The following is a 43,279-nucleotide window of genomic DNA, read 5'->3' as shown; positions in this document are numbered from 1 at the left end:
CGCCGGCGATGGCAACCGTCGCTTCACGCGTCTTCTGCTGGTCCGGCCATCTGCTGAAGCCGTTCACCAAATCGGCCAACTCTGGATCCGAAAAATCCGTCGAGATTGCCGTCGCGGGCAACCACCGCGCCAGCGATGGCAAGCGTCGCTTCGCGCGTCTTCTGCTGGTCCGACATTGCGTCGGAGATGCGGTGCGGGCCTCCTTCGCGATAAGGACGCCCTGCTTGTCCGACCAACTCTCCGGTGCTGCCCATATTCCCTCTCCGATCCAGCAAAACGCATCGCCTAAAGCCTGTCAACAACAGGGCATCATTGGTTTGAGTGCGGTCACGCGAGCCTGCAACGGCATGCTTGAAAGCCGCAGCATTCACGCAACGGCAACTGCCTCGACAACGCCGCAATGAAAAGCTTCTTCGCCACTCGATCGCTCCGACAGCATCACAAGTCCGAAAGGGGGAGGACTATATCTGCTATTACAAACCAACGACCTCATCAGGCTGAAGCTCAAATGGCTGAGTCCTGTACAAAACGCCCATAAATCACTATGAACCCTACCGCTTTACGGGGCGAATCTACGGTTTTTTCATTGCGGTACAGATTGAGCGATATCGATCAGGCAGCGTTCGAAATCCAGTTCAAAAGAGCTGTCTTCGGTTTGGCGCCGACCGAGAAATCGGCCACTTCGCCGCCCTTGAAGATCGCGAGCGTCGGAATGGAGCGCACGCCCAATTGGGCGGCGAGTTCCGGGTTTTCATCGATGTTGAGCTTGGCGACCTTGATCTTGCCTTCCATCTCGACGGAGATTTCCTCGAGGCTCGGAGCAATCATCTTGCAGGGATCGCACCATTCGGCCCAGAAATCGACGACGACGGGTGCTGCGGATTCCAGAACTTCCGACTGGAAGTTATTGATATCGACTTTCACGGTAGCCATGGCTGCTCCTTTGACCGAAGAAGATGTTGAATCACATGTGACGGTGCGGTGCAGAATTTTCAATTGTCAACCCGACGCTGAAATGGACCCGCGGAGCGGGACCGCTTGAACCGGTTTGTTAGTTGGAAACTGACTGCTCCTGATTCTCTTCTATCACGCTGCCACAGACTCTGTCTGCTGCAGCTGCTGTGGGCATGTGGTCAACGCATCAGCGTTGTCCACCATGTCCACAGCCTTCGCAGCCCGCATGGCGACGAGATAAAGAAAGCCGCGGCCGATGGGCAGATACGTGATGTCGGCCGCCCAAACCTGGTTGGCCGGTCGATCGTCAAGTTGCGCAACAGATAGGGATAGATCTTGTGGCCCCGCTCCGGCCTCGTCGTGTTCGGCCTTGGTCCCAGCGCCGCGATGCCCATCTTGCGCATCAACCGCTGCACGCGCTTGCGATTGACCTGAAGCCCCTCAGCCTTCAGCATCGCGGTCATTCGCCGCGAGCCCAGGAACGGCCAGGCGGTGAACAACTCGTCGATCCGCCGCATCAGGGCAAGGTTGTTGTCGTTGGCCGGCCGTGATGGCCGGCAGACCCCAGAGCGCGCGATGCCAAGCAACATGCATTGCCGGCGTATCGACAGCGCCATGTCGGCGCGATCGAGCATCCTAGACGGTCCGGCGTGCTCATCTTCCGGACCTCCGCGCTAAAAAATCGCGCTCGACTGTCAGTTGCCCAATCTTGGCGTGCAGCTTCTCGATCTCGCGTTCGCGAGCGTCCTCGCTCTCCCGCCCGATACCCGCGTCAAAGGCCCGAGCCGCCTGGTCCAGCAGTTGCTTCTTCCAGGCATAGATCTGGTTCGGGTGAACCTCATAGCGCTGGGCCAGATCGGCCACCGTCGCCTGTTCCCGCACCGCTTCTAGCGCGATCTTTGCCTTCAGTGCCGCGTCGATCTTGCGTCTCGTCTTCGTCGTCATCATGCGCTCCGTCTATCAAACGGAGCAGCCCCGTCCAACTAAGCACGCGGTCCCAAAATCGGGTCCATTTCAGCCCGGCAGGCCCAGCAATTTCTCGCCACTCATTCTCCGATCCACAGCCACTTCCAGCTCCGCCGTCATCGCCTCTCTGCCAGTGAGTATCGGGCTGCCCGCGATCGCGCCTTCGCCACCTGGCGCGATGTCGCCGGTGCCGTGCTTGTAGGCTGCACGTGCGGCAGCTGTGCCGATCAGGCGTCAAGTTGACAGTACCTCGACGAGGCTACCTTCATAACGGCTTGGCCCTCAATGGACTTCGCAACGACACAAGCCGTTATGAATGCCGACGGGAATGACGGTGTTCACGAATGTGAGCCGTAACAATGTCAGCAGGGTTATCAAGGCACCAAAAAGATCGAGCCCGAGGGTGCGGGCCGTCTCCTCCTGCATGCGAAATATCGAGACCCTGAACGATCCAGACGCCGGGCGTGTCGAAGGTCAGCAGCATCGCTGGCAGTCGCCGAGGCTAGAGAGAAGGCTGCCGAGCTGATTGATGCCAACGGTTCAGATCAGCCCAATCGTCGAAAGGGCGATGTTGAGATATTCTAAGCGACAGTGCCGGATCCGGTCGCCATCGGATTAACCCTGGAATAGCGAGAGCTGGCGTCACTCACGAGCAGGGATGCAGCCCGCGAGAAGTTTCATAACGATGTCGTGGGGCCAACTCCGCTAAGGCCCCGATGGCCTTCGCGTCTTTGAGATTATGCGGCTCAGCTCGGTCTGCCCTTGATAGTAATGCAGATATGCATTATCTCCTGAGTGGCCAAACCGGGGTTGAGTGACATGACGACTTTGACCGTAACCGCACGTGGACAGGTGACGTTCCGCAAAGACGTGCTGCAGCATTTGGGTATCAGGCCGGGCGAGAAGATCGAACTCGATCTGCTGCCGGACGGACGGGCGGAACTGAAGGCGGCGCGGGCGAAGGGATCGTTCCGGGACCTGCATGGGTTTCTCAAAGGCAAGACGAATGGCCGCGTGCTCAGCATCGAGGAGATTAATGAGGCGATAGCAGAGGCTGGCGCCTCGGCCGGGGCTGGCAAGGAATGAAGGTCACCGCGGATACAAACGTGCTATTGCGTGCATATGTGGCTGATGATGAAGAGCAGGCAGCGGTTGCCGTGGACTTGCTCGCCAAGGCTGACATAGTGGCTGTGAGCCTGCAGGCTCTGTGCGAGTTTGCATGGGTCCTCGCCCGCCAATATCAGACTGCGCACGGGGACATTGTCTCCGCGATCAGCGCGCTGCTGAACACCGCGAATGTCGTCATGAACCGGCCAGCAGTCGAGGCAGGGCTGGCGCTGCTGGAGGCTGGCGGCGATTTCGCCGACGGTGTGATCGCCTTCGACGGCGGTTGGCTCGGTGGGGAGACATTCGTCTCTTTTGACCGGAAGGCGGTCAAATTGCTTTCGGCACAAGGACAAGCGGCCCAGCTTCTTTCCTAGACTCTTTCCCGAGGCAGCGTGCTTGGTCGCGCTGCGATCCATGTACAATGACGATGATTTGCCACCGGCGTCGCGCCTTCACGGCTGGAAGGACTGCCATTTCCCTTTTTCGAGGATCGCTGAAAAGCCCTACGCCTAAACCGGGTTATTGTGGGCCTTTTGTCGTATTTTCGAAGCGCATTGCAGAGGATGGCACCTCAACCGCGCAAAGAGAAGGCAACGGAGCTGATCGCTCACCTATCGCCACGGCTCGCAAAGCTGTGGCATTCGGCGGCCCAACGCGTGACAATGGCAAACGGTTAAGTGCGTTAGGGCGGCGCAGACTGTGACGCTCGACAAAGGGATCATTCTCCAGGGGATCATTATCATCTACCCGGCGGTCGGGAGGCCCGGCGGTTGAAGTCGAAAACGGCCAGCAGGCCGCCGGCAACATGGTTTCCGAAGCGATTGATCTGGCATCTCGATCTGAGCCTCGGCCGAGAGACGGTTTGCAATTCGTTCGGGATTTTGGCTCCCACAGGGACCTTCGTGATCGCGTGGCCCATATATCGCCGAGCGCCGAGGCGAGCCGGTCGAGGCTCTTGGACACCCACAACAGTGGACGCCCCGGATCGCCTCGCGTCGCCGGCTCGACGAGGCGTTTGAGATCGTCCAGCAGCGTCGCATCACGCTCGGTTGCCGGCGCACCCGGCCGCGCGGCAGCGACGGCGCGTCGAGGTCCTTCAGGCCGCGCCCGATCGTCGAGCGAGCCAGCCTCGTGATCACCGAGACAACGGCAAGCCCACCCCAGCCCGCCGCGCGCGCCTCACTCGCGGCGAACACCCGCCGGCCCTGCTCGTCCCGCTTCGAGCCGTCCGCCTCCCACCGCTGCCGTATCCCCTCTCGGTCGATCATGGGGTCAGAACAAGAACTGCTCGAAATCATACGCTCGAGCTCGCCGCGGCGGACACCAAGCGTCCTCAGCGCAGTCGAGCTGAGGTCGACCAGCACCAGGTCGCGCTGGCACGTCACCGTCGAATAGACTTGCTCAGCGAGCTTCGCTTGGTCGAAGGTCTTCAACCCCGGTGCGAATGGCACGTCGTGGAATACCGTCTCCATCGCAGCGCAGTCGAAGGTCGTGCCGCCATAAAGCGTCGGGATGCCTGCGCCGGCCGCGTTCTGAATTGGGCTGAATCGTGCGTTGCCCTTGACGCCCGGATTGAAAGCACCCCCTCCGCAGAGGCTGAGGTGGATTCGGTGAATGACCCGGCCACGTGGCCAGGTCATTGTCTTCACCAGTGTGCCGAGGTCGGGGACCGTTGTGCCCGCGACAAGCAGGCGTCGCGTCCGCAACTTCCTTTCAACCATGGACTACGCCGGCCACCTCGTCTTCGCGATCGTGCGCGGCGCTTCCGCGTGGCGAGCCATTCGAGAGGTTTTGGCTCGTTTTGCCAGACCGGTTTCCCGGCGCAGCTGACAGGCGTCCAGCGCCTCCTGTTTGATCTTGATGCTGATCTCGGCATATCAGACGCGAGCTTACCAACTACGGTTTCGGCGCCCCCTCATTCAGTTCAAGAGCATAACCGATGCCCCGTACCGTCCTGATAAGTAGCGTCGCACCGGACTGGCCCAAAAGCGCGCGTAAGCGATGGATTCCGACTTCAAGTGCGTTGCTCGTGACTTCGTCGTCGAAGGCATAGAGACTGCCCACCAGGAGCTCGCGCGGCAAAGTGCGACCGGCGCGTTTGAGCAGATGCTCAAGAATGCACAGTTCGCGTCGCGGGATCTTTAGCGGCTGACCACCGACGGAGACCTGGCGGCCGATCGGATCGAATGTGAGATTGCCAAATGTAACGATTGGGTCGGCCACGTGCGCTGATCGCCGCAGAACGGCTCGTATTCGGGCGATGAGCTCATCAGTCGAGACAGGCTTAGGCAAGAAATCGTCCGCGCCCCCGTTGAAAATCGCGATTCGCTTATCGAGTTCATCGAGGCTGCTCATTATGATGGCAGGAATCGTATGCCCCTCGCGCCTCAACTGCCTCAGCCAGTCTAACCCATCTCCATCCGGCAAGGCTAACTCGAGCAGAATAATTTCATAGCGCGCGCAACCAACTGCAAGTGAGGCCTCCTCGAGAGTAGCCACCACATCAACGGTGAAACCGCGGTCCAAGAGCGCTCCTTGCATTACCGGGGTAAGCTTTGCATGATGATCAACGAGTAGCGTTCGCATTTCGCCTCCTATCAAGAGGCTTGGCACGGGAAGCGTTGTTGGGCGCTGTTGAGGTGTGGAGCATTTTTTGAACTGGAGGGACGCGATGTCGGCCTGTCCTTGCGAGGCATTGGCCGGCGTTGCAGAGCCTGCGGCCACCCTTTTGGTGGATATCGGGCATGCGCGGCCTCATGCCGGCTTCGCTTACGGATAGAGGATTGATGATACCCGCTGCAGATTGTGGCCACAGGCCGCGAGCACGCACTTTGCGGTTCGCGGCTGCGAACACAGGCGGCTGGAGCGCCCCTTTAACTCGGCATAAGGCCCCTCGACCGGCGATGAGGACGAAGCGAAAGGCGAGCTGGGGACGTTGGAGCTCTCGTAGCATGTTCTCTCCGGCGGTGCGTGGCTGAGCTGAAACTGCTATCCACAAGTCTCCAAAAGGTCGTGTTCCAAAGGGAACCCGCCATCATCTCCTTGGCCGTCGAAACGAGGCAAATCGCACGCCGACTGCGAAGACCGAAGGTTCATTCCTCGTCCTCACAACAGGTTGGCGACTGGCGCCGAACTTGTTGGCAGCCATCGAAATGATTGGCGTTTTGTGCAGCGCTCCCCGGACGGCCAGACCGCCAGATCAGAAAGAGCACGCTTGCGACATAGCCTGCCTGGAAAACCAGCGCACAGGTTAGCGTCTTGACGATTACCGCTCGGATGGAATGCGAGGCGAGGTAAACAATGAGAGCGTTGGCGGGTAGGACTAACGCCATGACGTGGCAAAACATTCTGAGGGGCACTGACGTTCTCCTGGCTTGTCCGTCAGTCATGCTGCGGGGTATTCGGCCGCAAGGAGGGTCTGGCAGTTGTTCGGACAGATGCGAGCCCGGGCTCCGCAGCCGATGCAGCGGCCGGCATGATCGACGACCATGATCATGCGATTGAGCTCGCCTTCGAAGTCGTCCTCGTCGTCGCAAACGCCGAGGATTTCACCCGGGTCATCGACGCCATAAAGCGGCATGGCTCCGCGCGAGCAGGCTCTGAGCAGCGGCCGCGGCCGATGCAGATCGCGCCATTGATAGTGGTCAGATAATCTGGCATCCATCTCCACGCAGCGAGGTTCTCTCTTTGCAGCGTGCCAACTCGGCAAAAACGTCGAACGTTTTCCCGGTGACAGTCCTTAACTCTGCGCCAGCCGACCGGGAGGTCCTCGGCAAGGCCGTGCAAGTCATCATCAGGGACGCCGAAAAATAGCCACGTCTGCGATCTCAGTCGCATCGGCTGCGTTCAGATCCACGGCTTTCAATAGGCCAGCGCCCCGTCTTGGACACATGCTCTAAGAGGGCTAGCTTTCGAGAAGCTGACGAATCTCAAAGGAATTACGCTAGGGGGAACGCAGGAGCTGTGAGGCGAATAGGTCCGTTTCTGTGGAAACGCTCTACGATCAGCCTCTCAGAAAGCCCCATCTGGATCCTATGAGTTCTGACCCCTCACAGGATCGTGACCGCTGCCCGGGGAGAGGAATTTTGTCCGCCGATGTCATTTGTGCATGTTGTGTCGCAAAGAAAATCGTGGTGAGAGGTAACCGGTAGCCCAGCCTTCAATGCCGCCCCTTCAAGTCACGGTCTTGTAGGAAACACTGAACCAACCGCAAAATTGATTGTTTGAATGAAAAACATCCACGCCGTGGATGGTTGGGTAGCATTCATCTGAACCCTCAGCAGCTCGACTGTCAGAGGTCGCGGCATTCAAATTCCGGCCGACGGTACAAAGCTCGCCACATCATTAATTCACCTTCCGCAGTGCCGCTGCCGCATGCCCGCCTGGAAGTGACGAGTTACGACTGTAACCGGATTTAGTCCCTAGCGGTCGAGTCGGTTTCGCGCTCATCCAGAGAGATTTCTCGGACCACGCGACAAGGGTTGCCGGCTGCAAACACTCCGGCTGGAATGTCACGTGTTACGACGCTGCCTGCACCGATCACAGTGCCTGATCCGATCGTGACTCCAGGCTGGATGATTGCCCCGCCCCCCACCCATACGTCTGATCCAATCTCAACCGGCTTCCCGTACAGCTGTTTCCGGCGAAGGGCAGCATCAAGTGGATGCATCGGCGTCAGGATTTGGACGCCCGGACCAAAAAGCACGTAGTCACCTATTCGAACTCGACAGGCATCGAGAACTATGCAGTTAAAATTGAAAAAGACTTGCACGCCTAACTCTATGTTGGAGCCGTAATCGCAGAAAAATGGAGGTTGTATCGAAACAGTGTCGCCGCCTTTACCGAAAATTTGCTTGCAAAGATGCCGACGAAGATCGCCGTCCCAATCACTGGTGGAGTTTATCTTCCGGCACAAAGCTCTCACCCTGTATCTCTCTGCGACGAGAGCGGGGTCGAGAACGTCGTAAGGCTCTCCTGACAGCATTTTTTCGGTTTCGGTGCGCAGGTTCATTTAAATCGCTCTCAATGTAAGAGGCATCGCCTGTCTGGTTCTGAATCGGCAAAGCGCTAGTTTCCGACTGCAAGTGCATTCGCGATGGAAGCTTGGGAAAGCGACATCCGGAGCTCTTGCGAATGGAGCTCTCGCACAATGGAATTGCCGTCGCGCCGCCACGCATCGCCACCGCCGTTCCGGTGAGTTCGAAATACTAGGACAGTCCAGTTCACTTTCGCAGCCCAGCCCCCAGCGCAGTCGAGCGCGCATGTACAGGCTTCGACTCTCTTGCTGTTTTGATAAGGCCATCTTTCGCGAGTCGGGCTATCGACACTCATCCATATGGGCACGGTCCTAGTCCTTGAAACTGCTTTGCTAGCGCAGAATTTCCCCAGTTGTAAAATCGATTGCTTCAATGGCGGCGATCAACGGAATGGATGGCTAAGAGCACCCCGCCAACAACGCGGCGATGAAGCTGCTCGTCTGGTTGATTTACCCGCCGCGGATTGGAAACCTTCCCGGGCGAGCGGTCCGAAGCCAAGACCCAGTTCGCCGTGATTTCCCGGGAGGAGGGTTCGACCGGCAATGAGGAAAGCCAGCTTGGCGCGGCGCGAGATTGAGTTGGACCTGCTCGTGACCAATACGACCTCGCAGCATGCGACAGCCACCAATGGCCGCACACATATCGTACTCAACCAAGCTCCAGGCTCTTCGAAAGATTTCCCTCACGCGAACCGGAGCGTCCACACACGCTGGTGCTCAGGATGTCACTGAAGGTCGGAACCAGCAACCTGGTGGACATGGCGCAGGGACGGCTCACCGTTTATCGGTCCGTCGATCAGCCAAGGCGTGCCTATCAGGGCGCGGCACCGCCAGGAAGATCTATGATCGTCAGCCGCCCATCAAAGCGCGGCCTCGGCTAAACGCCAACCACCAATGCCCCACCGGAAAGGCCGGCACCGGCCGCCGCCAGCAGTAATTTCTGGCCCGGCTTAATCGGATTGCTGCTGTGCGCGATTGATAGCGACAGCGGGATCGTCGCGGCTGAAGAGTTGCCATAGTCGCCGATGGTTTTGACGATGCGCCCATCCTCGATGCCGAGGAACCTGCCGACCGCGTCGAAGATACGGGCGTTTGCCTGGTGGGGCACAAAGCGGTCCACATCTGACGCCGAGAGGCCGGCTCCCACCAGCGCCTGACTGGAGCAGCGGCTCATCATCTCGACGGCCTTGACGAAGACCTCGCGGCCGTTGCCTATGGTCATACGGGTTTCGACGACATCGATCTCCTCAGAAAATGGGCAGTTGCTGCCTCCCGCCGGAATTTGGATCAGGCCATAAGCGGAGCCGTCCGAGGCTAACGAGGAACCCAGGATGCCAAGATCGGGATTCTCACAAGGGGCAAGCACCACCGCACCAGCTGCGTCGGCGAAAAGCACGGCGCTTGCCCGCTCGGCCGGGTTGATCCTGCGGCTCAATATGTTGGCTGCAATAACGATGGCTGGCTTGTTGTGCAGGCGGACAAAGCCATCAGCGAAGGTCATGGCATAGACGAATCCCGCGCACGCACCGGCAAGGTCCACTGCCCCGGCATTTTCGAGGCCGAGCCTGTACGCCACCAGCGGCGCACTCGGCGGCAGCAGATGATCAGGTGTCGAGGTGGCGAGCAGAAGCAGGCCAATGTCCTTGCGATCAACACTGGCTGCCTCCAGCGCCATGTCGCCAGCTTTGGCCGCCAGTCCAGAGAGAGTGTCCTCCCGTTCTGCCCAGAAGCGCGATCGAATTCCGGTGCGCCCCTCGATCCAGCCTGTCTCCAGTCCCAGGCTCGCCTCGATCTCGGCATTGCCCACCTTGCGCGCCGGCACATGATGACCAAGGCCCATGATGCGCGCCGTGCGGTTCATACGCTGTCGCTCGCAAGCTCGGCGGCCTCGTCGATTGCATTATAGAGCTGGTCGAGTTCGTCCGATGTCACGCAATAAGGCGGCAGCACGTAGATGACATTGCCGAGCGGTCGGACGAGCAATCCGCGTTCGAGGAAGAAGGCGCGAAGCCTTGGGCCGACCTCGGCCAGATAGCCCGAAGCGCCTACGCGCAGGTCGAGGGCGGCAATGGTGCCGGTGGTGCGCACATCCTCAAACCGCCGATCCTCCGTGAACCGTCTAATTTTCTCCGTCTGCATCCGCGATAGGGCAGCCATGCGCTCCGCTGCGGGCTCATCCTTCCAGATGCCGACATTCGCGAGTGCTGCAGCGCAAGCAATCGGATTCGCCGTGAAAGAACTAGAATGGAAGAATGTCTTGGCCCGATCCCTGGAGAAATGCGCACGGAAGATCGCATCGCTGGCAAGCGTCGCTGCAAGCGGCAACGAGCCGCCGGTCAGCCCCTTCGAGGTGCACAATATGTCGGGCGCGATCCCGGCCGCCTCGCAAGCGAACAGGGTTCCGGTCCGCCCCCAACCAGTCATGACTTCGTCGGCGATGAAAAGCGTTTCACAACGCTCGGCGATGCGCTTGAGTTCGGTTAGAACCCAGGCGGGATACATGAGCATGCCGCCCGCGCCGAGCACCAGCGGCTCGACGATGAGCGCGGCAACGCCGCGGTCGCACGTCAGCTGTTCGAAGGCATCGAGCGTTTTCTGCTCCTGGCCCGCGGCTGGGAAGGGGATGGTGTCGACCGCAAACAGCAGGGGCTCGTATGCCGCATTGAAGACACCGCGCGCACCGACGCTCATCGTGCCGATCGTATCGCCGTGATAGCTGTGTTCCATGACGACGACGCGCGAACGCGGGGTGCCGTTGTTACGGTAAAAGCCGAGCGCCATTTTCAGTGCCACCTCGACACTTGTCGAGCCGCTGTCCGAATAGAAGACCCAGTCGAGCCCCGCGGGCGTGATGTGGACGAGTGCCGAGGCCAATTGCTCGGCCGGTTCGTGGCTGAGACCGGCAAAAATCACCTGGTCGAGAGTCTCGGTCGCGTCCTGGATCGCCGCCATGATCTTTGGATGGCGGTGGCCGTGGGTAACGACCCACCAGGAGGAGATTGCATCGAAAATGCGCCATCCGTCCGCTGTTTCCAGATAAGCGCCGCCGGTCCGCGCGATCAGCGGCATGGCCGGTTCGACCGCGTGCTGAGTGAAGGGGTGCCAGACAGCCGAGCGGTTCATGCCGCGATCTCATTGAAAGCCGCCATGTCGAAATGGGTGGTGATGGCGAGGCGGAGGGTGTCGGGTGTCAATGGGTCGAGCAGGGGCAGGCGGCCAAGCACGCGCACCTGGCCTATGCCGGCGATCGTGCACTCGGTGTCGGGCCTTGCTTCGCCGACGAAGGCAACACCAAGCAAGGATATGTCGCGGCGGCGCAGCGCCTCGATCGAGAGAAGCGTATGGTTGATCGTGCCGAGCGCGGTGCGCGCGCATAGCACGACCGAAGCTTGCCACCGGGCGAAAACGTCGATGAACAGGGTCTTGCGTGTGAGCGGTACCAGCAGGCCGCCGGCGCCCTCGACGATCAGCGGGCACTCGAGCTCGGGGAGGGTGAGCCGGTCGGGTTCAATCGTCACTCCCTCTAGCTCCGCGGCGCGGTGCGGCGACAGCGGCTTCGACAGACGGTAGGCTTCCGGCACGATCCGCTCAGGTGGCAGCGCTGCCAGGCGGGCGGCGGCCTCGCTGTCGGTCCCTCCGTCCAGCCCTGACTGAACGGGCTTCCAATAGGCGGCGCCAAGCACTCCGGCGAGGCCCGCGGAAACGACTGTTTTGCCGATCCCGGTATCGGTACCGGTGATGACAAAGGTCCTGCTCATATGTGCTCCCGTTCTTCGGCAAGTGCATCAAACAGCGCCGAAACATCGTGCTCGCTCACGTTCAGTGTCATTGACATCCGCAGCCGTGCCGTGCCTTCGGGCACGGTTGGCGGGCGGATGCCGCGCACGTCGAACCCGCGCATCTGCAGCGCCTGGGCCAACGCCATCGCACGCGCGTTGTCGCCGATAATGACGGGCAGGATCGGCGAGCCGCTTGCGGGCAAACCCAGCATCTGAATTTTCTGGCCGGCAAGAGCCACCAACTTGGCCAGGCGCTCGCGCCGCTCGGGTTCGTCGGCGAGGATGTCGAGTGCGGTTGCAGCCGCTAGTGCCATCAGCGGCGAGGAGGCGGTGGCATAAATGAACGGCCGGCAGCGGTTGATGAGATAGTCGCACAGCACCGCAGGCGCGGTGACGAGGGCGCCCGACGCTCCCAGCGCCTTGCCGCAGGTGTGAAGCACCAGGACATTATCGCGGCCCTCGAGATCGTGGGCGAGACCGCGCCCGGCCGGACCATAGACGCCAGTGGCGTGCGCCTCATCGATGTAGAGGAATGCGTCGTGACGGTCGGCGATCTCGATCAGTTGGCGGAGCGGAGCCCGGTCGCCATCCATGCTATAGAGGCTCTCGACCACGATCCAGGCGCGGCCCGCGCCGCCGGCCGCGCGCCAGGACTGTATTGCGTCTTCCGCCGCATTCGGATCGTTATGCCCGGCAATCTTCACCTCGGCACGACCGGCTTGCGCCCCCTCGTGCGCGCTGACATGGACGAGTTCGTCCAGCACGATCAGATCGCCCTTCTGGGGCAAGGTCGTCAGCACCGCGAAATTGGCGAGATAGCCGCCGCCGAAAAACAGCGCGCGCTCGGCGCCGAAAAAATCAGCTGCCTTGGCCTCCAGGGCCTCGTGCTCAGGCGTGTTGCCGCGCAACAGCCGCGAGCCGGTCGCACCGACAGGCGTGCCGGCAGCAAGCGCTTCCGTAAGCGCCCGCGCAATGCGCTTCGAGCGCGCCAGGCCGAGATAGTCGTTGGAGGCGAAGTCGAGCCCTGAGCGGGCGCTCAGGGTGCGCAACCGGTTCTTGCGGGCGAGCCCGCGCAGGCTGGCCTCGTAGCGGTCGAGCAAGGTTCGCCCGTTCACAGGGCTTCGCGCGCCACCGGCTTGATGCCGAGCCGGTGCAAGAGGGCACAGTCCTTGTCTTCTCCCGGATTCTCGGCGGTCAGCAAGGTGTCGCCAACGAAGATGGAGTTGGCGCCGGCGAAGAAGCACAGGGCCTGCATCTCGTCGCTCATCGCCGTGCGGCCGGCAGATAGGCGCACATCGGATTTTGGCATGAGGATGCGGGCGAGTGCGATGATCCGCACGAATTCGATCGGCTCGATCGGATCGGCCGCTGCCAACGGCGTGCCGGCGATCGGGATCAGCATGTTGATCGGCACGCTCTCGGGCGGCGATGGCAGGTTGGCGAGTGTAACCAGCATGTCGATGCGGTCGGCCTTCTCTTCGCCCATCCCGACAATGCCGCCGCAGCAGACATGGATGCCGGCCTCCCGGACATTGGCGAGCGTATCCAACCGGTCCGCAAAGGCCCGCGTCTTGATCACCTCGCTATAGTAGCGTTCCGAGGTGTCGATGTTGTGGTTATAGTAATCGAGGCCGGCCTGTTTGAGCTGGTGCGCCTGGTCGAGGTCCAGCATGCCGAGCGTCATGCAGGTCTCCATGCCGAGACCCTTCACGCCCTCGATCATGGCGACCAAGGCGTCCATGTCGCGAGCTTTTGGGCTGCGCCAGGCGGCTCCCATGCAGTAGCGTGTGGCGCCTGCGTCCCGGGCCTTCCTGGCCTCGGCGATGACGCCTTGAACCTCCATTAGCTTCGAGGCCCCGAGGCCCGATTCATGGTGCGCGGATTGGCTGCAATAGTTGCAATCTTCCGGGCAGCCGCCGGTCTTGATGCTAAGCAGGCGCGACAGCTGTACCTGGTTTCGCTCGAAATTCTGGCGATGGATCGTCTGCGCCAGGAACAGCAGGTCATTGAACGGCTGGTCGTGGATAGCCTCGGCCGCCTCGCGCGTCCACTGGGCGGACATTCCGTCGAATGAGCTCGCCGCAGCGTTCGGGTACAATTCGCTGTTCATTCCACCTCCATTTTGTCAAAAAGCGTTGGCTGTGAGTCCCGTTCAGCGGGGACGTCTTGGGCCTCGGTCGGCCTGGTCCCTCATGATCTTCCCACCAGCGCTGGTACGGGCAGGGGATTGCAAGCCTCGTCGAGGATGCGAAAGCTGTAGCCTCCATCACCATTGCGCCCGACCGAGTAGCCCAGTCGATCAACGATGCGATTGTCCTCGTCGAAGGTCAGCACGCGCGGCTTGAGCGCGATCAACTCCGCCTCGTGGATGTAGACCGAGTTGCAGATGATGACTTGATCGCCAGGCTGGCAGGTGCGCGCCGCGGCCCCGTTGAGGACACAGCAGCGCGATCCGCGCTGGCCAAGGATCACATAGGTGGAGATCCGTGCACCCGAATTCTTGTTCCAAATATCGACGAACTCCATCGGCACGATGCCTGCTTCCTCGCAATGGTCGGGGTCGAGCGTGATTGAGCCATGGTAGTTAAGGTTGGCTTCGGTGACGTAGATGCCGTGGAGCTTGCCGGCGATGATCTTACGCATTCCTTTGTTCTCCAGACAACTTTCTAAACCTACCCGCCTCGCGGTCCCTATTCGTGTCGGCGCCTGCCCGTGGGTTGCTTTTTCGCGGTGCACCGTTTGGGCGCGGAAGACCAGGTTCTTGGGCAGGGATCACCTTGGTATCTCATCGAAGAAGGCCCCCGCGGTCAAATTGGGTTCAGCTTCGTTGCATCGTGTCCTCGTGAATCATCGACTGGCTGGCCAGTGTTGTCGCGGACTGCTGATCCGCCACCTCTCGTTGAGGATCCGGAGACCGGTGCCAGAAAGGAGAGGGCAGTTTCCCGTGTTTCTAACGAAAGCTCCGTCTGCGCCATCGTCCGCTCAACCGATATCCTCAGCATGAACCGCTTGAAGCCAAGTGTTTCGACGCGGTCTTTTGTTTGTCGGATCGCCTCACCGCTTGAACCGTATAGCCCTTCAGCGCACGGGCTTTCGTCGGCAATCGGTGAAGATGCAACTGAAGACGAACTGGCGCAGCTTTGCCTGCGACCAAAGGCGTTCCTGGGATTCCGGTTCATGTCCTTTCCCTCAGTTCAAATGTCTGCTGCAATTCCGGTCCGCCGGCATGTCGAGGCCGATGTCGAGGATGGGAGCGCTGTGGGTGAGCCAGCCGGCCGAGATAAGATCGACGCCGGTCGCGGCAATTGCCGAAGCCGTTTTCGGCGTCACTCGACCGGAGGCCTCGGTGATGGCCCGGCCACCCACCATTGCCACCGCGCGGGCAAGCTCCTCGACCGACATGTTGTCGAGCAGCACGGCGTCCACTCCGACTTGTAGTGCCATCTCCAACTGGTCCAGCGTGTCGACCTCGACCTCGATCTTGACCATGTGGCCAACGGCGCTGCGCGCGCGCTCGATCGCGGTGCGGATGTCGCCGGCAATGGCGATGTGGTTGTCCTTGATGAGCACGGCGTCGTCGAGCGCGAAGCGGTGATTGGCGCCGCCGCCAGCGCGCACGGCATATTTCTCCAGCGCACGCAGGCCCGGTGTTGTCTTTCGCGTGCACACGATCTTTGCGTTATGGCCGCGCACCGCGTGGACGAGCGCGGCCGTGGCCGTTGCGATGCCGCTCAGCTTGCACAGAAAATTGAGCGCCGTTCTCTCGGCCGTTAACAGACTGCGCGCCGGCCCGTTAACGATGGCGATGGTTTCGCCGACTGACACTTTGCCGCCCTCGGGACAGCGCAACTGCATGCTGATCCCGGGATCGACCAGCAGGAAGGCAAACATCACCAGATCGAGCCCAGCAACAACACCGGCCTGCCGGGCATTCAACGCGAGCGTCGCCTTGCAATCGGCCGGGATGATCGCATCGCTCGTTAAGTCGCCGGCTCTGCCCATATCTTCCAGAAGGGCATTGCGGACAATGGGTTCCATGATGATCTGCGGAAGCGGTGCAAGGGAAGTCATATACAGCTCCGTTCGCATGCTTGCCAGTTGAGCGCGACGGCATTCTCAAAGGCTGTGCACAGCGTCAGTCGCGAGGGGAGGGCGGCAGCATCGCGCCCAGGGAAATCGGATCGGCAGTGCGAGCCGCGGCTCTCCTCGCGCCGGAATGCCGCGATCGCGATCAATAGCGCCACCAGTGCCGGGTCGGCCGCCGTCGTTTCGCCAACCGCGATCGGCAGAAGGGTAGAGATCGCCTCGCGAAGCACTTTGCCATTGCGAAAGATGCCGAGCGCATTGGAGACGACTTGGCGTATCGATGAAGGGTCGGGTCGCAGTGGAAGGATTGCGGGGAGCCTGGCCCATTGCCAGCCCGCGCAGGTGCCGGCGACGCTTGCCGCGACCCAGGCGGCTGTTGCCACCGCTTCGGCCAGCGAGTTGCTGGCGAGCCGGTTGGCGCCGTGCAGTCCGGTGCATGCAACCTCGCCGCAGGCCCATAGGCCGGAGACGGAACTGCGCCCTTCCGCGTCAACGGCCACGCCGCCCATGTGATAGTGGGCCGCGGGACGCACCGGGATCGGCTCCACGGCCGGATCGATGCCGGCTTGCTTGCAAGCCGCATCGATCGCCGGGAAACGTTTTGCGAATTTGGGGCCGAGGCATTGCCGGGCGTCGAGATAGACACGATGCCCGGCGGCGAGCTGATTGGCGATCGCCCGCGCGACCACGTCGCGCGATGCGAGTTCAGCGCCAGGTGTAGCGGCAAGAAAACGGTGACCGTATTCGTCCACCAGTACCGCGCCCTCGCCACGTACTGCTTCGCTTATAAGCGGCATTGGCCGGCGCGGCGTGTCGAGTGCTGTCGGGTGGAACTGTACGAATTCCAGGTCGGCAAGTTCCGCGCCGGCGCAGGCGGCAAGTGCCAGGCCGTGCCCGAAGGAAGAGAGTGGGTTCGTGGTGTCGCTGAAGAGGCCGCCGATACCGCCGGTCGCAAGCACCACACGCCGCGTGGGCAATGCAAACACGCCTGTGTGCAGCACAGTCAGCACACCGACAATGCTGCCCTCCGCGACAACCAGCCTATGGGCTGTCATGCCTTCCATGATCGTGATCGAACGTGTTCGCCGCGCCACGGCGAGTAGCGCCCGGAACAACTCGCGGCCGGTGGCGTCGCCGGCGGCGTGCACGATGCGGCGGCGTGAATGCGCCGCCTCTAGGCCGAGCCGCAGTTTCCCGTCCAGGGCGCGGTCGAAGGGAGCGCCCAGACGAATGAGGTGGTCAATGGCTTGAGGTACGGCCTCAACGACACGCCTGGCGATCGCTTCGTCGCAAAGCCCATCGCCGGCGGCAAGCGTATCGGCGAGGTGTAGCTCGGGACTGTCGTCCTCGCCGAGACTTGCCGCGAGCCCGCCCTGGGCGAGCGTGCTTGAGGCATCCGTTCCAAGTGGCGTCCTGGAGAGAAGGATGACCGGTTGCGGCGCCAGATGAAGTGCCGTCATCAGGCCCGCCAGGCCGGCGCCGACAATGACCGGCGCTCCGCGAATGTCATGGATGTCCGCCGTCATACGAAGAGCATGCGCTCGACGGCCCAGCGGGCCCGCTCGGCGACACGCGGATCGATGGTGACGACGTGACGGTTCTCCTCGAGCGCAGTCCGGATATTGGCGAGCGTGATGCGCTTCATGTGCGGGCACAGATTGCATGGGCGCACGAAATCGACGTCCGGATGCTCGACCGCGACGTTGTCGCTCATCGAGCATTCCGTCATCAGCACCACGCGCGCCGGCTTATGCCGCGCGACATAGTCCGACATCGCCGCAGTCGAGCCGGCGAAGTCGGCTTCGGCGACAACCTCCGGCGGACATTCGGGATGAGCAAGCACGGTGACGCCCGGATGCGCCTCCCGCAGTTCGCGGATGTCTGCCGGCGTGAAGCGCTCATGCACCTCGCAGTGGCCCTTCCAGGCGATGATCTCGACGTCCGTTTGAGCGGCGACGTTCCTCGCCAGATATTCGTCGGGGAGCATGATCACGCGCGGCACGCCGAGCGACTCGACCACAGCCCGCGCATTGCCCGAAGTGCAACAGATGTCTGCTTCGGCTTTCACAGAGGCGCCGGTATTGACATAGGTGACGACTGGAACACCGGGGTAACGCTCCCGCAGCAGCCGCACATCTGCGGGCGTGATCGAGTCGGCCAACGAGCAGCCGGCGCTGATATCCGGGATGAGCACGGTCTTGGCCGGATTAAGAAGCTTCGTCGTCTCGGCCATGAAATGCACGCCAGCGAGCACGATGACATCGGCGTCGACCGTCATTGCCTCCCGAGCGAGCGCCAGACTGTCGCCGACAATGTCGGCTACGCAGTGGAAGATCTCGGGCGTCTGATAGTTGTGAGCGAGGATCACGGCGTTGCGCTCGCGCTTGAGCGCCAGAATGGCGTCGATGTCGTCGGAAAACGCCGACCACTCGATCAGCGGAATCACGCGTTGGACGCGGTCGTACAAGGATGCGCTCGATGGCAACGCGGTGGTCATCGACACCTCCGATTATACTCGACCTGAATATAAGATGCATATTCTTGCGGTGAGTATAAGGGGATTGTCAAGCCCGCGTTGTTGGCAATTTTGTCCCGGCGACAGCCCTCTCGTCGAGAACCGCATGGCGAAAGCGATAAAGCTTAGCCGGTCGACCGCCCGTATCGGCGGTGGTCTCGCCGGTTTGCTCGACCAACTCCTGCTGCTCGATGAGCCGACGGAAGTTCGGCTTGTGAAGAAGCCTGCCCGCCAGGGCTTCCACGGTTCGCTGCAATTGTAGAAGGCTGAAGACCGGCGGCATCAGTTCGAAAACCACGGGCCGGTACTTGATTTTGGAGCGCAGTCGCGCAATTCCCGTAGCCAGGATCCGGCGATGATCGGCGATCATCAATTCACCTGCAACCGACCGAGCAGCTGAAGATTGCCCGCCGGTCGCCTCTCCCACCATGGCTGCTTCGTAGAGCAGCTCATAACGCTGGAGTGTCAGTTCCTCATTCCATGTCCGATCGTCGAAGCCGAAGGCAACCGCGGACCGCTGCCGGCGCTCTCGGCGTGTCTCATTGTCACCTGCGCTATCCGCCCACTTGAGCAGGCGCGGTCGCAAAACCTTCGCCAGGATCGATGGAGTACCGGAGCGGTGGTCCTCCCAGGGGAAATAGTCGTACCATCTCTCCCAACGGCGCCTGTCCGACTGCGTTGCCTCTTCTTCTCGAGTAAGTGCGAGATAGCTGATCGAGATCACACGCTGCCCGGTGCCGACCCGGTCGCGATCGGCGAAGGTGTAGAGCTGCTCTATATAGCCCAGCGGCTGCCCGGTCTGTTCTTCCACCCACGACCTGAGGCCCGACTGAAGGGAACGATGGCCGAGTTCGAACGGACCGGAGGGCAGCGCATTAGCCTGGCCGATTGTGAGAACGCGAGGCTCATGATCGTTCACCGCGACAACAACGGCGATCAGGTCCGCTTTGATGTCGTTGGCCTTGCCCACCTCTGTGCCTTTCCTGATTCCTTTTGCGTGGTCGTCCATGTTCCCTATTTTTGTTGGAGCCGCTGCGAAAACGAAGCGTTCTATAATCGATTTAATAGAGCCTGTACCAAGCCTGTCGGCGCGTCAACAGCGCAGCCATGCGCCACCGGAGGCCCCCCGATCAGCTTGGTTTTCCGCAAACGACATTCCGGCGCCTCAGCCGCTCTCCCCGCTCGCTCGCTCCTGCGCTGCTGAGGCGCGCTCGCGAGCGGCTTCGCCGCAGGGCTGCCCGAACAAACGACTAATCCAAACGACGAATTCGAAGACTGAGGTATTTTAAGCTTTGGCAGTACAGCCGTTCCGCAACCCGGCAAATCTGCTGCGTGAACGACTGATGAGTACTGCCTTCCACGATGCACTTGTCGCGGCCGCTCGTCTGCTGGCCATCCATGCCTCTCGCTGAACCCGTCTGTGGCGTGGCTTAGCTCAAACGGCTTTCCGCCAGATCCTCAGCTCCCGGCAATCGCGTTGATCGACCCCCGTGACCGCGAGGCCAGTTCGCAATCATCTGCACGACCGGCATCCAAACAAATGCGGCCTATGAAGGGGGCGGGCCGCGGCCCGCTTGGATGCAGATCCTGGCTTAACGGCGTCCGTGTTATACGCCAAAATCCCAGACGTTGGTGCGTCACGGCTGGGTTGAAAAGCTGGTCAGCGAAATTGCCCTGTTACCGGGCAGCCATGACCTGTGAGCAGGCACCGTTGTCTCCAGCGAAATTGCATACGCGCAGCTGCAGCACAGGAAGTGGGATCCCAGGCAATTAACGCCTGTCAGCCGCAGACGCGGCGCAAGTGGCAGACACAGCAGATTTAAATCTGGCCACGAATAGATGTGGGCCAAGCCGCCGCGTGCAGCACCTCGCGGCGTTGCAACCGACAGGGCGCTGGTGCATGGATATAGACGCGGCAAAGTGAGATCTTGGCTGTGCCCTGCTTTCTGCACGAGTGGACCGACTCCCGAGGGCACAGGCGAGCATGGTTGAGAACAGCACATCTGATGCGGCTAGTCTGCTGATGCGGCTAGTCTCTGGGGCGCCAACGGTGCCGGTTGCGAGAACCAGGCCTTATTTGCCGAATGGCTAGTTTGGGAGGGGTGAGATGACCGGCTCGAGATTTGCGAGGCCAATCGTCATTCAGGTTGGCCGTCGTGGCGCCGAGCGAATCGTTTTCGATGTCAACGACGTGGCTACAATCTTGCTGCGGGATTTCAGCCGCAAGACCGAGAAACGGAAGATAGCAATGGACGCCTGTCTGCAAGTGTTGCGAGGTGAGGCCCATCCAGCTGTCGCTCGGCGCGCTTTCGTGGCCGCCGCGCTCGAAGCGCAAATTCTGCGTTGCGACTGAGGGCTATCAGGGCTTACTCACACCGCTGCCTGCTTGCACTGCAAGTCGACTCGAAAAGCCGAGTACCAGCCGATAACCAGCCGATACCGGCGACGCGACAACCGAGGCACTGCAACAGGTCAACGCCGCTGCCGATCATAACTGACAAAGAGCCACTTGCTCATACCACAACACGGCTTTTTTTCCTGTGAACCGTCATCTCCCGGACAGAATAGTCTGCGATGGTCGCACAGTGTCGAGGCTGCGGCCTCTTCAAAAAATAATCGCCAGGTTCGGAGGAAAGAATGAACGCTGAAGGTTTCAGCAGCCCCATTTTCGTGACGCGTGCCCCATACATGGTGCAAGAGATTGCCAGCCTCGCGGACGCAATTGAATTTCTCATTGAATGGCCGGGAGATCGCAGAGACCTGATCCACGAGACCGCCCTCCGGGTCTGCTATGATGCACACGATGCGCGCAAACCCTTAAGCGCTGCGCGCAATGCCTTTCTCGGCTTTTCGGAGCGGGCAGGCATATTGGTAGATCCAGCCTCCGCCATGCAGTGGATCGCCGCCTGCAAATCGGCCGGGGGAAAGGTGCAGGCTTAAGCAGTTCTGCGGCCCTCGCGAGCGCCATGCCGAGGTGCTCGCTCTGCGGTCGCTCCCCTCGCGCGCCAGCCTGCTCAACACTTCACCAAACGCCGCCAACAACGCTGCGGGCGTCGGTATCGCAGTGCGAGCCTTGCACAGGCTCCAGCACGGCAATTTGCAGAGGCATCCGGACCGCCTACCCTATCACGACAACCCGGTGCTTGACCCAGCCGCACGGCATCGATGCTTCGTTCTTGGCAAGTTCGCGCTCGCGACAGTGGAGATCATTTGCCTCCAAACAATCGCCGACTCCGCGATGTAGCTGGATAAAACCCGCCGCGCCCGCCGCTGGTCTATCGCCATTTGCGCGTAACTTACGGTCGCTTCGCTTTGTTACGAACCCTTGTCGCCTCACCCTTATGAAGCGCTTAGGGGCGGGAGAAAAAAGGCGCCGGTTGATGCCGTTTGCGAGCCGGGCCCGTCGGTCGCTCGATTGAAAGCTTTGTTTGAGGCGCAAGCTCTCTGGCATTCAATTCGAGCAAACGCCCGTCCAGTTCCCTATCCGCGGCGGTAAGTCGATGATTAAGACGTAGATAGTCCGTCCAGGTCGGCGTGCGAAAAGTCTCTGTCCAACGGCAAGGTTCCTGCAGGTCGCGCTGCAGGGTCCAGTGCCGAGCACCGACGCGACTTTGAACCCGTCGCCGCTCACGCATCTGCTCCAGAAAAGCCTCGACGTTTTTCTCCGGTATCAAGTAGTCGATCTTAACGACGATCGGGCCACTTCGCGGCTTCAAATCGAGCGCAACCGCAGGCGCGTCGAATCCCTGAGGGTCCTGGTCTGATTCTCTCCATTGGCGGATGGGCAACAGGAACCCGGTTGCAGCGACCAGCAACAGAGCTCCAGCGGAGCTTTCAAGTGCCCAACTCAGGTAATAATTCTGAGCAACCGTGCCCCACAGCCAACTGCCGGCTGCGATGCCGCCCGCCGAAAAGGCATAATAGATCGACAGGGTGCGACCTACGACCCACCGCGGGCTCGCCAATTGCACGCTGACGTCAAGTCCAGTCCAAGTGACAACCCAACCCGCGCCGCCCAGCGTGAGCGCGATAGCAGCCACTGCAAGCGATGGCGTCAGAGCAAGTGAAAGCGCACACGCGGCGCAGGCGATGCAAGCGAGCGTGATCAGCCGCTCCTGAGACAGCGTTCGTCGCAAGACGTTGTTGCAGATACCCGCGGCGAAGGCGCCGGTGCCGAAGCCGGCCATCAGGATGCCATACGCGATTGGCCCTGCGCTCAACTGATCGCGAGCAACCAGAGGGAGCAACGCCAGTATCGCGATGCTGGCCAACCCAAAAAGAGTTCCGCGTGCGATTGCCGCCTTGATCTCTGAGGACATCGCCGTAAAGCGCACCCCGTCATGAATGGCCGTGGACATCGACTCGCGCGGGAGAGGTGAGGAGGGGACCTTCCATGTGCACCGCTGTATGGTCCACAGCAAGGCCAGATAGCTCAGCGTCGCCACGGCGAAGGCGGTCAGAGGTCCAAAAGAGGCGACGACGAAGCCGCCAAGCGCCGGGCCGATACTGCGAACAGCATTATATCCGACCGATATTAGCGTGACGGCAGCTGGAACATCGCTCTTGCGCAGAACATCGCCAACCGAGGCATGCCAAGCGGGGTCGGTGAATGCCACGCCGCATCCCGCCAAAAAGCTTAAGCCAAGGACAATCCAAGGGTCGACAAGTCCCAGCGCCACCAGGCAAGCCAGCAACGCTGATGCCAGCGCTATCACGCACCAGCCAGCGAACATGACTTTACGGCGGCTGAAGTTGTCGGCGATAGCGCCGGCAAAGACAGACAGAAAAAACGCGGGCAGCGTCGTTGACGCTTGCACCAGCGCCACGTTCAGATCGGACTTCGAGATCGTTGCCATGAGCCAACTGATCGCAACAGTCTGCATCAGCCAGCCAAGGCTGGAAACCTGCGTGGCCAGCCAAATCGATCTAAACGTAAGATTCTTGAGCGGCGCAAACGTTGTTGGAGATACTCCATCCGCATCTGCGCACGACGGCTTGCTCATCTTCTCCGAACCTTTGACCGTTTGCTGGTCCTGTTGACGCGCGTTTCCGCCACGCGATTGCCGTCGCCCGGGAGCCGGATGAGGTGCATTTCCTCCTCCACGGCGCAAGATGTTTTCGCCCGAACCGCTCTCGTGGTCGAAACGAATGTTTCTTGTGGAGGAATGATCCGATCAAGTTCTGCAAAAATGGGCGCCCATCTGCCGGGCTTGCAGCACCCGGCGTGGATGGTCTTGATGAAGGCGATTGGCCCGGCTGCGGCCCGGTTGTAGATGATTCGGTCCATCCTGCAGCAAGGATCGGAGCTTCGCTCGCCGCAAGGCGCGCTGCGGTCGCGGCCAGCGAAAACGCTATGTTTGGGCGGCAAAGAGGTAGGTCGCCTTGGCCGCCGCCAATCGCCGCAGACCGCGGGATTGGCGTGCCCGACGCAGCTGACATCTGGCCCAGCAACTAAGGCGGCCGACCGGCCAGACGCTTGTCGGGCAGGGCTGTCGCAGAGGGCTCCGTGATTTGGTCAGGGAATCACGGCATAGACCTTGGGTCCGCCGACGATGTGGGTCGCCGTAAACGTCACCGAGCGGATGATGCTGCTCACTGTCAAAGGAGCCGCCTCAAAGGCATCGGACTGGGCTCGGCCCCTGCCACGATCAGATCGCGATATGCCAGACTCCAAGTCTGCGCCCCTTGCGACTGCTTTGCCGCGTAACAGGGCTATTCGATCTTTTGAACCTATGCGTCGCCTTGCTGCCGGGGTCCGCGATCACATGACAGTTTTGTGAAGAAATGTGTCACTTCAATCAATTCCATTCCATCATTGATCTAGATCAACCGAGCGTCTTGTCACGGCTGACATTGCTGCCGCGCACCCGAATTTCGGATTTCAAGGAGAGCATGATGAGAGACTGGATAAGGCTGGGACGCGGAATCACACTTGGCATTGCCCTTGTCCTGACAGGACTGCAGCAGGCGGTGGCAGCGGATGTACAATTGGGGGGTGTGACGCAGAACACGGTCCACGTCGTCGAACCTAGCCCCTGGCAAGTTCGCTTGCGTGCGCTGGGGGTGATCACCGACGATAAGGGTAACGTCAACGGAATTCCCGGCTCCGGCCTCTCTTATTCGGATACGGTGATTCCGGAATTGGACTTTACATACTACTTCACCGACAATCTCGCCGCTGAACTCGTACTCGGCACTACCTACGCCAATATCTACGGCGAGGGAACGATCGGTGGGCTGGGCAAGATCGGCAAGACTTGGGTGCTGCCGCCGACCCTCACGTTGCAATACCACTTTACCCATTTTGGCGCTTTCAAGCCCTACGTCGGCGCGGGCGTAAACTACACGGTCTTCTATAACCAGGACACTGGAAGCGCCGACGCTCTCGACGTCAAGAACACATTCGGCGGCGCTGTGCAGGTCGGATTCGACTACGCGCTGGATCAGCACTGGGGCGTCAATTTCGACGTCAAGAAGCTCTTTCTCGAGCCGAAATTTGACGCAGTGGTCGGCGGCACGAACGTCACGGGCAAAGCCAAGCTCAATCCTTGGCTGATCGGCACAGGCGTGACCTACCGCTTCTGATCCAAGGCGGCACCGTCCAAATGGTGCCGCCAAGCTCGTGGTCTTGCGAGCCGCCTCGTGCGCGACTACGAGCATCGCATAGACACGTCTCTCAGGCCACGATCCTCGTCCATGCTCGCAAATTTCATAGGTAAAAACGCTCATCCTCAATTTCGAAAAACGGGCTCTCGGCGCGGCCGCCCGATTTCGGAAGACACAGGTTCCCGGATCGCGGCATCAATGTAAGCGCGAAAGGATTTTATTAAGCTTCGTCATCGACGTATCCTCCTCCTTAGAAAGTCAGCTGAATCGGATTCATGGCCAAGCGACCAACGATTGTGGATCTCGCCCGCGAAGCCCGAGTCAGCGTGGCGACCGTCGACCGGGTTTTGAACGCCCGCCATCCGGTCCGGAAGCAAACTGCGCTGCGGGTCTACGAAGCGGCCAATGCAATTGGCTTTCATGCGGCCGGCCGTGTCGAGCGGCGTGCGAACCCGGATCCGCCGCGCTATCAGCTTGGCTTTGTCCTCAGAAAACCGGCACAGCATTTCTACCAAGACTTCGCGCGCGAAATCGAAGCCGCAGTCAATGCGTCAGAGGCCTTCCACGGCACCTCGCTTATCGAATTCGTGCCGTCGCATGTGCCGGGCGATCTGATCGCACCTCTCCAGGAGCTTGGGAGCCACTGCCACGCGATCGCCATGGTGGCGCCGGACCATCCGATGATCACGGCAGCCGTCGAAGAACTCAAAGCGAAAGGCATCCCAGTTTTTTCGCTGCTTTCCGATTTCGCCGCCGGCGTTCGCGAGGGTTACGTCGGCCTAAACAACCGCAAGGTCGGGCGGACAGCAGCATGGATGTTTTCCAAAGCCGCAAAACGGCAGGGCAAGGTGGCGGTCTTTGCGGTCAGTGAGCGTTACCAGGCTCATGAGCTTCGGGAAATCGGCTTTCGTTCCTATTTTCGTGAGCGCGCGCCGATGTTCGAGGTGTTTGACATCCCCATGAGCGTCGACACGCGACGGATCACCTACGAGGCAACACTGGATATGATCCAGAGTGAACCCGAGCTCGTCGGCTTCTATGTCGCCGGCGGCGGCATGGAGGGCGCAATCTCGGCGATCAGAGAAGAAGGCAAAGACAGGGACATTGTCGCCATCGTTAACGAGATCACGCCGGAGTCACGGGCCGCGCTCGCCGATGGCGTCATCACGATGGCGGTCGCCACGCCACTGCGCCGGCTTTGCCAGGAGCTGATGACGCTGATGGCCCGGGCCATCGAAACCGGTTGCGCGACCACGCCGGGGCAGACATTTCTTCCGTTCGACATCTATCTCCCTGAAAACATATAAATAATGTGTCCGGGCATTGCGGTGGTGGTATCGGAACGGAGCCGTGACCATCCAAATCTCGAGGCCGAGTTCGGCTACCTCGCTTTGAGCCCAGATCTCAGGCCTGAACCGGCTATGGGCAAACGGCTCTGATTCCGCCCGGAGTCGATCCTCAACTCGATCTCCGCAGCCAAGCAGGGCATTGCTGAAGCGAGCCGGGTGAGATCCCCGGCGACGCCTCTGTCAGCATCCTTCCCGAGGTGAGGGCGACTCCTGGCCGGTGCACCTGGTTTCAAACATGATGTTACGAGGGCCTTTCAGCGCGCCCATTTTAATGAGCCGCAGCCCCGACAATCGAGCATACAGGGGCGAATCCCCAAACGAAGCGTAATTCCACCGCGTTCCAGCCTGATCACCACTATCCGCCGCCAGAGCGCTCGGTACCAAGATCGCCAGTAGCAGCCGCCGAGCGTCCATGGTCGTCGTAGACGGCGGCTCTGCTTTGGCAGCTATGCGACCTACAGTCCCAGTCGGATACCTATGTTCGCCATGACGGCTATTGGCACTACTGCCCGGTTTGGTCGTTTCAGCAACAGGAAGAGGGGTCTCGTGCAGCCCCGTTGCTGCTGTTTATGACGGTTCCGCGTACGCCACTTCCGTCTGTCTGGCCGCTTCGCGACGATGTCCGGCTCTGATGCCGCCGGTGCGATCTACCCAGCTTTCCACTGGCGCAATTCTCTTGTATCTCAAAAGCCGCTACGCATTTTCGGGCGACATTAGTCCGGCCCGCGAACGATCCGGTTGATTGCGGTAATGGAGGATAGCTTGGACGAGCAGGATCCGAAGGAAGAGCTGATCGAGACTATGTTCCGCAATGGCACCATCACCGTCGTCGGCATCCTGCTCGCATTCTCGTTGGGCTTCGTCACGCACTGGGCGGCGAACCCGGTGCCGTGGCAGCTGCATGATCTTTTCGCCGTCGCACCCATCCTGGGCGGCATCGCGCTGCAGATGCGGGCGCTGTCCATACTGCTTGACGTAGGCTCGCTACGCCGGCAGGTTTTCGACCGCGCTAACCGCATCTTCATGTTCGGCCTCATCCTCACAGCATGCGGGGTCGGACTGGCAATCCTGCTCGATGTGTTCGAAATGTCCGTAAGAAGCACACTGCCAGCACGCTAAGAGGTTAAGCCTCTGAAGCGTCAGATCGGATCCCGAGTCCACCCAAAAGCACGTATGAATGCGATCCGTGGAGCAAAACCGCTAAGCTCTTTCCCAGCTATCAGTTGCATTTGTCCTCGGTCTGATTCTGAGATGTGGCGTGAACTAACAGTCTCCGACCGACTGCTAAACTAGGGGCCCAGGCAGCCCGGCCATGCGCACAACACCGATTCCGGCAGCCGCGCTGGTCGCGCCGGCTGCCGGCACGGACCTCATCAGGGCCCAGACGCCCCACATATCGGCAGCGGCGAGGCGGAGGTTGAAGGGACGACGAATAGCCGGTGAGCTCGGTATCGGTTCAGAATCGAGCGTGCGCGGCTCTCCCGCCGAAGGCATTTCGCGATTTGAGCCAATCGGTGCGCGAGCTTCCGCAACACCAGCAATGCCCGCTCGCCGTCCCGTATCCAGATGGTCTGTGATCTGCCCCGGCTGGGCCTCCCATCCGGTACAAAATGCATCGCAAACGAGCGGGCCATCGGCCGGGTACTGTCGTGAACGACCGAGCAAGCGGGCCAAGCCTTCCGTCACCCTCGACCCAGTTCTCCAGGCCTTCGGGCTTTCATGATGGCGCGCGGCGGTCTCGCTCACTTCATGGATTTCCCGCCGGGATCCAGGTCATCTCTTCTTTTGTTACGAATGAAATATGCTCAACACTACAAATGAAACCCAATTCCCTTAGACAGCTGCACAGATGAATGGCACATGTATAGGAGATTTCATTGATCCAGATCCGTGGGTAAGTAGGACAACAGGGTCATCTGAGAGAGCATGATATCTTCACGACCCGGCAAGGCTATATCCGACCAAAGCGCGTGGAATCGAGTGCCGCGAGCTCTCGAGGGGTCGCTAGGAAAACGTCAAAAGCAAAAGTATGGCTGAAGACAATATCATGTTGTGAGTTGTCCAAAGTTTAACATTCCAAGAGGGAAAATATGAATAAACTATTTACTAAGCTTGACTACGGAAAAGTCTTCTCGATCGCCTGCACTGCTGCGTTCGTGACCCTGATTTTTGCCACTCCAAGCGCCGCTCAGGATTTCAACGGTGTGACAACATTTCTTGACGCGATCGTGGCAGCGATCACCGGCCCGATTGGCGTTGCGATCTCTGCCCTGGCTGTCATCGCCGTCGGCTTTTCATTCATGACTGGCCGGATGGACTGGACGTTCGCGGTATCCGTTATCGTTGGCATCGCGATCGTCTTTGGCGGCGCCAGTTTCGTCCATGGTCTGAGCCCAAAATAATCTCGATCCGGCGCCGTCCCCTGTTCATTTTTCTCGAAAGCTGCGGGCTGCGTCGCGGTTTCAATGGAGTACAGACCATTCAACGCACGACGCTTTTCATAGGCTTGACGCGAGAGGTCGCCTTTGCGGGGTTGCCGATCACATATCTGGTCGTTCTCATCTGTGCCGTCATGCTGGGCTTCCTCATCACCCAATCGTTCATCTACCTGGCGGTGGTGGGCAGTATTGGCTACGGCGCGCTGCGTGCGCTGGCCGCCCATGATCCAAAAATAATCGATGTCTTCATCGCAACCGTGCAAAGCACTCGGATGAGCGCGGCACTGTTGAAAGGCGAAGGGCTGGTCTACCGTGCTTGAGGCACCTCCCCGTCGGGCGATGCGACAAGGCGCTCCCAAAAGCGACCAACTTGCCAGCCAACTGCCATATCTGAGCAGCGTTGACGACGTCACCTTGATGTTGCGGGACGGCGATCTAATGGGCGCTTTTGTCGTCGAAGGCGTCAATGCCGACACAATCGACAGCCGGCAGACAGCCGAGCTGAGTAACGCGTTTTCTCGCTTCATTGCCCAACAGCGCGGTAATGTTGGGTACTACGTTCACCGCATATCCGTTGCCGCTCGGCCCAACTTGCGGCCGCTCAAAGGAGATCCGTTTAACGAGGAGATCGACCGGCGCTGGCGCCATTATCTTGAGAACATCGGGCTGCGCGATCGTGTCACGATGATCACCATGGTGATCCGGCCACCGAAAAAACTGACCAAACTGGTCAATTTGTTTGCCCACAAGGATAGCTATAGTCGTGACGAGGTCGCCGCGCGCGCGGTCCGCCTCGACCAGATGATCACAACCTGCATGGTCAGTCTAAGTGAGGCAAAGCCTCGCCGCCTCACGGTCTTGGATGGCCGATGGCTCGGCATGTTGCGCACGCTGACCGACGGATCAAGTGGGCCTCTGATTCCGGGCAAGAGGTTTGTCCCGGTCGCTGATCTCCTGGCAACCTCGACAGTCACGTTCCGCGGCAGGGTCTTCGAGTGTGACCATCCGAACCCCAGCCTCAAACGCTACGGCACCCTCATATCCGTAAAGGACTATCCGACCGAGACCTTTCCCGGAATCCTCGACAGGCTCAACCTACCCTACGATACCGTCGTCTCACAGAGCTTTACTCCAATCGATAACATTGCCGCCCAAGGGAAGATCGCTCGTGTGCGCAAACAGATGAGGGCGGCAGAGGATGCGGCCGTCTCCCTGATGGCACAGCTCGAAATGGCCGAGGACGACGTTGCATCCGGTCGTGTCGTCTTTGGCGACCATCATTGCAGCATCGCGGTGTTCTGCGAAACGCGCGAGGAGCTTGAGGAGGCCATGGCGTATGTCACGCGCGCCATGCAGGAAGCAGGTGCTGCAATCGTGCGCGAGAGCTTCTCTGCCCGGGCCGTCTATTTCGCCCAGCATCCTGGCAACTTCAGTTACCGCACACGAGCGGCAATGATCTCCTCTCAGAACTTCGCAGAACTTTGCGCCATGCACGGCTTGCCGAAAGGCAACCCACCGGAGCGATGTCCTTGGGGCGACTGCGTGACAATCTTCCCGACAGCGAGCGGCGAAACGTTCCGTTTTAATTTCCACCTACCAGGCAAGCCGGGTCAGCGCACGGTCGCTCACACGCTCGTGCTTGGCCAAACCGGATCCGGCAAGACGCTCGGTGTCGCGTTTCTGCTTAGCCAGGCCCAACGGCTTGGCGCTCGCATGATACTTTTCGACAAGGACAATGGTTTCGAGATGGCGGCCCGCGCCATGGGGGGGGCGTATTCTTCCGTGCGTATGGGCCAGGAAACAGGCTTCAACCCAATGCGGGCGGAGGCAGACAACCGCGGCACAGCGTGGCTGTCGGATTGGCTAATGGCATTGGCCAGCAATGAAGGAGGAGAACTAAAGCCGGTGCAGGTTCAAGCCCTGAACGATGCCGTTCAGGCCAACGCGACAGCTGACCCTCGCCTCCAGAATTTCGAACAGTTCCGTAGCCAGCTGCGTGCGACGGACGACGATGGCGACCTCCATAACCGGCTTGGCCGGTGGGATGAAACTGGCCAGTTCGGCTGGCTGTTCGGCGGCAAGGAGGTCGATGCGCTCGCTTTCGACAGCCGGATCACCGCATTTGACCTCACAGAAATTTTCGATAATGACGTCGTCCGCACAGCGTGGCTGAGCTATGTCTTCCGGCGCGTGGAACGGCTGGTGGAAGACGAAGTTCCAACTCTGCTCGTCCTAGATGAAGCCTGGAAACTGCTCGACGATTCGTATTTCGAACTGCGCCTCAAGGACTGGATGCTAACGATGCGCAAGAAAAACGTTGCGGTCGTTCTCCTGACACAGCGTGTGTCGCACCTCATCAACAGCGCCGCCGGCGACGCCATATTGGAAAGCGCCGTCACGCGTCTGATCTATCCCAGCGCCTACAATACCGAAGCCGAGCTCGCACCCCTCAACCTGACGCCCGCGGAGAGCGCGTTCCTTCAGACAAGTAACGTTGGCAACCACCTCGTGCTGTTGAAATCGGGCGGTGACAGCGTCGTTCTGGATTTCGCGCTCGGGTCGATTGGTAGGGGAATCGACGTTCTGGGAGGCGGACGCGGGCAAGACGCGCCTGCCGAATGGCGCAATGTGCCCAATTTTCAAATGGAGATGCTGAAATGAGGAGGTCCCTGATCTTTCTCACATTGATACTCGTCCCCCTTACCGCCTGCCAATCCGTCCCCGCGACGCGGGAGAACAATTGCGTCTGCACCTGGGAAACCCTTGACCGTCAAGCCGAAGGAACCGTCACATGAAACATTTTTTCCAGGCTGCGACTGGCCTTCTGCTCGGGACCGGTCTGTTGCTTCATGAGGCTTACGCCCAAGAAAGCGCGATCGCGCCTGTGCCCCTGCCGCCTATCGCGGCGCTGCCTGCGGCGCCCGACGGCGCGCAGGCAAGCTACGACCAGAACGCTGTCGAGCTGCTGACATATATGGTTGAGCTGTCCCGCCTGATGGGCGGGGGCACCACGCAATTGCTTACGTCGGCGCACGTAGCTGAAAAGCTGCTAAGCCGGATCCAGGACGCGGCTCAAGCACAGCTTGCTGCCGTATCTGGGCCAAAGCCGTTCCCGCAGAACAATGGCGAGGCAGACGTCGCGGGCCGCAAGGCAGGGCAAGGGCCGTGGGAAATGGCTAACGCTGCCTTGAACGGAGAGACGGTTGGCTCCGATGGCATTCAGGCAGCGCTTGTCAAAATTCGCAAGCTCTACCGCTTGGACGAAGCATTTGCGTTACGCAACGACAAGCTCCTCAGCAACGTCATGGTCGCTCATTCAGCGGCTCAAGGCGCTGTCGCTGCGTCTGCCGCGGAGGACTCCTACAGGCGCGCCAACGACAGCATGGGCAGGATCAATGATTATGTCACAGCGCTCGGCACCAGTAGTGACTTGAAAACCAGCGTCGACATCAACACACGCGTGATGATCGAAGTCGCGCAGCAGCTGAACGAAACGCTTCGCACCCAGGCGGCGATCGCCTCGGTGGCAGGAACCTACCTCATGTCGGTAGGCGCCGAAGCCGCCGAGCCGGACGCGGTCAAAAACCTGTTTGGCGACTTCAACAGGTAACCATCATGGCTATCATTTCAACAATTGCCCACACGATTGACGGCGCCCTCGTTAATTATGCGGAGACAATTTTCGTTGGAGTTGCTGACCCAATCAGAACGCTGCTTGCCGCCTTAGCGCTGATCGCGTTGTTGTTCATCGCGGTGAATCACATAACGCAATTCAAACCCGTGAACTACTCGATATACCTGCTGTGGGGGGTGCGATATATACTGATATACTCATTCGCGACGATGTGGGTGAATTTCCATGGCATTTATACGGTCCTGGTGGATGTGCCCGGCGACTACACGGCGATTATGCTACGCGGGGCGGCAAAGCAAATCCCCACAAAGAATAAGGATGTGCTCGATCCTGAGCGGATAACGGACACGTATTCTGCAATGGACGAGTTCGCCCACGCGATTTTCACCATCAGCGGAAACTACCTTTCGAATATTCCGGTCTTCAAGGTCGGCAAGGCGCTCCGAAACGTCTTTATGGGTGTGCTCATTCTGATCATTGGCGCGTTTTTTACCGCCGCATGCGCTATTAGTGTACTGATTGCAAAAGTAGGCTTTGCAGTTTCGATCAGCTTGGCACCTCTGGCCATTATCATGCTGATGATGCCTCAAACCAGGCAACATTTCGAGAGCTGGACGCGCTTCACGATGGGCTTCGTGATTGTGCCATTGCTCACCAGCGCACTGATGACTGTTGTTCTGTATGTCGCCGCCCAAATCCTAGCCAACGACGAGGGCGGATTCGAGTTCCCGACAATCATGATCGCTGTGACGGTTCTCCTGTTCATGGTCCCGACGATGGCAAGCACCCTAGCTTCTGCGTCTGTCTCCGCCGTTGGCGCCGGGGCAGTGGGGGCCGTAGCTGGCATGGCTAAAAGTGCTCACAACAGGCTTCGGGCCTCAAACCGGTGGTTGGCAGATGGCGCAATGGCGGCAAGCACCGCGCGTGGCGCTGGCGCTTCGGTGGGCGGGGCGGCGATGTCGGCGGCAAGGTCGATGCATCAAAGCGCACACATCCGGAGGCAGCGCTGGGATGATTTTCTTGCTCGCGGCATGATCGGTCATTCCTCGCCGAAACCGAGTGGCAGGGCAGCCGCCGCTGATAATTCTTCCGGCGGCGCTTCCCGCTCGGGCGGCAACGGGACCTTGTCTCCTGAACAGGCCAATCTCTACCGCTGAAACGCACGCACACCAGAATAGGAGGGACGCGTGGCTGAACATGCAACGCAGCATGCATTCGAAGACGAGCTTTTTTTCAACCTTCGCGATCAGCGCAACAATTGGGCAAGAATCGCAGTCTGTGCCACCGCCGCAAGCCTTTTGTCGCTGGTAGCCCTCGTCATCGTACTGCCGCTCAAGGAAACCACGCCGTATGTGGTGATGGTCGATAAAACCACCGGCGAGGCTGAAAAGATCGTCCAGGTCCGGCCTGCCTCGCTCGATCAGCAGGAGGCGGTCCTTCAGGCAGAACTCGTTTCCTATGTTGTCGACCGCGAGACTTACGATCCAGCCGATAACAGCACCCGAATTCCAGACGTCATGGCGCGTTCATCGGACAATGCCAAGCAAACGCTGGCCCAGACCTGGCGCTCGGATTCGCCTCAATATCCACCCAAAATCTACGGCAATGAGGGTCGGGTTCGTGTTGTGATCAAATCTATCTCCTTGACCCCTTCGGACCGCCGCAACGCGACGGATCTCGCCCGAGTGCGCATCGTCAAGCATCGAGAAGAAAAGGGGCACGACACGGTCGAGCGCAGTTATGTTGTCACCGTCGGTTACCAGTTCAAACCACAGGTAAATGCCACTTTGGAGTCAGTGTGGAAAAACCCGCTTGGCTTCAATGTTGTGGCTTACCGGATCGACGCCGAAACCGCTAATTAAAGATTGAAAATTATTGAGACAAAAATGCTAAAGAGCTTATCATTGTCACTGCTTTTCAGCGCAGTGTTGATGGCGCCCGTCATGGCCGAGCAATCGCCTGTAGGATTTGCTGCAGATGCACGGATAAAACGTTATGTATATGACGAGCACAACGTTTACAAGCTTGGCTTATATTTGAAATCGGTCACAGCGATCCAATTTGACGCCGGGGAGAAAGTAGAATCGATCCTCATCGGGGACAGTGCATCTTGGCAAGTGATCAAGCTGAAGATGGGCAATGTGGTGAGCTTGAAACCCATTATCGACCAAGCCCTGACAAATATGACAATCTACACCGACCAGCGCGTTTATACGTTCGAGCTACGATCAGTCGGCGAGATAAAGGCGGGCATGAAGGCGGGTGCCGCGCAAGCGTTCCGGATCGTCTTCACCTATCCAGACCAGTCCAGGGCCTCGGACAAGAGCCTTGCCCGTGGCGGACCGGTAAATCACAACTACATGGTCTCGGGCCATGCCCGGTTCCGTCCTCTCGCGGTGACAGACAATACATTGCAGACAACTTTCGTCCTGCCCAAGGGCGCGCCCCGGCCCGCAATCTTCAGCGTCGGCAATCATGGCGAGGAAAAGCTGGTCAATTCGCGCACTGACGACGACCGCGTCATCGTCGACGGGACCAGCGACTATTGGGTGATGAGAATTGGCGATGACGCTGTCTGTGTCGGCAAGACAGACGCCGTGCAATCGCAAAAAAACAAGTGAGGAAAGGATTGGGACGTGCCGGACAGGTCGAGCGATATTGACACTCGACAAGATCGCCTTGCCGCAGAGACAGTAGCTGATGCCTCTATCGATGTGGACCGCGAAAAACGCGTTGAGGAACGCCGAGCTCGCCACATTGCTCAATCTGAGCGTCGAAGTGTCGGCTGGGTTGTGCCCGCCGGCATGTTGCTGGTCGGAATTGCCGTTGCTTGCGCCATGGCTGTCGGACCAACTCGAGCGCTGAAGGCAGTCGGGTTCGGCGACGAGGATGAGCAGAAAACCTCGCAGGTTGATTTGGAAGTCGACCGCGCGATCGCGAACGAACAGCGGCTTGATTTTCCAGCTCCCGAGGCGCCTGCGGGAACTGAGCCAAGGCCTAGTCCCAACGCCGAAATGAACAAGCAGCTCGAAGAACTGCGCAAGGAAATCGTTGCCGTAGCGAGGGCCAACAAAGGCTCAGACATTTCGCTGTCTGACGTCCAGAAACTGCTGGACCGGTCCAACAAAGACATAACGCAGAGGCTCCAGGACGAGCGCGAGAAGCGGAACCTGGAAGACGCACGTCTTCGTGCCGAAGCGTTGCGTTTGGAACAAGAGCGCGCACGTACCGAGGAGGTCGCCAAGCTCGACGTCGAGAGGCGCCGTCAACTGGACGAGATCGCGACCAGACAACGGGAATCGACAGGCGTTGTCGTAGATGAATCTGGAGCGGGCGTGGCTTCAGCCGACGGTGCGCGACAAGCCTCCGAAGACCTGAGCGCAAACGATCGTTTTCTAGCCTCTGCCGCCGGCTCGGAGGTCAAAACGTCGGTGTCTCGTGCTCTCCCTGCTCCTTCACATACGGTCGTGCAGGGCACCATAATCTCCGCCGTGCTTGAAACGGCAATTGATACAGAACTGCCCGGAAATATCCGCGCCCAAGTGATCGAACCGGTGTTCTCCTTCGACGGTTCTCGCATTCTGCTGCCGGCGGGTACGAGCCTGATCGGCACCTTCAATGATCGGGTGGATGTTGAGCAAAAACGCGTGCTCATCGCCTGGAACCGAGCAGTCACTCCCGATGGCCAATCCATTGCCCTCGGCTCCACAGGGGCGGACCTGCTTGGTCGCGCCGGCACCGAGGGTAACGTGGACAACCGCTATGTTAAAAAAATAGGTGCAGCTGTCCTCATCAGCGCCATCACCGCTCTGCCCTCGATCATGCCCGGCCTGACCAGCAGCAACAAGTCCTCCAGAGAAGGTGGCGCGACCATCAACATTGGGGGTGCCGGATCAGGAAACAGCAATGCTGGTGGCCAGACCGCATCGAAGATCGCTGGAGCACTCAGCGATCAAGGTGAGGCTACCTTGAACAAATATCTCTCCCTGCCTCCCATCGTTCGTGTCCCTCAGGGCGAGGAAATCCGAGTCTTTGTCAATCAGGATCTCATTATCCGATGAATGACCACCAGACCAGCCGCGACATAACATATGTGGAGCAGTACTTGGGCCCGCTCCGAGACTACCTGGTCGATGACAATATCAACGAATTGGCGATCAATCCGAACGGGTCCATTTTCGTCGAGGCGGCCGGAGCGCTGCACATGCAGGAGGTCGACGTGGCCTTGCCGCCTGGTGCCATCAAGCGGCTTGGAGCACAGCTGGCAGGAGAAACCCGCAACATCCTTGGGGCCCATCATCCGATCGTCTCCGGTCGAGTCGTGGTTTGGGGGAATTCGTTGCGGGTGCAGGTCGTTGTCGAACCTGCGGTCGAAATGGGCGTGTCGCTGACCATCCGCAAATATCTGAAGCGGACTTTGGACGGTGCCAAGATAGACTTCATCGACGGCGGCCAGATCACAGTGGATGCCAACCGCCGCGAGCGTCACCGGGCAATTAAGGAAATGGCCAGCGTCGGCAATTTGCATGGTCTGTTTCGACAGGCCATCGACGAGAGATTCAACATTCTCATTTCGGGCGGCACCTCCTCCGGCAAGACCACGGTCGCGCGTGCCTTGCTGGCCATGTCAGACCCTGCCGAGCGGATCATTACCATCGAGGATGCACAGGAGCTTAACCCGCCACACAAGAACCAAGTGGGGCTAATCGCAGACCGTAACGAAAGTTCCGCCCGCCGCCCATCGAGACTGTTGGAAAGCTGCTTGCGAATGCGCCCTGACCGCATCATCCTTGGCGAAATCCGCGGCATCGAGGCTTATGATTTTCTTGAGGCGATCAACACCGGCCACCCAGGTTCGATATCGACTATCCACGCAGACAGTCCCGAACTTGCTTTCGATAGGCTCGCACTCATGGTGATGCGCTCTGGCGTGCAGATGTCCCATTCCGACGTTGCCAACTATGCGAAAAAGACGATTGACCTGGTCATTCAGGTCGGCCGCCGGCAGGGCAGGCGCGGCGTACTGGAAATCCACCTGCCCTCGCAGAACTAGGCGCGAGCGCCCCATGGCATGGCCTGATTAGGATCTGCGTGCCGCCAACGTGAGCTGCCGTCCAGGTGTCGATCAGATGCTTGGAGCTCTGCAATTTTCGTCGTGGTTCGATGATGGTCGCGCACGCGGCAGGTGCAAAGCAGCCTGAACGGCAACGCTTGCCTGACGATCGGATGCTGTGTAGCTCGTTGCCGCCGCGGGTGACATCGACGCCATGACGTGCCCCGACGCTCTGACTGGGACGGCAGACAATGAACTGGGCGTAATCTCTACACGCGAGGCGCGCCCGACCCGCATTCCAGCCAGGCTGGCTGACCCGCGACGAAGTGAATCAGCCTCGATTCCGGTGTCGCGAGCCGTCGGCAAATATGGTCTGATCTGCTCATGGCTATGCCGGCTGACCACCCTCCCGACGATCCGGATTGCACTGAACGCGATGGTCCTGGCGCGCGACATCGAGAATGCCCGCCTGATCCAGATCATCAAGAATTGCAGCGCCAGCGCTTCGGCCGCCGTACTGAGACGCTGCCGGAAAGACCAACTGCTGCTGGGCCTGAGGAAGCTGAGCAGATCGAGGGGTCCGAAGTGGAGGAGCACGAACAGGCTGCTCGTAGGACGCGTCAGGCGCATATCACCAAACGCCGGACGAACCGCGCGTCGCCACCCCCTCTGCCGCGCACGAGATGGTCGTCGACATCGAAGCCCCGTGCTGTCGCAAGGCCTGCATTGGATCGGCGAAGACGTGAGCGAGCGGCTCGACATCGTGCCGGCGCAGCTGCGTGCGATCATCGTGCGCCGGCCCAAATATGCTTGCCGCGCCCATGCGAGGATGTGATTGTCCAGGCTCCGGTGCCCGCCCGCCTGATCGAAGGCGGCCTTGGGATCGAGGCCGCGGCCGCGGCCGCCCAAGTCCTGGTCTCCAATTCGCTGACCACCTGCCACTCTATCGTCAGGCGCAGATCTATGGCCGGCAAGACATCAATCTCGATCGCTCCCGACTGGGTCGGCCGTGCCGCCTGGCATTTACGTCCGGTGCACGAGCGGCTGCTTGGACAACCGCGTCGAGCCACTCGGCTCCATCACCGAAATCCTCACCCGTGGCCACCCAAACAGCCAGATCGACGATCTTCTGCCTCGGGCTTAAATCCACGCGTCTGAACTCAGGGCCATGCCCTGAGAACACTGCGTACGCGATATATGCGTTTGCGCCGAAAGCTAATGAAGGACTTGAAACGTGACACTCAGAATTGGCGTAGATATTGGCGGCTCATTCGCTGATTTCGCAGTATTGGACAGCCAAACGCGCAGCGTTCGCACACTCAAGGTTTTCTCTCGGCCCGATAGTCCGGGCACCGAGGTCCTCGACGGCATGCGAATGCTAGAGCAGCGTTATGGGATCCGCCCCGAGGACGTGGGTTATTTTACGCACGGGACCACAGTTGGTGTGAACGCCGTCGTGCAGCGCAAGGGATTGCGCCTGGGGTTGATCACGACCGAGAACTTTGAGGACGTGCTGGACCTGGCACGGCTGAAAAGCCCCGATATGTACCACCTCTTGGCGACCAGGCCGCAGCCACTAGTGCCTCGCGATCGCGTATTTGGGGTTATCGAACGGCTGAATTTCGACGGAACGATTGAGATCCCAGTCGATGAAGCAAGCGTGCTCAAAGCACTCAAATCAATTGAGGCCGCACAATGCGAGGGAGTTGTCGTGTCGCTGCTGCATGCCTACCGCAACCCTGTGCATGAGCAAGCTGTCAAGGCGATCCTGCTGCACGCGCGGCCCGATCTGTTTGTCTCCTGCTCGCACGAAGTCTGGCCCATCATCCGCGAGTACGAGCGAACGTTGACGAGTGTGATTGGGGGTTACGTTCAGCCACGCGTCTCTCACTACCTTACGCGTCTGCAGGACGCTTTGACCAAGACAGGCGTCTCGGCGGAGCTGAAGGTTACGAAATCCAACGGCGGCGTCATGAGCGCCGAGCACGGCAAATCGAACTGCGTGCAGATGATCCTGTCGGGAACCGCCTCCGGAGTGATCGGCGCCGCCTATGTTGCACAGCAATGCGGTATCGAGAACTGTATGAGCCTGGACATTGGCGGTACAACAGCCGATGTCGCTCTGATCGTCGATGGCCAGCCCCAGTTCGCCGCAGGTGAGTACATTGGCGACTTCCAGATCCACATCCCGTCTGTGTCAGTCACATCCATCGGCGACGGCGGTGGTTCGGTGGCTTGGGTTGACGAATTCGGTGTCCTGAAGGTTGGACCGGACAGCGCCGGCTCAAACCCGGGACCGGTCTGTTATGGGCGCGGTGGCACACGCGCGACAATCACGGACGCATTCGCGGCGCTCGGGATTCTTGGCCAGTCCGAGCTCGGCTACAATACGGTGACGGTGAACCGTGAAGCGGCAACTCAGGCGATCGAGAGACTCGGTGCTAGCATCGGGCAAGAAGCGTGCCAGACAGCCGAGGCGATTATCAAGGTTGCAGTCTCCGGTATGTACGCCGGGGTAAGCCGGCTTGTGTCGCGCTTTGGTATTGATCCACAAGCGTTCTCGCTGTTGCCCTTTGGTGGAGCTGGGCCGATGCTCGCCTGCCATTTGGCGCGCGCGCTCAACATGAAAGAAATAGTGGTACCCATAATACCCGGTGTCTTGAGCGCTCTTGGCGGACTTATCGCCGACACAAAAAACGATTTTATCAAGACCACTTACTGCACTCTCGATGCCGATGCATTGAGTCGGCTCGACAATGATCGGCTGGCAATGGAGCGGCAGGCTCGTGAATGGCTTTGCGAAGAGATCGGTACCGACGAGACCGCGCGGATTAGCTTGTCGGCCGACATGCGCTACCGTGGTCAATCGTTTGAAATCGACACTCCCCTGTCCGGCTTGTCGTTTGTTGAACAGGGTACTGAATCGGTTCGGAATGCCTTTCACGAAGCCCACCAAAAGCTGTACGGCCATCGAGACGACAAGGGCGTAGTTCAGGTTATCGCACTGCGTCTGGTAATCAGCGCCCAAACACCAAAACCGGATATGCCCAAGATAGTAGAAGACACATCCCAGCCTCGGCCTGCCCAGACGATGTCCTGTTATATGGACGGCGAAAACCGGACGGTCCCGGTCTTTGAGAGAACGTCGCTGCGGGGGAAGCAGTGTTTCAATGGGCCTGCCATAGTCGTTCAGGACGACACGACGACCTGCGTGTTGCCCGACTTCACGGTTGCGGTCGATACCTTCGGAAATCTTATCATAAAAGCAGGGGCCCCGAAATGAACCGAATCGCTCAAGTACGGGATCCATCGGCGAAAGAAGTAAACTGTCCGTCCAATGACCGAGCGGAGGAGGAAATCCAGCAGTTCGACAGGGCGGAACTGCAAATCTTTGCGAACTACTGCGTGGCCGCCGCCGAGAGCATGGCTTTCACGCTTATGCGCACGGCGCACTCGACATTCGTTAAGGAGACCGAGGATTTCTCCTGCTCCATAATGACACCTTCGGGCCTGACATTTGCATCGCCTCGAACGCTCGGTGCCACCTGGTATGCGGGACTTGACTATGGTCCATTGCTTGCACTCGTCCAGGAATACAGAGCTGGCGACATCTGGCTCACCAACGACGCTTATAGTGGCTACGTCGCCACGCATACACCGGACATCGTAGTCTGGCGACCTGTATTCTACGGCGACAAACTGGTGTGCTTTGTTGGTGGGCATATTCATAATACCGACATGGGAGGAGCGGTGCCGGCCTCCCTATCGAGAACTTTGACGGAAATCCACCAGGAAGGGATTCGGTTTCCACCCACTCGAATTGTTCGCGGTGGCGTGATCGACGAGGAGGTATTGGCGCTGATGGCGGCAAACGTTCGAGCGCCCGAGCAGAACCGCGGGGACCTCAGCGCGCAATTGGCGAGCCTTGTTACCGGCGAGCGCAAGATCATTGAAATTGTCGATCGGCTTGGTGCGGACCGTTTCGAGGCAGGAACAAAAGCCCTGCTGGCATATTCCGAACAGCAAGCGCGCGCCGTCGCCAGAACGATCCCTGATGGGGAGTATTTCTTCGACGACTACGCGGATGAAGATTCTGCTGTCAACGGCAAACCCATGCGTGTTGCCCTCACGCTTCGCATCAAAGATGGGCTTCTTGAATTCGACTTCACGGGGAGCGACCCGCAGCTTTCTTCGTCATTGAACGTTCCAACCGGAGGCCATGAGCGCCACGCACTTGCTCTGGTCGGTTTGAATTACGTGCTCTATTCCCTCAATCCTGACCTGCTTCTAAACGCCGGTATGCTGCGTATCGCGCGCTGTATCCTGCCAGAAGGTACAGTTTTGAACCCTCACCCCCCCGCAGCCGTTGGGATGCGTAGCTTGACGTGCATGGTGCTCCAGGTCGTCGTGTTCGGTGCGTTCGCTCGTGCTGCTCCGGACCGGCTGCCTGCCTGCCCATCATCTGGCATGTCGCTCTTGAACGTGCGCAGCATGGGCCGTGACGGCCGCACGGTAATGGCGTCCATCGGACCGATTGGAGGCGGTGCAGGCGGGTCGATGCATGCAGATGGTTCCGATGGATCAGGGGCCAATTTCGCCTTCCTGCGGAATACACCCGTCGAGATCAACGAAGCCGAAGTCCCCATCAAGATCCGGCGCTATGGGTTGGTCCGCAATAGCGGTGGTGCTGGGCGCTATCGCGGCGGGTTGGCCACAGTGATGGAATTCCAGGTATTCTCTCCTAATACGATGATTACGGCGCGAAACCGCGATCGCTCGTACTTCAGCGCTTGGGGATTGAACGGCGGCCTAGCGGGACGCACTTCCACTTTCACGCGTAATCCTGGCACCCCGCAGGAGGAAGATTTGGGGAACACCGACCTGGTTTCCTGCATGCCGGGCGATGTGATCCGATGTGCGGGTGGAGGGGGTGGAGGGTACGGCGATCCTAGGACACGGGATCCGGATCGCGTGTTGGCCGACATGCGGTGTGGCTATTTAACGTCAGAAGATGCACGTGAACTTTATGGCGTCGCCGTATCTGAAGGTAGATTAGACAAAGACCAAACACAGAAGCTGCGTACACTGAAGGACGTTTCCATCAGCCCGGAGCTATTCGACTTTGGGGTTTATCGTCGTGCGCACGAACAACGATGGACAAGAGAACGTTACGCGGTGTTAACCGAGCGATTGATCCGGGTTCCAGTGGAATGGCGCTTCTTCCTAAAGGGTCGCGTGTTCGAGATGCTTGATCAAAGAATCGCAGACGGAACGGCGACAGATGGCGCCAAGATCATCGATATATTGTTCGACGAGTTGATAAGACTCTATCCGCAGCTTCAGGACTATTGCACATGCCTGGCGCGCAACAGCACCGAGGCTAGGTGCGAGCGGGGTCATGCCCACCGCGCTAGGAGCGGGATGAAGTCATTTCCGGTCGTATCCTGCATTGGCGAAGTAGTTTGAGCACTCGAGGGGTGTCGTACGGTTGAGGATTTCGCCGATCGCCTGACAGACGGTTTCGGCCGTCCGTTTGGCCGCCTTTCGAAGCCAGTGTTGAGCTTGGCGAAGAACTGTTCGATGGGGTTGAGGTCGGGTGAGTATTTGGGCCGGAGAATCAGCTTGGCCCCGACCTTGCGGATGGTTCGACGCACGGCCTTGCCCTTGTGCGAGCCGAGATTGATGGGGTTGTTGTCTAATCGCAGTTGGGGCGTCAAGCGTGGAGTTTGTTGAAGCGACACTGCCGGGTGCATGGTT

36 protein-coding genes and 5 pseudogenes are annotated in these 43,279 nt (G+C 59.7%); 20 read left to right on the top strand and 21 right to left on the bottom strand.

Annotation, left to right across the window (positions count from 1 at the left end; translation table 11 throughout):
- Positions 1-404 (top strand): hypothetical protein (locus tag ACWTU9_RS31230; RefSeq protein WP_455861672.1); only part of this gene is annotated, 404 nt, incomplete at its 5' end.
- A 208-nt stretch (positions 405-612) separates the two neighbouring features.
- Here ACWTU9_RS31230 and trxA read toward each other — a convergent pair.
- The 3 genes and pseudogenes from trxA to ACWTU9_RS31215 all read right to left on the bottom strand — a co-directional run bounded on the left by trxA (position 613) and on the right by ACWTU9_RS31215 (position 1,899).
- Positions 613-933: a thioredoxin gene (trxA, locus tag ACWTU9_RS31225; protein WP_183465445.1), complete on the bottom strand. Its 321-nt coding sequence runs from the start codon at positions 931-933 to the stop codon at positions 613-615.
- A gap of 246 nt (positions 934-1,179) precedes the next feature.
- Positions 1,180-1,475: pseudogene (locus tag ACWTU9_RS31220) on the bottom strand (IS3 family transposase); the annotation flags it as partial.
- A 133-nt stretch (positions 1,476-1,608) separates the two neighbouring features.
- Positions 1,609-1,899, bottom strand: coding sequence for a transposase (locus ACWTU9_RS31215; RefSeq protein WP_455861671.1), 291 nt, complete (start codon positions 1,897-1,899; stop codon positions 1,609-1,611).
- 840 nt (positions 1,900-2,739) lie between these two features.
- Between ACWTU9_RS31215 and ACWTU9_RS31210 the strand changes: the two genes are divergently transcribed.
- On the top strand, positions 2,740-3,006 hold the full coding sequence (locus ACWTU9_RS31210) for an AbrB/MazE/SpoVT family DNA-binding domain-containing protein (protein ID WP_455861670.1): 267 nt from the start codon (positions 2,740-2,742) through the stop codon (positions 3,004-3,006).
- On the top strand, positions 3,003-3,401 hold the full coding sequence (locus tag ACWTU9_RS31205) for a type II toxin-antitoxin system VapC family toxin (RefSeq protein ID WP_455861669.1): 399 nt from the start codon (positions 3,003-3,005) through the stop codon (positions 3,399-3,401). The genes ACWTU9_RS31210 and ACWTU9_RS31205 overlap by 4 nt, the downstream gene beginning before the upstream one ends.
- A gap of 544 nt (positions 3,402-3,945) precedes the next feature.
- On the opposite strand, the pseudogene ACWTU9_RS31200 reads toward ACWTU9_RS31205, so the two are convergent.
- The 16 genes and pseudogenes from ACWTU9_RS31200 to ACWTU9_RS31125 all read right to left on the bottom strand — a co-directional run.
- Positions 3,946-4,667: pseudogene (locus ACWTU9_RS31200) on the bottom strand (RES domain-containing protein); the annotation flags it as partial.
- 256 nt (positions 4,668-4,923) lie between these two features.
- Positions 4,924-5,613 (bottom strand): response regulator, encoded by a 690-nt coding sequence (locus ACWTU9_RS31195; protein ID WP_455861668.1) that lies wholly within the window; start codon positions 5,611-5,613, stop codon positions 4,924-4,926.
- Positions 5,614-6,119: 506 nt separating this feature from the next.
- A complete protein-coding gene (locus ACWTU9_RS31190; protein ID WP_455861676.1) occupies positions 6,120-6,359 on the bottom strand; it encodes an exopolysaccharide production repressor protein in 240 nt (79 codons plus the stop codon).
- A gap of 53 nt (positions 6,360-6,412) precedes the next feature.
- Positions 6,413-6,687 (bottom strand): annotated as a pseudogene (gene fdxB / locus ACWTU9_RS31185) (ferredoxin III, nif-specific).
- 754 nt (positions 6,688-7,441) lie between these two features.
- Complete coding sequence (locus ACWTU9_RS31180; RefSeq protein ID WP_455861667.1) at positions 7,442-8,038, bottom strand: sugar O-acetyltransferase; 597 nt, start codon at positions 8,036-8,038, stop codon at positions 7,442-7,444.
- A 901-nt stretch (positions 8,039-8,939) separates the two neighbouring features.
- Positions 8,940-9,923, bottom strand: a complete 984-nt coding sequence (locus ACWTU9_RS31175; RefSeq protein WP_455861666.1) for a beta-ketoacyl-ACP synthase III — start codon at positions 9,921-9,923, stop codon at positions 8,940-8,942.
- Positions 9,920-11,185 carry an adenosylmethionine--8-amino-7-oxononanoate transaminase gene (locus ACWTU9_RS31170; RefSeq protein WP_455861665.1) on the bottom strand — a complete coding sequence of 422 codons (1,266 nt, stop codon included), beginning with the start codon at positions 11,183-11,185 and terminating at the stop codon, positions 9,920-9,922. The genes ACWTU9_RS31175 and ACWTU9_RS31170 overlap by 4 nt, the downstream gene beginning before the upstream one ends.
- Positions 11,182-11,820, bottom strand: a complete 639-nt coding sequence (gene bioD, locus ACWTU9_RS31165) for a dethiobiotin synthase (RefSeq protein WP_455861664.1) — start codon at positions 11,818-11,820, stop codon at positions 11,182-11,184. Before bioD ends, ACWTU9_RS31170 begins: the two co-directional genes overlap by 4 nt.
- Positions 11,817-12,956 (bottom strand): 8-amino-7-oxononanoate synthase, encoded by a 1,140-nt coding sequence (locus ACWTU9_RS31160; protein ID WP_455861663.1) that lies wholly within the window; start codon positions 12,954-12,956, stop codon positions 11,817-11,819. Before ACWTU9_RS31160 ends, bioD begins: the two co-directional genes overlap by 4 nt.
- The gene (gene bioB, locus ACWTU9_RS31155; protein WP_455861662.1) at positions 12,953-13,951 is read right to left on the bottom strand and encodes a biotin synthase BioB; all 999 of its coding nucleotides are present in this window, start codon (positions 13,949-13,951) and stop codon (positions 12,953-12,955) included. Before bioB ends, ACWTU9_RS31160 begins: the two co-directional genes overlap by 4 nt.
- 80 nt (positions 13,952-14,031) lie before the next feature.
- Positions 14,032-14,484: an aspartate 1-decarboxylase gene (gene panD, locus ACWTU9_RS31150; protein WP_455861661.1), complete on the bottom strand. Its 453-nt coding sequence runs from the start codon at positions 14,482-14,484 to the stop codon at positions 14,032-14,034.
- A gap of 164 nt (positions 14,485-14,648) precedes the next feature.
- Complete coding sequence (locus ACWTU9_RS31145; RefSeq protein WP_455861660.1) at positions 14,649-15,020, bottom strand: hypothetical protein; 372 nt, start codon at positions 15,018-15,020, stop codon at positions 14,649-14,651.
- Positions 15,021-15,030: 10 nt separating this feature from the next.
- Complete coding sequence (gene nadC / locus ACWTU9_RS31140) at positions 15,031-15,912, bottom strand: carboxylating nicotinate-nucleotide diphosphorylase (protein WP_455861675.1); 882 nt, start codon at positions 15,910-15,912, stop codon at positions 15,031-15,033.
- On the bottom strand, positions 15,909-17,453 hold the full coding sequence (locus tag ACWTU9_RS31135) for an L-aspartate oxidase (RefSeq protein ID WP_455861659.1): 1,545 nt from the start codon (positions 17,451-17,453) through the stop codon (positions 15,909-15,911). The genes nadC and ACWTU9_RS31135 overlap by 4 nt, the downstream gene beginning before the upstream one ends.
- The gene (gene nadA, locus ACWTU9_RS31130; RefSeq protein ID WP_455861658.1) at positions 17,450-18,424 is read right to left on the bottom strand and encodes a quinolinate synthase NadA; all 975 of its coding nucleotides are present in this window, start codon (positions 18,422-18,424) and stop codon (positions 17,450-17,452) included. The genes ACWTU9_RS31135 and nadA overlap by 4 nt, the downstream gene beginning before the upstream one ends.
- 67 nt (positions 18,425-18,491) lie before the next feature.
- The gene (locus ACWTU9_RS31125; RefSeq protein WP_455861657.1) at positions 18,492-19,451 is read right to left on the bottom strand and encodes an NUDIX hydrolase; all 960 of its coding nucleotides are present in this window, start codon (positions 19,449-19,451) and stop codon (positions 18,492-18,494) included.
- A gap of 1,098 nt (positions 19,452-20,549) precedes the next feature.
- On the opposite strand from ACWTU9_RS31125, the gene ACWTU9_RS31120 reads away from it, so the two are divergent.
- Positions 20,550-20,795, top strand: coding sequence for a DUF982 domain-containing protein (locus ACWTU9_RS31120; RefSeq protein ID WP_455861656.1), 246 nt, complete (start codon positions 20,550-20,552; stop codon positions 20,793-20,795).
- A 284-nt stretch (positions 20,796-21,079) separates the two neighbouring features.
- Complete coding sequence (locus ACWTU9_RS31115) at positions 21,080-21,382, top strand: DUF982 domain-containing protein (RefSeq protein WP_455861655.1); 303 nt, start codon at positions 21,080-21,082, stop codon at positions 21,380-21,382.
- A gap of 410 nt (positions 21,383-21,792) precedes the next feature.
- On the opposite strand, the gene ACWTU9_RS31110 is transcribed toward ACWTU9_RS31115, so the two are convergent.
- Positions 21,793-23,445, bottom strand: a complete 1,653-nt coding sequence (locus tag ACWTU9_RS31110; protein ID WP_455861654.1) for an MFS transporter — start codon at positions 23,443-23,445, stop codon at positions 21,793-21,795.
- An 889-nt stretch (positions 23,446-24,334) separates the two neighbouring features.
- On the opposite strand from ACWTU9_RS31110, the gene ACWTU9_RS31105 reads away from it, so the two are divergent.
- From ACWTU9_RS31105 to ACWTU9_RS31035, 15 genes and pseudogenes are all read left to right on the top strand, one after another.
- Positions 24,335-25,027, top strand: a complete 693-nt coding sequence (locus tag ACWTU9_RS31105; protein ID WP_455861674.1) for an OmpW/AlkL family protein — start codon at positions 24,335-24,337, stop codon at positions 25,025-25,027.
- A 296-nt stretch (positions 25,028-25,323) separates the two neighbouring features.
- Entirely contained in the window at positions 25,324-26,355 is a 1,032-nt protein-coding gene (locus ACWTU9_RS31100) for a LacI family DNA-binding transcriptional regulator (RefSeq protein WP_455861653.1), read from the top strand.
- A gap of 804 nt (positions 26,356-27,159) precedes the next feature.
- Positions 27,160-27,516: a hypothetical protein gene (locus ACWTU9_RS31095; RefSeq protein ID WP_455861652.1), complete on the top strand. Its 357-nt coding sequence runs from the start codon at positions 27,160-27,162 to the stop codon at positions 27,514-27,516.
- A 971-nt stretch (positions 27,517-28,487) separates the two neighbouring features.
- Entirely contained in the window at positions 28,488-28,799 is a 312-nt protein-coding gene (locus ACWTU9_RS31090; protein WP_455861651.1) for a TrbC/VirB2 family protein, read from the top strand.
- Positions 28,694-29,155: a VirB3 family type IV secretion system protein gene (locus ACWTU9_RS31085; RefSeq protein WP_455861673.1), complete on the top strand. Its 462-nt coding sequence runs from the start codon at positions 28,694-28,696 to the stop codon at positions 29,153-29,155. Before ACWTU9_RS31090 ends, ACWTU9_RS31085 begins: the two co-directional genes overlap by 106 nt.
- 118 nt (positions 29,156-29,273) lie before the next feature.
- Positions 29,274-31,496 (top strand): VirB4 family type IV secretion/conjugal transfer ATPase, encoded by a 2,223-nt coding sequence (locus ACWTU9_RS31080; protein WP_455861650.1) that lies wholly within the window; start codon positions 29,274-29,276, stop codon positions 31,494-31,496.
- A gap of 130 nt (positions 31,497-31,626) precedes the next feature.
- Positions 31,627-32,445, top strand: a complete 819-nt coding sequence (locus ACWTU9_RS31075; protein WP_455861649.1) for a type IV secretion system protein — start codon at positions 31,627-31,629, stop codon at positions 32,443-32,445.
- A 5-nt stretch (positions 32,446-32,450) separates the two neighbouring features.
- Positions 32,451-33,626, top strand: a complete 1,176-nt coding sequence (locus ACWTU9_RS31070; protein ID WP_455861648.1) for a type IV secretion system protein — start codon at positions 32,451-32,453, stop codon at positions 33,624-33,626.
- A 30-nt stretch (positions 33,627-33,656) separates the two neighbouring features.
- Positions 33,657-34,331, top strand: a complete 675-nt coding sequence (locus ACWTU9_RS31065; RefSeq protein ID WP_455861647.1) for a virB8 family protein — start codon at positions 33,657-33,659, stop codon at positions 34,329-34,331.
- Between the two features lie 42 nt (positions 34,332-34,373).
- The gene (locus tag ACWTU9_RS31060) at positions 34,374-35,090 is read left to right on the top strand and encodes a TrbG/VirB9 family P-type conjugative transfer protein (protein WP_455861646.1); all 717 of its coding nucleotides are present in this window, start codon (positions 34,374-34,376) and stop codon (positions 35,088-35,090) included.
- Positions 35,091-35,105: 15 nt separating this feature from the next.
- The gene (locus ACWTU9_RS31055) at positions 35,106-36,530 is read left to right on the top strand and encodes a TrbI/VirB10 family protein (RefSeq protein ID WP_455861645.1); all 1,425 of its coding nucleotides are present in this window, start codon (positions 35,106-35,108) and stop codon (positions 36,528-36,530) included.
- Entirely contained in the window at positions 36,527-37,522 is a 996-nt protein-coding gene (virB11, locus tag ACWTU9_RS31050; RefSeq protein WP_455861644.1) for a P-type DNA transfer ATPase VirB11, read from the top strand. Before ACWTU9_RS31055 ends, virB11 begins: the two co-directional genes overlap by 4 nt.
- A gap of 384 nt (positions 37,523-37,906) precedes the next feature.
- Positions 37,907-38,599, top strand: a pseudogene (locus ACWTU9_RS31045) (transposase); the annotation flags it as partial.
- 157 nt (positions 38,600-38,756) lie between these two features.
- Complete coding sequence (locus ACWTU9_RS31040) at positions 38,757-40,805, top strand: hydantoinase/oxoprolinase family protein (RefSeq protein WP_455861643.1); 2,049 nt, start codon at positions 38,757-38,759, stop codon at positions 40,803-40,805.
- On the top strand, positions 40,802-42,988 hold the full coding sequence (locus tag ACWTU9_RS31035) for a hydantoinase B/oxoprolinase family protein (protein WP_455861642.1): 2,187 nt from the start codon (positions 40,802-40,804) through the stop codon (positions 42,986-42,988). The genes ACWTU9_RS31040 and ACWTU9_RS31035 overlap by 4 nt, the downstream gene beginning before the upstream one ends.
- On the opposite strand, the pseudogene ACWTU9_RS31030 reads toward ACWTU9_RS31035, so the two are convergent.
- Positions 42,950-43,279 (bottom strand): annotated as a pseudogene (locus ACWTU9_RS31030) (transposase); the annotation flags it as partial. The gene ACWTU9_RS31035 and the pseudogene ACWTU9_RS31030 sit on opposite strands and share 39 nt — an antisense overlap.

The organism is Mesorhizobium sp. 128a (assembly GCF_053848025.1).
This window is presented reverse-complemented; position numbering and strand designations above follow the sequence as displayed.

What these genes read in the sequence shown, in the direction of transcription:
- trxA (WP_183465445.1), bottom strand. Translation starts at nt 933, where the DNA reads ATGGCTACCGTGAAAGTCGATATCAATAACTTCCAGTCGGAAGTTCTG.
- ACWTU9_RS31215 (WP_455861671.1), bottom strand. Translation starts at nt 1,899, where the DNA reads ATGACGACGAAGACGAGACGCAAGATCGACGCGGCACTGAAGGCAAAG.
- ACWTU9_RS31210 (WP_455861670.1), top strand. Translation starts at nt 2,740, where the DNA reads ATGACGACTTTGACCGTAACCGCACGTGGACAGGTGACGTTCCGCAAA.
- ACWTU9_RS31205 (WP_455861669.1), top strand. Translation starts at nt 3,003, where the DNA reads ATGAAGGTCACCGCGGATACAAACGTGCTATTGCGTGCATATGTGGCT.
- ACWTU9_RS31195 (WP_455861668.1), bottom strand. Translation starts at nt 5,613, where the DNA reads ATGCGAACGCTACTCGTTGATCATCATGCAAAGCTTACCCCGGTAATG.
- ACWTU9_RS31190 (WP_455861676.1), bottom strand. Translation starts at nt 6,359, where the DNA reads ATGGCGTTAGTCCTACCCGCCAACGCTCTCATTGTTTACCTCGCCTCG.
- ACWTU9_RS31180 (WP_455861667.1), bottom strand. Translation starts at nt 8,038, where the DNA reads ATGAACCTGCGCACCGAAACCGAAAAAATGCTGTCAGGAGAGCCTTAC.
- ACWTU9_RS31175 (WP_455861666.1), bottom strand. Translation starts at nt 9,923, where the DNA reads ATGAACCGCACGGCGCGCATCATGGGCCTTGGTCATCATGTGCCGGCG.
- ACWTU9_RS31170 (WP_455861665.1), bottom strand. Translation starts at nt 11,185, where the DNA reads ATGAACCGCTCGGCTGTCTGGCACCCCTTCACTCAGCACGCGGTCGAA.
- bioD (WP_455861664.1), bottom strand. Translation starts at nt 11,820, where the DNA reads ATGAGCAGGACCTTTGTCATCACCGGTACCGATACCGGGATCGGCAAA.
- bioB (WP_455861662.1), bottom strand. Translation starts at nt 13,951, where the DNA reads ATGAACAGCGAATTGTACCCGAACGCTGCGGCGAGCTCATTCGACGGA.
- panD (WP_455861661.1), bottom strand. Translation starts at nt 14,484, where the DNA reads ATGCGTAAGATCATCGCCGGCAAGCTCCACGGCATCTACGTCACCGAA.
- ACWTU9_RS31145 (WP_455861660.1), bottom strand. Translation starts at nt 15,020, where the DNA reads ATGAACCGGAATCCCAGGAACGCCTTTGGTCGCAGGCAAAGCTGCGCC.
- nadC (WP_455861675.1), bottom strand. Translation starts at nt 15,912, where the DNA reads ATGACTTCCCTTGCACCGCTTCCGCAGATCATCATGGAACCCATTGTC.
- ACWTU9_RS31135 (WP_455861659.1), bottom strand. Translation starts at nt 17,453, where the DNA reads ATGACGGCGGACATCCATGACATTCGCGGAGCGCCGGTCATTGTCGGC.
- nadA (WP_455861658.1), bottom strand. Translation starts at nt 18,424, where the DNA reads ATGACCACCGCGTTGCCATCGAGCGCATCCTTGTACGACCGCGTCCAA.
- ACWTU9_RS31125 (WP_455861657.1), bottom strand. Translation starts at nt 19,451, where the DNA reads ATGGACGACCACGCAAAAGGAATCAGGAAAGGCACAGAGGTGGGCAAG.
- ACWTU9_RS31120 (WP_455861656.1), top strand. Translation starts at nt 20,550, where the DNA reads ATGACCGGCTCGAGATTTGCGAGGCCAATCGTCATTCAGGTTGGCCGT.
- ACWTU9_RS31115 (WP_455861655.1), top strand. Translation starts at nt 21,080, where the DNA reads ATGAACGCTGAAGGTTTCAGCAGCCCCATTTTCGTGACGCGTGCCCCA.
- ACWTU9_RS31110 (WP_455861654.1), bottom strand. Translation starts at nt 23,445, where the DNA reads ATGAGCAAGCCGTCGTGCGCAGATGCGGATGGAGTATCTCCAACAACG.
- ACWTU9_RS31105 (WP_455861674.1), top strand. Translation starts at nt 24,335, where the DNA reads ATGATGAGAGACTGGATAAGGCTGGGACGCGGAATCACACTTGGCATT.
- ACWTU9_RS31100 (WP_455861653.1), top strand. Translation starts at nt 25,324, where the DNA reads ATGGCCAAGCGACCAACGATTGTGGATCTCGCCCGCGAAGCCCGAGTC.
- ACWTU9_RS31090 (WP_455861651.1), top strand. Translation starts at nt 28,488, where the DNA reads ATGAATAAACTATTTACTAAGCTTGACTACGGAAAAGTCTTCTCGATC.
- ACWTU9_RS31080 (WP_455861650.1), top strand. Translation starts at nt 29,274, where the DNA reads ATGGGCGCTTTTGTCGTCGAAGGCGTCAATGCCGACACAATCGACAGC.
- ACWTU9_RS31075 (WP_455861649.1), top strand. Translation starts at nt 31,627, where the DNA reads ATGAAACATTTTTTCCAGGCTGCGACTGGCCTTCTGCTCGGGACCGGT.
- ACWTU9_RS31070 (WP_455861648.1), top strand. Translation starts at nt 32,451, where the DNA reads ATGGCTATCATTTCAACAATTGCCCACACGATTGACGGCGCCCTCGTT.
- virB11 (WP_455861644.1), top strand. Translation starts at nt 36,527, where the DNA reads ATGAATGACCACCAGACCAGCCGCGACATAACATATGTGGAGCAGTAC.
- ACWTU9_RS31035 (WP_455861642.1), top strand. Translation starts at nt 40,802, where the DNA reads ATGAACCGAATCGCTCAAGTACGGGATCCATCGGCGAAAGAAGTAAAC.